39 protein-coding genes (2 of these 39 cut by a window edge) are annotated in these 57671 nt (G+C 41.5%); 14 read left to right on the top strand and 25 right to left on the bottom strand.

Features of this window, described 5'->3' with window-relative positions:
- The 12 genes from BUC20_RS13240 to BUC20_RS13185 form a co-directional block, all read right to left on the bottom strand.
- Positions 1-543 carry the beginning of a serine hydrolase gene (locus BUC20_RS13240; RefSeq protein ID WP_084528818.1) on the bottom strand. Its footprint begins 888 nt before the window's first position, so only the first 543 of its 1431 coding nucleotides appear in the window; its start codon is at positions 541-543; the stop codon falls past the left edge of the window.
- 187 nt (positions 544-730) lie between these two features.
- Complete coding sequence (locus BUC20_RS13235) at positions 731-1645, bottom strand: helix-turn-helix domain-containing protein (protein WP_073231479.1); 915 nt, start codon at positions 1643-1645, stop codon at positions 731-733.
- 19 nt (positions 1646-1664) lie between these two features.
- Positions 1665-2402, bottom strand: coding sequence for an SDR family oxidoreductase (locus tag BUC20_RS13230; protein WP_073231478.1), 738 nt, complete (start codon positions 2400-2402; stop codon positions 1665-1667).
- 13 nt (positions 2403-2415) lie between these two features.
- On the bottom strand, positions 2416-3393 hold the full coding sequence (locus BUC20_RS13225) for an aldo/keto reductase (RefSeq protein ID WP_073231477.1): 978 nt from the start codon (positions 3391-3393) through the stop codon (positions 2416-2418).
- 355 nt (positions 3394-3748) lie between these two features.
- On the bottom strand, positions 3749-4516 hold the full coding sequence (locus tag BUC20_RS13220) for a hypothetical protein (RefSeq protein ID WP_073231476.1): 768 nt from the start codon (positions 4514-4516) through the stop codon (positions 3749-3751).
- 795 nt (positions 4517-5311) lie between these two features.
- On the bottom strand, positions 5312-6208 hold the full coding sequence (locus tag BUC20_RS13215) for a GNAT family N-acetyltransferase (protein WP_073231475.1): 897 nt from the start codon (positions 6206-6208) through the stop codon (positions 5312-5314).
- 150 nt (positions 6209-6358) lie between these two features.
- A complete protein-coding gene (locus tag BUC20_RS13210; RefSeq protein ID WP_073231474.1) occupies positions 6359-6748 on the bottom strand; it encodes a cytidine deaminase family protein in 390 nt (129 codons plus the stop codon).
- A gap of 279 nt (positions 6749-7027) precedes the next feature.
- Positions 7028-7495, bottom strand: coding sequence for a GNAT family N-acetyltransferase (locus tag BUC20_RS13205; protein WP_073231473.1), 468 nt, complete (start codon positions 7493-7495; stop codon positions 7028-7030).
- 140 nt (positions 7496-7635) lie between these two features.
- On the bottom strand, positions 7636-8172 hold the full coding sequence (locus BUC20_RS13200; RefSeq protein ID WP_073231472.1) for a YbaK/EbsC family protein: 537 nt from the start codon (positions 8170-8172) through the stop codon (positions 7636-7638).
- 62 nt (positions 8173-8234) lie between these two features.
- Complete coding sequence (locus BUC20_RS13195; protein ID WP_073231825.1) at positions 8235-8885, bottom strand: Vat family streptogramin A O-acetyltransferase; 651 nt, start codon at positions 8883-8885, stop codon at positions 8235-8237.
- A gap of 133 nt (positions 8886-9018) precedes the next feature.
- Positions 9019-10053: a PheS-related mystery ligase SrmL gene (gene srmL / locus BUC20_RS13190; RefSeq protein ID WP_159441097.1), complete on the bottom strand. Its 1035-nt coding sequence runs from the start codon at positions 10051-10053 to the stop codon at positions 9019-9021.
- Positions 10054-10795: 742 nt separating this feature from the next.
- Positions 10796-11356 carry a GNAT family N-acetyltransferase gene (locus tag BUC20_RS13185; protein WP_073231470.1) on the bottom strand — a complete coding sequence of 187 codons (561 nt, stop codon included), beginning with the start codon at positions 11354-11356 and terminating at the stop codon, positions 10796-10798.
- A 128-nt stretch (positions 11357-11484) separates the two neighbouring features.
- On the opposite strand from BUC20_RS13185, the gene BUC20_RS13180 reads away from it, so the two are divergent.
- From BUC20_RS13180 to BUC20_RS13145, 9 genes are all read left to right on the top strand, one after another.
- Positions 11485-12333 (top strand): helix-turn-helix domain-containing protein, encoded by an 849-nt coding sequence (locus BUC20_RS13180; protein ID WP_143166782.1) that lies wholly within the window; start codon positions 11485-11487, stop codon positions 12331-12333.
- A 296-nt stretch (positions 12334-12629) separates the two neighbouring features.
- Positions 12630-12764 carry a hypothetical protein gene (locus BUC20_RS34285; protein ID WP_262497417.1) on the top strand — a complete coding sequence of 45 codons (135 nt, stop codon included), beginning with the start codon at positions 12630-12632 and terminating at the stop codon, positions 12762-12764.
- Positions 12765-12913: 149 nt separating this feature from the next.
- Positions 12914-13477 (top strand): sigma-70 family RNA polymerase sigma factor, encoded by a 564-nt coding sequence (locus BUC20_RS13175; protein ID WP_073231469.1) that lies wholly within the window; start codon positions 12914-12916, stop codon positions 13475-13477.
- 71 nt (positions 13478-13548) lie between these two features.
- Positions 13549-14523 (top strand): FecR family protein, encoded by a 975-nt coding sequence (locus tag BUC20_RS13170; RefSeq protein WP_159441096.1) that lies wholly within the window; start codon positions 13549-13551, stop codon positions 14521-14523.
- Between the two features lie 134 nt (positions 14524-14657).
- Positions 14658-18107: a SusC/RagA family TonB-linked outer membrane protein gene (locus BUC20_RS13165; RefSeq protein WP_073231467.1), complete on the top strand. Its 3450-nt coding sequence runs from the start codon at positions 14658-14660 to the stop codon at positions 18105-18107.
- Between the two features lie 20 nt (positions 18108-18127).
- Positions 18128-19894 carry a RagB/SusD family nutrient uptake outer membrane protein gene (locus tag BUC20_RS13160; protein WP_073231466.1) on the top strand — a complete coding sequence of 589 codons (1767 nt, stop codon included), beginning with the start codon at positions 18128-18130 and terminating at the stop codon, positions 19892-19894.
- Positions 19888-20781: a metallophosphoesterase gene (locus tag BUC20_RS13155; protein ID WP_073231465.1), complete on the top strand. Its 894-nt coding sequence runs from the start codon at positions 19888-19890 to the stop codon at positions 20779-20781. The genes BUC20_RS13160 and BUC20_RS13155 overlap by 7 nt, the downstream gene beginning before the upstream one ends.
- Positions 20782-20798: 17 nt before the next feature.
- Positions 20799-21641: a hypothetical protein gene (locus tag BUC20_RS13150; protein WP_073231464.1), complete on the top strand. Its 843-nt coding sequence runs from the start codon at positions 20799-20801 to the stop codon at positions 21639-21641.
- 297 nt (positions 21642-21938) lie between these two features.
- On the top strand, positions 21939-22874 hold the full coding sequence (locus BUC20_RS13145) for an SMI1/KNR4 family protein (protein ID WP_073231463.1): 936 nt from the start codon (positions 21939-21941) through the stop codon (positions 22872-22874).
- Positions 22875-23377: 503 nt separating this feature from the next.
- Here the strand turns inward: BUC20_RS13145 and BUC20_RS13140 are convergent.
- Positions 23378-26113, bottom strand: a complete 2736-nt coding sequence (locus tag BUC20_RS13140; protein ID WP_073231462.1) for an alpha-L-rhamnosidase — start codon at positions 26111-26113, stop codon at positions 23378-23380.
- 253 nt (positions 26114-26366) lie between these two features.
- Here BUC20_RS13140 and BUC20_RS13135 point away from each other — a divergent pair, with 253 nt between their 5' ends.
- The gene (locus BUC20_RS13135) at positions 26367-29537 is read left to right on the top strand and encodes a ligand-binding sensor domain-containing protein (RefSeq protein WP_084528816.1); all 3171 of its coding nucleotides are present in this window, start codon (positions 26367-26369) and stop codon (positions 29535-29537) included.
- Positions 29522-30286: a response regulator transcription factor gene (locus BUC20_RS33565; RefSeq protein ID WP_084528814.1), complete on the top strand. Its 765-nt coding sequence runs from the start codon at positions 29522-29524 to the stop codon at positions 30284-30286. The genes BUC20_RS13135 and BUC20_RS33565 overlap by 16 nt, the downstream gene beginning before the upstream one ends.
- A gap of 7 nt (positions 30287-30293) precedes the next feature.
- Here BUC20_RS33565 and BUC20_RS13130 read toward each other — a convergent pair whose 3' ends face one another.
- The 9 genes from BUC20_RS13130 to BUC20_RS13090 all read right to left on the bottom strand — a co-directional run bounded on the left by BUC20_RS13130 (position 30294) and on the right by BUC20_RS13090 (position 48415).
- Positions 30294-32567 (bottom strand): GH92 family glycosyl hydrolase, encoded by a 2274-nt coding sequence (locus BUC20_RS13130; RefSeq protein ID WP_073231461.1) that lies wholly within the window; start codon positions 32565-32567, stop codon positions 30294-30296.
- Between the two features lie 35 nt (positions 32568-32602).
- Positions 32603-33574 carry a DUF4973 domain-containing protein gene (locus BUC20_RS13125; RefSeq protein ID WP_073231460.1) on the bottom strand — a complete coding sequence of 324 codons (972 nt, stop codon included), beginning with the start codon at positions 33572-33574 and terminating at the stop codon, positions 32603-32605.
- A 6-nt stretch (positions 33575-33580) separates the two neighbouring features.
- Positions 33581-35557, bottom strand: a complete 1977-nt coding sequence (locus tag BUC20_RS13120; protein WP_073231459.1) for a RagB/SusD family nutrient uptake outer membrane protein — start codon at positions 35555-35557, stop codon at positions 33581-33583.
- 3 nt (positions 35558-35560) lie between these two features.
- The gene (locus BUC20_RS13115; RefSeq protein WP_073231458.1) at positions 35561-38629 is read right to left on the bottom strand and encodes a SusC/RagA family TonB-linked outer membrane protein; all 3069 of its coding nucleotides are present in this window, start codon (positions 38627-38629) and stop codon (positions 35561-35563) included.
- An 18-nt stretch (positions 38630-38647) separates the two neighbouring features.
- The gene (locus BUC20_RS13110; RefSeq protein WP_073231457.1) at positions 38648-39973 is read right to left on the bottom strand and encodes an IPT/TIG domain-containing protein; all 1326 of its coding nucleotides are present in this window, start codon (positions 39971-39973) and stop codon (positions 38648-38650) included.
- 323 nt (positions 39974-40296) lie between these two features.
- Complete coding sequence (locus tag BUC20_RS13105) at positions 40297-42876, bottom strand: glutaminase family protein (RefSeq protein ID WP_073231823.1); 2580 nt, start codon at positions 42874-42876, stop codon at positions 40297-40299.
- Positions 42877-42903: 27 nt separating this feature from the next.
- Entirely contained in the window at positions 42904-44085 is a 1182-nt protein-coding gene (locus tag BUC20_RS13100) for an aldose epimerase family protein (RefSeq protein WP_073231456.1), read from the bottom strand.
- Positions 44085-46547, bottom strand: coding sequence for a glutaminase family protein (locus BUC20_RS13095; protein WP_073231455.1), 2463 nt, complete (start codon positions 46545-46547; stop codon positions 44085-44087). The genes BUC20_RS13100 and BUC20_RS13095 overlap by 1 nt, the downstream gene beginning before the upstream one ends.
- Before the next feature lie 35 nt (positions 46548-46582).
- Entirely contained in the window at positions 46583-48415 is a 1833-nt protein-coding gene (locus BUC20_RS13090; protein ID WP_073231454.1) for a glycoside hydrolase family 2 protein, read from the bottom strand.
- Between the two features lie 213 nt (positions 48416-48628).
- Between BUC20_RS13090 and BUC20_RS13085 the strand changes: the two genes are divergently transcribed.
- The 3 genes from BUC20_RS13085 to BUC20_RS13075 all read left to right on the top strand — a co-directional run bounded on the left by BUC20_RS13085 (position 48629) and on the right by BUC20_RS13075 (position 53166).
- Positions 48629-51151 (top strand): beta-L-arabinofuranosidase domain-containing protein, encoded by a 2523-nt coding sequence (locus tag BUC20_RS13085; RefSeq protein ID WP_073231453.1) that lies wholly within the window; start codon positions 48629-48631, stop codon positions 51149-51151.
- 184 nt (positions 51152-51335) lie between these two features.
- The gene (locus tag BUC20_RS13080) at positions 51336-51545 is read left to right on the top strand and encodes a hypothetical protein (protein ID WP_143166781.1); all 210 of its coding nucleotides are present in this window, start codon (positions 51336-51338) and stop codon (positions 51543-51545) included.
- Positions 51546-51561: 16 nt separating this feature from the next.
- On the top strand, positions 51562-53166 hold the full coding sequence (locus BUC20_RS13075; RefSeq protein WP_073231451.1) for a solute:sodium symporter family transporter: 1605 nt from the start codon (positions 51562-51564) through the stop codon (positions 53164-53166).
- Here BUC20_RS13075 and BUC20_RS13070 read toward each other — a convergent pair whose 3' ends face one another.
- The 3 genes in view from BUC20_RS13070 to BUC20_RS13060 are tightly spaced (at most 27 nt apart) and all read right to left on the bottom strand, a layout consistent with a single transcriptional unit that may run on beyond the window.
- Positions 53167-55152, bottom strand: coding sequence for a sialate O-acetylesterase (locus tag BUC20_RS13070; protein WP_234994517.1), 1986 nt, complete (start codon positions 55150-55152; stop codon positions 53167-53169).
- Between the two features lie 27 nt (positions 55153-55179).
- The gene (locus BUC20_RS13065) at positions 55180-57387 is read right to left on the bottom strand and encodes an alpha-galactosidase (RefSeq protein WP_073231450.1); all 2208 of its coding nucleotides are present in this window, start codon (positions 57385-57387) and stop codon (positions 55180-55182) included.
- Between the two features lie 26 nt (positions 57388-57413).
- Positions 57414-57671: the end of an alpha-galactosidase gene (locus tag BUC20_RS13060; RefSeq protein WP_143166780.1), read on the bottom strand. 1755 nt of this gene lie beyond the right edge of the window; the window shows 258 of its 2013 coding nt (coding positions 1756-2013); its start codon lies off the right edge, out of view; its stop codon occupies positions 57414-57416.

Below are 57671 nucleotides of genomic sequence, written 5' to 3'. Positions count from 1 at the left end.
ATAAGTTTTCATCTGGCCATCTTTTAAAACTCCTATACTTAAGCCAACTGTATTGGATTTCTGGATATACCTTCGGGCAATGGAGTCAACCTGTTTATCAAGTACGGTGCTTAACTTGTTGGAGGTAGCAGCAGGTACAGACTTGCTTGTTATAACGGCTTTAAAAGGTGAAAAAGTAAACGAACTAAATTTACCGGTCTTGTCAAGCAAAAAAGAAAACTCAAGCTTTCCGGATTCAAATTGTAGTTTGTATTTCTCTGGATTTTGGCTAAGTACAATAGGTGAAGATTGTCTAATCTTACCCAAAGGATAAATCTCTTTTTCAAAAAAGGCACCCAACTTTTCTTTATCAAAACCTTTTCTAAATGACTCATTGCCCATCTCATAAATAGCGACGGTATTGTGCTCATTGATGTATTGCTTTATTACGAGCAATACTGAATCACTTTTTTGAGGTTGATTAGCTTGGGCTGTTACAGTTAATGATATAAGGTTCAATAATACTATTGATGCCACAACCTTAAAAAGTTTCATAGTTTTCATTTGAAATCAATATACATATTTAAAGCTTCCAATGTGAACCAAGGCTTTGACTTACGTTCGTGCATTTTCATTTTCCACCCTCCTGATAAGTCTACTATGGCTCCATGCCAATTTGCTACACAGGGTATAGCAAATCTTTTTATCACGTTAGTGGCATTGACTTTTATTCATTTGCTCTCTGCCGTCTTTAATTAAACGAATGTCTGAACTCCAAAGGCGAAACATTTGTCTTTGTCTTGAAAAGTTTGCTAAATGATTGTGAATGTTCAAATCCCAATTTATAAGCAATTTCCGAAACGGAAAGATTTGTATTTGATAATTTTTCTTTAGCTTTTTCTATGATTGCGTTCTGAATGTACTGTTGTGTGTTTAGCCCTGTCAATGAACTCAACATGTCACTCAAATAGCGCTGCGATAGCTTTAACTCTGTACTGATATATTTCACTGATGGCAAGCCGTTTTTCAGACTATTTTCTTCTTCAAAATAGCGGTTTAAGAGTTCGTCCAAAGATGTTATGATGTCGTGATTGATTGCTTTCCTCGTAATAAATTGCCTGTTATAAAAACGATTGCTGTAATTCAATAACAATTCTATTTGCGACACCAAAACGTCTTGGCTGAAACTGTCAATATTATTGTCTAATTCATTCGCTATTGTAGCAAATAAAATGGTTATGATTTCTTTTTCTTTTGCCGATAGAAATAAGGCTTCTGAAACATCGTAAGAAAAAAAGCCATACTGATTTATTGTGCTTCCTAAAGGATAATTCCGGATAAAGTCCGAATGGAAATACAAAGCAATACCTTCATAGCTTTCTATGTCTTCCGGTGGAAAAACGATTTGTTTTGGCTTCAAAAATGCTAATCCGCCTTCTTCAAAATCATAATATCCTTGTCCGTATTTTATCTGTCCTGTAAATGTAGGCTTAAAAGAAACTTTGTAAAAATCAAGGCTTACTTTTTGCCCTTTTGGAAACAGTTCAATCGAAACATTATTATAATCAACCAATGCAATCAGTGGGTGCAGTGGTGCAGGAACTCTCAAAAGACGCACAAGTTGCGATATACTTTTAATGTGATTTATGTTAGATTGTTGCTGCATTTTTCGTTTACGAATTTAATCAATTTTGTTTTGACGGGCGAATAACGATATCGCCAATTTCAACATTGTTAGGTTGGCTTAATGCATAAATCACAGCGTTAGCAATGGCTAAGGGATTTATGGCAATTTGTTCCATTCCTTTTTGGATAGTTGTTTTCATTTCTTCGTTTTTTATGTTGTTCGCAAAGTCTGTTTTCACAAATCCGGGCGAAACGCCTGTAATGCGTATGTTTCCTTCTGACTCTTGACGAAACGCTTCTGCAATAGTCCGAATGGCATTTTTAGTTCCTGCATAAACGCCCTGCATTGGAACAATCTTTATTCCTGAAGTTGAAATGATATTGACGATATGTCCTGATTGTTGTTGTTTGAAAATGGGAATTGCAGCCGCCATTCCATACAAAACGCCTTTGAGGTTAATGTCAATCATTTCTTCCCAATCATCAATATCCAACTCGTCAATACGGCTTAATTGACTAACACCTGCGTTGTTTACAATGACATCTAGCGCTCCGTATTGCTCAACTGCTGTATTTACGAACCGGACTAAATCGGCTTTATTCTTTACATCAATTTTAGCACTGGTGGCTTCCCCACCTGTGCTTTTAATTTCTTCAACAATTTGTTGTAATTGTTCTGTTCGCCTTGCACCCAAAACAACCTTTGCACCGTTTTTTGCTAATCCTATTGCAATTGCTTTGCCCATTCCACTACTTGCACCTGTAATAGCAACTACTTTTCCTTTAATATTTTGCATTGATGTTAGCTTTCTATTTGTCTATTTGTTTTTCTAAAAATTCAGGATAGCGGTCGCCTACAAGTGTAATTCCATTTACCGTTGTATCAATTTTTGCAAGTTCATCGACTGTTAATACAATATTTGTACTGCTAATGTTTTCCTCTAAACGATGCAATTTTGTAGTCCCTGGTATTGGTGCTATCCACGGCTTTTGAGCTAATAGCCAAGCTAATGCTAACTGGCCGGTTGTAATATTTTTTTGTTGAGCAATTTCTGAAAGCGCATCTATTAAAACCAGGTTGGCTTTTATGTTTTCTTCGCTGAAACGAGGAATAATATTTCTACGGTCGATATCCTCTAATTTTTTGTTTATTATACCTGTGAGGAAGCCTTTACCCAAAGGACTGAACGGAACGAAACCAATTCCTAACTCTTCTAAAGCAGGTATGATTTCATCTTCTGGCTCACGCCAAAACAAAGAGTATTCGCTTTGTAATGCTGATATAGGTTGAATTGAATGTGCTTTTCGGATAGTTTTAGCACCTGCTTCCGATAAACCGAAATATTTTACTTTGCCCTCTTGTATCAGGTCTTTTATTGTTCCTGCAACATCTTCTATTGGAACATTAGGGTCAACTCTGTGCTGATAAAGCAAATCAATGTAATCTGTTTTTAACCTTTTTAGAGATGCTTCGGTTACTGATCTTATCGTTTCAGGTCTGCTGTCTAAACCTATTGCTGGTCTAGCATCTTTACAACCAAATTTTGTGGCTATTACTACATCTTTTCTATAAGGCTGTAATGCCTCGCCAACAATTTCTTCATTGGTGTAGGGTCCGTAAGCTTCTGCGGTATCAAAAAATGTGATACCTCTTTCAACTGCGTTGCGTAATAATGTTATGGCCTCTTTCTTATCAAGACCTTTACCGTCCAAAAAGTTTAAACCCATACAGCCAAAGCCTAATTCGGAAACTTCCAATCCGCTATTTCCTAATTTTCTCTTTTGCATAATTCTATTTTTAATTGTTTCTTAAACTGAATAAATTTCAAGTACAAAACTCTTGATTGTCGTTCTATAAAAAGTAGTTGAATTGGTAAGTGTTGTAGTCAGATTTTCATTTTGAACTCAGCCCGGACGAACAGGTTTCTTTAAAAGGCTATATGCGCTTGGGAGTCGAAAGTAGCGTAGTAAAAGGTATCCTAAACAGGCCGAAGGTCAAAGGGATGGATGCCACTTCCAACATCTACAAATTCGCGGGTATTTGAATAAGCCGGCTGAAGATGCAATCAGAGACATCATGCATCGTTTTAGTAATGCCATACAAAAGATCGCCAAAGGCCGCCGGAAAGATCATCTTGCCTAATCAGATTTGTTTTTGCGCAGTATATTCAATCCAACTGGCTGTTAAGAAATAGATTCCATTAAAAAAATAGTACATATTATAATCTTTCGAGAAATTGACAAACAGGTTTGAACTGATTGAAATAATGGTGGCTATAACAATGAGTAAAATGAAGATCAACATCATACAGCCTCCTCTTGTGGTATTTCTTTCAATTTGCTTTTTATTGGCAAAAAGCAAATGATAGGCAAGGTTTATGTAGCTTGCAACAATGATGTATAAAATTTCTGTTGTGGGATTAAAAATATAAAGACCAAGTATAAAGACTGAAAAGGCCACGGTAAGGAAAATGGCTCCCAATCTGCCCATATTTTCGTTGTTGGCTGCATCAGGAACCAAACGTAAAGTGCTTAAAAAAAACAATATCCCAAAATACGAAAACTGTATCCCATCATCTTTATTGGTTGTTGAAAAGCATAAATAAAATTGGATCATTGCCAGGATAATTAAGCTGACTATTACTTTATAATCTACCTTGATTGCTTTTTGTAAGGCTGTGTCTCTACGATATTGTTTTTTTACAAGCTCCATAATTAAGGGCTTGTCCCATAGTTTCTTTATTCCAACGCCGATAATTAACGCAATGATTACCACAGGAACAAGAAAGATCCAATTGCCAATTACCTGCATAACTTTATTCCCTGATAAAAAGTTATTCCATGGTAAAAGAAGAAAAGCTACTGCTATAAAAGCCAGTAATCTAAAAATGGTTTTATTCTGCTGATCCAACTTATTTTCTGTTTTTTTATTCGTTTTGTGAAAATTACTATTTGGATAATCCAATTGCTTCAGGCAGCGCTTTTGTCATTATTTATTTCCAGTCAGGCTTTTACCGTAAAAGATATAAGTAATACTGTAAAATTGATATTTCAACAAATCATCACTGTAAAGCATATAGAATTATAGATCTTTTTATATACCTCTTCTATAGTCTGAATTTCTTCATCCATCAACTTCGGATTTTTGCTGAGTATCGATTCCACCATCTTTACCTGCCTTGAACAACTGAAAATCAACTTTATAGTACGTATCTAAGAGATCTTTGCATAGATATTCAACTTCTTTATCATTGAGAACATCAAGATTATATTTCATATTCCGTATTACCTGATCGACCAATCTATACTTAAATTGACTGACAATTTAAGTATTTTATGTAAACTCTGAGCTTGAACAATGCCACCATTTCGTATACTGGATAATCTCAGGCATCATGAATCGTCATTATCTAACTTGATTCCAGCATATTAAATTCCAAACATCTGCAATGGCAAGGCATTGATATTCTACCACTTGCTCCAGATGTTTCTTCTGAATATGAGCGATTAGTTTACATAAAACATCGTTAATCATACCAAAAACGATATGTAACTTTGTAAAGGGTCTGGCTGAACTTCCACCAGTTGATAAATTCGATCATTTAAGTTTTTGAGGAGTTTTATCTGTTAATCATGGCTTATAAGGTATTGCCTATGGCTTTCAGTGATACTTTTTTCTATCAGTGGATTTTGCTATCCACTTTTGTTAATAATGAGAAGTTATAGGAAAGACAAAATTCTCAATAAATAGATGTTTTTTGTGTTCAGGATATACGTATAATGCATCGTCATCGAAGGGGTCTCTTTCAACTTCGAGTTTTCCACCAAAATCAGTATCTGGAACAAAAAAGAAACTGATCTCTTTCGTTTTTGTCTTAATTAAAGTAGGAATCAACTCTTCTAATTTAAAGGGCCTAATTGAAAAAACATCATAAATTTTCAGATCTTCTTCTTCAAATTCCATCAATACTAAGCAGTCTCTTGTTTCTGAATAATATAACGAATCTTCAAACTGTAATATAAAATGATAGGTCGACAAACAAGAATTAGGCTCAAAAGACAAGGTTTTTGACAGCAGTCTATGGTCTTTAGCAAATCGCTCCAGGAGATTTTTATCTTCTCTATTTTGAATAGAAAGCTTTCTCCAATCGGAACTCATTGCTTCAAAATCTGTTAAATCTTTAAGCCTAAAACTACTTTCATCTAACCTAACAAAGCCAAACTTTGGGTAAAAATCTAACACCTCTTCATTAGCAAATAGGTATATGAATTCATATTGCTCAGAGAAATGACTCATAACATGTTTCATGAGATAACGCGACAGCCCCTGGCCTCTAAAAGCAGGATGTGTCATCACTGCACTAATCTGTAGAACATGATGGGATTGCCCTTGTAAAACCATCACCATAGGAGATAAAGAAACATTTGCAATCACCTTATTATCCTGGACTATAAAAAATGGTATAAAAGTATTGTCCCAATATCCCATCCCATACCATGGCTCGTAATCTCCATCCAGACAGATATCATAGAGTTCGTTAAAACTAAGAAAATGTTGTTTTAGTTCCTCCAACCCTGAATAAACCTTTCTATTTGTATTCATTGTATCTTAAAAAATTTTTCTTTTTCTATCAATCCAACTTCCCCCTTTTAATGCACCACGATAAGCATCAAAATGCTCTTTCCGTTTCCATTCTTCAATATTAATTCTTTGATATGTTGTATTCATTCTTAATATGATGTCTTTAATTTTTTATCGCCTTTGTCCGGATTCATTTTTCCAGTCAAATGGCATTAATTCCTCCAGTGTTTTGAAAATCCCGTTGCGGACTTCCACGATTGATTTTCTATTGTCAGGAGATAATTGGCTCATTAGTTCGCGACACCTTCCACAGGGAGGAACTGCATTTCCCCCGCTGTCTACGGCTACCACTGCTTTGATGCGATATTCTCCGTGTTTCAGCATTTCTGAAACAGCACTGTGTTCGGCACAATGCCCCAAAGAGCAGGCTGTATCAATGCTGATGCCTGTATACACATTACCTTCTAGGGTTTCAATTGCGGCGGCGACATCTCCATATGAAATATAATCATTTAATGTGACCGATTTTGCCAACTGGGTGGCTTCTTCTTTTAGGTTCATCTCTCGGGTTTTAATTTTATAAATCAATTCATAGCCATTTTGGCATATCTAGCTCCATAAGCAATCAGATTATCCCATAGCCGATGCGGGTAGTGCGTCGTCGACAATTTTCTGAACTAGAAATGGACTTATCGTGCCAAATGCACCGCCTATTATAATTAATAGTAGTACAATAGCTAATGTGTGCATATAGGGTTTCACGAGATGTGAAACCCTTGAAAAGGAAAATTTTGTATGAGATGCGTTGGCATTTGCTTTTATTATGATTGTCTAAATAGGTTATTCAATTTTCAATCTCATAGACAAGCTGTATGGTTCAAAACCCTCGTGCAGATACAATGCCGCAGCGGAAGCGTTTTTAGACAAGACACTTAACTCGACATAGTCCGCTTCGTTTTCCTTTGCCCACGTTTTAACGCGATCAATCAATGCTTTACCAATTCCCATTCCACGCATATCCGCATCAACAACAATGTCCATTAAATACACACATTTCAAGGGTACGAAACAATTGTAAGGTGGGCTTTGCTGTAATTGTGTAATTGCAATTCCTTTTACTTCATCATCTTCCCCATATACAAAGGCTGTAAACTGATCTTCTCCGGCAATGACTCTTTGCAGAAAACTTTCGTCCTGATGCGCTTTCTGCATATAGTTGGGTTCATGATGTGCCATCTGTTCAAAGAGTTGGAAATAAAGGCTCTTTATCTTTGGCAGATCTGCCCGGACTGCTTTTCTAATGTTCATATTTTTATAACTATATGTTTTGTTTTCTTTTTAAAAATCCCTGGGCTTCCAGACCAATAGTAAATTTATTGTTTTATGGCCATTCACTATATTTGATCCTCAAAGAGGTATTGAAATCTACACCAATAAAAAATTCAGTTTCAAAACTCCACAATTGTCACTTTTCTTTTCAAAAAGGCAAGATAGTCTTCAATTATATGGTGGGTTCCGATTTTTAAATAATTTGTGGTCGTACCGTCGCTACAACCATAATTCGGCAGCAAAGTAACATCCCTGTGCAACACGACATGGACATCCTCACTATTAGGATTTAGCAGTCCGAAAATACTTGCTGCACCGACTTTCACGCCTAAAAAATGCATTAGCATATCTTCAGGAGCAAAAGATACCCTGGAGATGTTTAGTGAGTCACTAAATAGCTTTGTATTGAAGGGTTTATTCCCCAACATTACAACCAGATAAAATGCAGTCCTTTTTCGGTTACATAAGAAAAGTGTCTTCACCATATCCATCTGTAAACGCTCATTGACAATTTGACACTGATTCATAGTAACGACCTCATTAGTTTCAATCCGCTCAAAGGGAATGTCAAGTTTGTGTAGAACGTTGTAGGTCGCTTCCTGAATTTCCGAATTAAATTTTGAAGGAGCTTCTTTTGAAATTTCGCTTATAAACATCGCTTGTGATCTTAATCCGAGTACTCTTATCTTTCGGTTTTTAGTTAATATGTTTTTTTGATCTATTTTGCTCTTACATTGGACAATATATCAATGTTCGTATCCCCCACCTTATTCGTGATCAACTCTAAATTTTGAGTAACTGTTTCAATATCCCAATCCCACCACTTTATTATCAGTAATTTCTGGATTACTTCCGAAGAGAAACGATATCGAATCAATTTAGCAGGATTACCTCCTATTATTGCGTAGGGCTTCACGTCTTTCGTAACTGTAGAGTTGGCCGCAACTATGGCACCGTCCCCTATCTTTACTCCTGCCATAACTGTAACATTTCTTCCGATCCACACGTCATTTCCGATGACGGTATTTCCTTTATAAGGTAGTTGATCCAAAGTGGGAGTTGCAGCTGCCCAATCACTTCCAAAGAGGTTAAATGGATAAGTTGAGACTCCTTCCATACGGTGACTGGCTCCATTCATGATAAATTTAACGCCAGAAGCGATCATGCAGAATTTTCCTATTATCAAAACGTCGCCAATTATTTCATAATGGTACAATACATTTTTCTCAAAATTACAAGCATCGTGTTCGTCATCATAGTAGGTGTAGTCGCCAACACTAATCATTGGATTTGCTACTATGTTTTTTAGGAAGCATATTTTCTTGTTTCCCTCTATAGGATATGGATTATCTTTGTTTGGAATTTCCATATTTGATTTATTTAGGTGTTGCATATTCATTTCTTTATATCTTTTAGGATTTAAAAATTTCCTCTGCCTCTCTATCCAATATCTTATGACAATGGGTTCTGCAAACGAATGGTTTGCAGAACCCATTTAACAATTACCGCAAGATAATCTCAAACTTATCAGAAAGAACTGTTCTGATTTTCTCCTGTATTAGGTTGATTTCCTCATTAGAGAGCGTACGCTCACCTGAACGATAGGCAATCCTATAGGAAAGTGACGTCCTTCCCTCCTTTTGGAATTTATCTTGAAGAGTAACGTCCTCAACCAGATCAAGTCCTTCTTCACGAATGATCTCGCAAAAATTATTATATTCAGACCAGAGTTCATCTCTATTTTCGGTATACCCATTGACCCAGAATGATATATCCTTAAAAACAGGGGGATATTTAGAATATTCTTGGAATTGGGACAGGCCATCTTTAAATTGTTTCAGAAAACGCTCGTCTGTAGTCCATAGATAGCGTATGTCAGGGATGTTGCAATAAGAAAGTACAAGACGGTCCAGGCCTAATCCAAAAGCCCAACCTGTGGCTTCAATATTGCAATTTTCCAGAATCTTAGGATGGATGACGCCCGCACCGAGAACTTCCATCCAGTCTTCATTTTGATAAACCTCGATCTGCACCGAAGGCTCTGTGAACGGAAAACTATCATCCAAGAATCTATAATCTTTGCCTGGGTACAAATATTCTATTAGTCCCGATAGCGTACTTTTGAGGTCAGAAAGAGCATCTGTGCCTTTGGGCAATACCTTGACTACCTCCATTTGATGGAAAACGGGATAATGTGTGCGATCAATAGTGTCTTTTCGATAAACATCACCTGTGACCACAAAGCTTTGATAGCCTCTCCTCAATAATTCGTTCTGATGCGCAGAAGTTTGTGTTCTTAACACATGAGCCGAATCTACATAATATGTATCATTGGTAGATCGAGCCGGGTGATCCTGCGGCACAAGCAACTCATCAAAATTACCTTCTATACTAACGACTTCACTTAAATTGTCAAAAGGCGTAAAATCGTGGAAATAGCGCTGGATTTTCTCTTTCAACTGACAAACTGGATGTAGTTTATTCTGATGTAATTTTAGACTACGCTTTTCATTTATAGTCTTTGGGATATTATTCATATCTATTGTTGTATTTAGAGTCCGCGATAGAGCTGTCGCGGTACTTAATATTAAAAATTCGTGAAGTAAAATCTGAAGTTGATATCCGTACGCAACGGACATATTATTTTATCTCGGCCCTGGCGGGTCAAAAAAGAAAAAGGAAAACAGTATATTGATTCTACTATCATTCAGTAAAAATGTACCTACCAAGGTATTTCTTGTCAGATTCTAAAAATGTTTATTTAACAGTTATAAATATGTATATTATCTGTTTTTAAATAATTATGTTATTTGTCGTTTTTAATCCACGGATGTCTACCTTCTTGTAGTCAATTTTTACACTTCAGCCAAATTTTAATATCTTCATCGTTGGTGGATCGACAATATACCGTAGTCAGTATCTGGACAGCAACACAATTCTCCCCGTACCTTCATGATAAAGCTTAGTAAGAATTTGTAAGTTTTTCCCAAGTCTCCATTATTTAACTCTTTCTGATATTCTTGTACTAATTTATTTATTGACTCCATCCTTTAAACAATCTTTTTTCTTTGGTACTCAAATTTACGAGTCCAGATTACTTTTTTATTAGCACATCTTGCTCAGTTATGTGCATTTTGTAATATTCTATTTCTTTTTTTATTATCATAAAAAATACATAGCTCGATGTTTAATAGCTATTGGGATCCTGACCGCCAAACGATTGTTTGTTCCTTCATATCCATAAACATATCACAAGCACACCTGTAGAGGTGCTTGTGATTAGAATGAGACCTTACCATGGACAGCCATCGTCCATTCATCCCGTGTCATACGACTGATATGTTCTGTTCGTATGTCATTCATTAACTCATTTACGCTAGCTTCTTCCACATGATGATGATGAAATCCACATTTTTCTTGTGCGATCTTTGATTTGGCGTTTCCATCGTAATAGCCAGACCAGATATTAACTAATCTCAAACCCTCGAAACCATAGCGTACAACTTCTCCAATTGCTTCAGGTACTATACCCTTGCCCCAAAATGGAACACCTAGCCAATATGAAATTTCGCCTTCAGATTCGGTGATTGGAAAATTACTTTTCTCTCCCAAAATCAAACTAATCATCCCAATAGCGATGTCATCCTCTTTTAATGTGATGGCAAATACTCCATCTTGCATAAATATTGTTTTGATTATTTCTCTACTTTGTTCCACACTCTTATGCGGAGGCCAACCTGCTATTGGTCCCACTCTGCCGTCCTTCGCATATTCGTATAAGTCTTCTGCGTCAGCCTCTCTGAATGGACGCAAAATCAATCTTGATGTTTCTAAAATCATAACATTCTATTTTTAAATGTACGTGGCAAAATTACAGTCTTTATTTATTAGAGATACAGCCAAAAATTTCGTAAAATGGGTACTTTTGAAAACAAATTACACCTACTTATCTTAAATAATCTAAATTTATGGTAAAAACAGAAAGCACTACATTGAATTATACACCGGATATTTTCCCGGGAAAAGAGAAACTAACACTAGGGGAAAGTAATCTTAGCCAAAGTCTGGGATACCCCTTACAGCTCAGCTATACTTCATTAATTGTATGTCTGGAAGGCACTTCGGTAGTTAGCGTTAATTTTAAGAATTATCTGCTAAAGCCTAATGATGTATTGGTGCTGGCTGAGGATTATATTACAGTAGTGCAACGGGTATCCGTTGATTTCAAAGTATTCTACTGCCTTGTAGATAGAAGTTTGGCCGCAGAAGTAGCCTTTGATTTACCCAATCAACTATTTTTGTTTCTACATCAATCTCCATTCTGTAGACCTCTGGGGCCGGACGTTGCCCTATTACATGGATGGATAGCGCAAATAAAACACATCAAAAATACATGCACAACGCATCAACATATTATGTTGCGGAATAGTTTACAATTGTTTTTTCTCAAAATAGCTGAGACTGTTTCACCGACAGAAATTAACCTGGAACATCAATACAGCCGAAAAGAAATATTGTGCTGGAAGTTTTGGGAACTGATCACTCAACATAGCACAGAACAGCGAAATGTCGCGTTTTATGCAAACAGACTAAACATTTCACCTTATTATCTCTCTCAAATCTCCAAAGATTTTTTGAATGATTCGCCTAAAGGTTTAATTGACAGGCAAGTTGTTCTAGAGATTAAAGCACTTTTACGTACGACTGAAATGTCAATCCAACAGATTGCAGATCGCCTATCTTTTGAAGACACATCATATATGGCTCGCTACTTCAAGAGACAAACGGGAATGACATTAACAGCTTATAGAAAGTAATCCGATAAACAATCTATATATTTACCTCAGACTTATCTTAAACAGAGAGATAATTGGTCCTATCTTTCCGGAAAAATCAAGTTTTGGCGGAGAGCAACATCGAACCACAAGACTAAACGAAGTAGCCTTCATTATCTACATGATTTGCAATGAATTACAGAACAAAAAAAAGTGAGCAAACATCGTCGAAACGTGTTTACCCACTCGGATAAGCCCAGGCAAACCAACCACTTCAACATCCACCTCCTCAAAAATATGAAATCCTGGATGTCCAGGACCTTAGAAAAATGCTGCACATGAGCTTTTCCACGTACAAACGAAGGGTCCAGGACGGAACACTTGTTACCAAAGAAATTGGAGGAAAAGATTACTTTCTCCGATCGGAAATAGAACATCTCATCGGACAATGGAAAAAAAAGAAGCCAAAATAACACCATGAATACCAACAGGGTACCTGATAAATCAGTAGGCAAAAGCGTACTGATTTACCGCTTAACATTACTTTAACAAATCTTTACTAACTTGCCACAACCAAACACAAAAGGCAACCAAATAAATCACCGGTCATGAGCAACGCTTTATGCAAACTTGTATAAAAGAAATCGATTACGGACAACTTGTAGCCGAACATACCAGCAGGTTGCTCAGCATTGCTTATGGCAAATTGGGCGATCGTGACGATGCTGCCGATATTGTGCAGGAGCTGCTCATTCACATCTGGGTAAAGAGAGACAAGCTGATCATCACAGGATCTTTAACCGCTTATTTAAACACTGCACTTAAAAACAGGATACTGAATCACTTCTCCAGAGCAGATCTCCATCAAAAAGCGGTCAAGAAGATGATGACCACCACGCGTAAGATTGATTCTCCGGTGTTGGATTTACTGATAGAAAAAGAACTGAATACCAGCCTTTCCGAAATCCTCTCAGAACTACCGGAAAACATGCAAAAGATCTATGCCATGCGCAATGAAGATTTCTCCCTCAGAGAGATCGCAGAAGCTTTAGGTTTGGCAGAACAGACTGTAAAAGGATATAGCGTAGAAATGTTCCGCAGGATTAAACTGTCGCTCCGACAAAGACATCCAGACCTCAACCACCCACTCTGCATCACTTTATTTGCCTTACTGATAGACAATTAGAAGATTTTTCAAGTTTCTTACATACCTCGTCCCCTTTCTAATTGTCTTAGGGTTAGTTAATGCCAGAGGCAATGGATTTTAAACATTTACAAAAACTCATACACAAATACCAAAACGGAACAGCAACACCTGCTGAGCGCTTCGTTGTGGACGCATGGTACGAGTCTTTAGACGAAAACGAAACGGAGCAGCTCGCTCCTATATCACCGCAATTTATTTCAGAAATCGAACAACGCATTTTATCACAAACGGTATCAGCCAGGAAAGAACCTAAAATCAAACGTTTATCCTGGAGATGGGCAGCCGCTGCATCATTAATCCCGCTAATTGCGCTATCCTATTACCTATGGTTTAAAACTGATCCCATAACAAAAGCTTTCGACAAGGTACAGACTCAGGTCACAAAGACCTACCAGACCGGACCAATGGAGCAAAAAAGAGTACTGCTGGCCGATAGTACCATCGTGATCCTGAATGCCAATACCAAACTACAGGTTCTGGATGCGTACGATCAGGTGATCAGAGGGGTAATTTTAACCGGAGAAGCATTTTTCGATGTCAAAAAAGACCCGCAACATCCTTTTGTGATCCGCGGTGGAGAACTGGATGTACGCGTTTTGGGGACCAGCTTTAACGTACAAGCCTACCCAACCATAAAAAACACAAACATAATGGTGCGTACAGGAAAAGTACAAATATCCAGCAAGGACAAGGTTCTTTCTGAAGTTACGCCCAATAAGGAACTCCGCTTTAACCGTAAAACAGGAACCTATCGCTTAATGAACAGCGTTACCTCTATCCGGGATTCCTGGATGTCGGGGGTGGTGATTCTGGACAGGGCAAGCTTCCAGGAACTGAGCCAGACCTTTTACAACATTTACGGAACTCAGCTGCTCACAAAAGACAAAAGCTTACTTAAAGACCGGTATAACATTACTTTCCGGAAATCAATCACGTCCAAAGAGATGCTGGAGCAAATCCTCAGGCTGACAGAAAAAAATTACACAAAAAAAAGGGAGGATAGCACTCAGATAGTACTGTATTAAGCAAAATAAACAAGGCTGCATAGTGCAGCCCTGTTATGAATTTTATACCATCTGAAGGAAAGCTTCTGACCCTTTCCAACGGATCCTTTTACGTCAACCTTTAACCGTTTAGTAAAACACCTCAAAGTTAACAAATGCAACGCATCAAATTAAGAAAAAAATTAAAAGAGCCCGGCGGCCCTTCGGCGCTGTCTGTTGCCCTCAGTTTGTTCCTCTGTTTTTTTATCGCGAGCTCATCCATCGCACAATCCCTGGAAAAACGATTGAATTTAGAGTACAGGAACACCACCATCCACGAGGTCATCGTAGACCTGCAAAAGAAAACCGGAGTAGACATTGCTTTTACTGAAAAGCTGGGACTTAAAAACAGGAAAGTGGATAAACTCCTGATCAAAGATGAATCTCTGGAACAGGTACTTCACCGGATCCTCGACCCTCTGGATGTAAAGATCATCAAAGGCACAAACGGCCTGGTACTGATCAAAAAGGAAACCGAAAAAGCAAAAGAATTTCTGATTGGAAAGGTCACAGATTCGGATGGAGCAGCCATTCCCGGAGCAAGCATCCGCTTAAAACGAGGGAAAGTTTCTGCAATTTCTGACAGTAATGGTGCATTTAAGATCGCGTCAGCTGTGGCTCAGGATACTTTACTGATCAGCTATCTCGGATATGCAACAGAGGAGATGAGCGTAAACCCATCATCAGAAAACCTGACCATCACCCTGAGCACAGCAAAAGCCAATACCCTAACTGAATTAGTGGTGGTTGGATATGGCACACAAAAGAAAGCCAACCTAACCGGATCGGTAGAAGTGATTGATGCCGCTAAACTAAAAAACCGCCCGGTGGTGAATGTTAGCCAGGCCATGCAGGGAACCGTTTCAGGCGTACAGTTTAATTATGGCAATATGGGTTATGAACCTGGTGCGAAAATGGGCATTCAAATCCGCGGACAAGGATCTCCATTCGTCGTAATTGATGGTACCGTTGGCGATCTGAACGATGTTGACCCAAATGATATCGAAAGCATTTCTGTCCTAAAAGATGCAGCAGCCTCAGCAATCTATGGAGCCAGAGCTCCCTACGGTGTAGTGTTGATCACGACAAAATCAGGAAGCTTAGGAAAAAAGGTGCAGGTTAATTTTTCTGCCAACAGCGCCATATCCACACCGATTGATAAACCCCACACCGTAGATGCCTATACCTTCGTAAAAGCCATGAACGAAATGCATGATAACCAGAGCGTGGCGAGGTTATTTACAGAAGAAACGATAGACCGCATCGTCAACTATATGAAAGACCCAAGCGGTCCGCAAACCATTCCGGATCCGGGAAACCCAAAGACCTGGGCTACCTACCTCCTTTCAAACGGCAATAACGACTGGATGGATATCCATTTTGGAAATGGAAACAGAAGTCAGCAAAACCTGTCGATTGCCGGAGGAGGAGACAATAGCTCCTACTTCATATCCGCAGGCCATACTTACGAAAAAGGGATCATGAAATTCGGTAAAGATGATTACAGAAGGTTCAACCTGAACTCCAAACTGGACATCAAACTCAGCGATTGGTGGAAAGTCAGCTCCAACACCCGACTGGCACAGTCTGAAAGAAATAAGCCAGGTATAGACGGTGATTATGCACTTGCCCTTCATCATGTACTCCGTACCCACCCTAACCAATGGTTGGTTTCGCCAAATGGCAACTATTCCAATCTATCCAGAATTCCGGCCATGATGGCTTCAAGCGAAGGAACTACAGAACGCAGTCTGGTGCAACGTTTTGCCACAGAATTCAAACCCTTAAAAAACTGGGATATCAATGTCGATTACTCGGTTGACATTCCTTACACTGATTATGAAAAACGTTTCCTGACTGCCTACGAAGACCGGGTAGATGGCTCCATGGTGGCCATACCAGCAACCGTCCCCTCTTACCTCACAAAGGAAAAATCCAACACCTTTTACAATTCCCTGAATGTCTATACGACCTTTAAGTATGACCTGAAAGAGGATCATCATTTTTCCATCATGGCCGGATATCAACAGGAATCCAGCAAAAGGGACTTGTTAGGTGGCCTGAAAAGAGAATTAATTGCCCCTTCGGTTCCTTCCATGACCACCTCCATTGGTGAAATGCGGGCCTATGATGAAATGAGCCACTGGGCAACAATGGGCTACTTTGCACGCTTCAATTACAACTACCGCGATAAATACCTTTTGGAAATCAACGGCCGTAACGACGGAACTTCAATTTTTGCCAAAAAGAAACGCTGGGGTTACTTCCCGTCGCTCTCTGCAGGCTGGAACATCCATAAGGAAAACTTCTGGACAGCGGTTAGCCCTTATGTAAACACGATGAAAGTAAGGGCTTCATGGGGAAGACTAGGCAATCAAAGGGTAAATGCTTATCAGGATCTGCCGCTCCTGGCAATAGAACCATCATTAAGCTGGCTGCTGAATGGAGCAAGACCTGCGTACACTACCGGCCCCAACCTGATCAACCCCAACCTGACCTGGGAATCCTCAGAATCGACAGACCTGGGGATAGAAATGAGCTTCCTGAAACAACGGCTGAACTTTGTACTTGATGTATACCAAAGAATGACATTTGATCGCTTAGGGCCTGCACAAGCTTTGCCTGCTGTACTTGGAGCGGTAGTACCAAAAGAAAACAATTCTGAACTGAGAACCAGAGGATGGGATTTATCACTGTCCTGGAAGGACAAGATTGGTGATTTCTCTTATGGCATCAGCGCATTGCTTTCGGACTATAAATCTGTAGTGACCAAATACAACAACCCAACAGGCATACTTACTACGGATTATGTAGGGAAACAAACCGGAGAAATCTGGGGATATGAAACCGTAGGCCTGATCCGGACACAAGAAGATGCAGACCGCATCAATAAGAGCAAATCTCAAAGTTTCATCAGTGTACAGACCTGGCGGACCGGAGATGTAGAATACCGCGACCTCAACGGTGATGGAAAAATAGACCAGGGAATGGGAACACTAGCTAATCCCGGCGATCGCAGGATCATCGGAAACTCCACACCCCGTTATCAATACGCGCTAAATCTGAATGCCAGTTACAAAAACTTTGACCTATCCGTCTTCTTTCAAGGTGTTGGTAAAAGAGATTATTGGCTATCAGGAAACATGTTCTGGGGCTTTAACGCCTGGAACCAGACCTCTTTATTCCCTCATCATTTAGATTATTACCGGGATACCGAAGGTTCTACCTATTCGGGATTAGGAATAAATACTGATGCCTGGTATCCCCGTCCATACAGTGACAACGCACAATACCGGAAGAACCAGCAGAGCCAGACACGTTACCTGCAAAACGGGGCATACATCAGGTTAAAAAACCTGCAACTCGGTTATACCCTTCCAAAAACCTGGATCAGCAAAATTGGCCTTCAGAAAGCAAGGTTTTTCATTTCAGGGGAAAACCTGTGGACCATCTCGTCCATCACCAAAGGCTTTGACCCGGAAACGGCCTCATTGGGAGAATATGGTAGTGGCAAGAACATGTTTGTACAGGCGGTTTATGCTGCCGGACTTAACGTCTCATTTTAAGTATTTAATTCTAAGAAGCGATGAAAACGAATATATACGCATACTGGACCCTGTTTCTTTTTACAGTAACCGCGCTCTCTTCCTGTAAAAAGGACTACCTGGAAAGAAACCCTTTAACCCAGATCTCAAACGATGAATACTGGAAAACTGCAACAGACCTGGACAAGTATGTGCTCCAGTTTTATACGAGCTTTCCGGTAATTGACTCGGTTGGCTCTTATACCGGACTTACGAGCTGGGATGCCACCAGAGGATCTGACACACAGATTTCAGCCACTGCAAGCACAACCTGGAATGGCGCACGTACCGTGGTCACCTCCGGAGGAAACTGGAAATGGGCCCGCATCCGCAGCATCAATGTATTTTTTGAAAACTATCAAAAGTGCAAAGATCCCTTTGAAAGGTATAAGCAGTTTCTTGGCGAAGCACATTTTTTTAAAGCTAAGCTGTATTTCGACAAAGTGCTGACCTATGGAGATGTTCCCTGGTACGATAAGCCCCTGAGTATGGACTCAAAAGAGCTTTACAAAGCACGTGACTCCAGAACATTGGTCATAGATTCTATCTTATCGAACCTTGACCGGGCCATTACTCAGCTACCTTCTTTAAGAACAGTACAGGGAGGATCAAACCGCCTGAGTAAAGAAGCAGCGCTATTGTTCAAATCAAGAGTAGCTCTCTTTGAAGGAAGCTGGCAGAAATACCATAGAGGAACTGTATTTGCCACCACTGGTACTGATCCGAATAAATATTTCAGAATTGCCAAACAAGCAGCCGAAGAGTTGATGAAACCGGAGTATAAAACAGGTATTTACAGCAACTCGGCTCCCAATGAAGACTACAACAGAATGTTTTCTTTAGCTGATCAAAGTGCCAATCCTGAGGTATTGTTATGGAAAAAATTCGACCGTACACAGAACCTGTCGCACAGCTATCAGATCTATGTATCAGACCGCACGGCCGGCATCTCGGTAACAATGGACCAGATACAACAGTATCTCGACAAAACAGGAACTCCCTATGATTACCTGACGGTAGCAAAAACCGTAAAAGGAAACAAGTTCCTGACAAAGATTGCACAGGATTGTGACCCAAGGTTATCTCAACTGATCTGGATTCCAAACATGCTGATGTGGGACAACAGTTATGGCAAGGGCACATTCAGCAAGCCTTTCCTGGATAAATCCGGGGAATACCTGAACAATACCGGTTTCCAGATTAAAAAAGGAAATGACCCTAAAGATCCGCAGGCAGGCAGTGGTGTAGCGTGGAATACCAACAGCATCACCAGCTCCATCATTTTCCGTTACGCAGAAGCTTTGCTCAATTATGCAGAAGCAACAGCAGAACTTGGCGAAGCAGTAGATTATGAACGTTCCATCAACTTATTACGCAGACGTTCAGGAATGCCAAATTTCGTAGCAAACTCCGATCCTTACAAAAACAGTTATGCGGATTATGGATATGCCCTCTCCAACGAGCTTCATGAAATCCGTAGAGAACGGACCGTAGAACTGGCGGCCGAAGGCTTCCGTTATGACGACTTAAGACGCTGGGCTGCCCATAAGTTATTACTGGGTAAAAGACCAAAAGGATATCCGCTGGATCAGTCGGAATGGACAAGTCAGAAAATAAACTACCAGGTAGACAATAATGGGCTGATTGATCCTTACATCAAACAGTTACCCGCCGGATATCAGTTTAATCCTCAGCGCGATTACCTGGAATGTATTCCAACAAACGAAATCACCTTAAATACTAACCTTAAACCTAACCCCGGATGGTAAAAACAAATTGCTATAGCCTCCTGATCTGTCTTCTATTGCTTGTTCATGGAATGGCAAAGGGACAGGAACCTATTGTACGTTTTGGCGTAATCGCTGATATTCAATATGCAGACAAAGACGACCATGGAAGTCGCTATTACAGGAATTCACTGGAGAAAATGGACAGTTGCATCGTTAATTTAAACCAGGAAAAGCTGGCCTTTAATGTGGTGTTCGGTGATCTGGTTGATCAGGGCCCCAAAGACTTGTCACCGGTAATGGAACACCTTAAAAAACTGAAAGCCCCCTATCGGAATGTATTGGGCAATCATGATTATGTAAATGTGAGCGACAGAGAAATGCTTTACAAGCAGTTTGACATGCCTGCACCCTATTATGCTTTTGAAAAAGCCAGTTGGATGTTTATCGTATTGAATACAAATGAGGTTTCTGAATATGGTTCCAAAGCCGGTTCTTCTTTTCAAAAGGAATGGCAGGACCTTGCTGCCGGTTTAAAAAAGGAAGGCCGGAAAAACGTGCTTCCCTGGAACGGCGGAATCAGCTCCCTACAGTTGATCTGGCTGGAAAATCAATTAAAGAAAGCGCAGAAAACAAAGAAGAATGTGCTGGTTTTTAGTCACCATCCCCTATTTCCTGAAACAGGATACGAAGCACTCAACAACCGGGAGATCCTGAACATCGTAGAAAAATATCCGAATGTTAAAGGCCTGGTATCCGGCCATCATCATGCAGGAAATTTTGCCTACTACCATAAGCTCCCATCGATCACCCTGGAAGGAATGATCGAAACTTCTAAAGAGAATGCCTACGGAGTGATCGAACTCTACCCCAACAAAATTGTTCTGACCGGCCGCGGCAGAATGACCTCAAGAACGCTTAATTTTTAAATCAAACCCTATAAACAATGAAAAAAACAGTAAAAACCCCAAAAAGATTACAGACAGCTGTATTCGCGATGTTAATGATTTGCACTGGCCTGATGAGCTGCTCAAAACAAGCCAATGTGGATGAGATCAATGCAGGTCCTGAAAAGAGTTCCGTAATTAACAATGCGGACAAAAAGCTGCTCAGCGGACCTATCGTTGCCGCTCACCGCGCAAACAACCTGATCAAAGTAGATGAGATTATCGCTGCAAATGTAAAAAGTCTGGAAGTAGATATTTTTGTGGGTACAAGAAACAACAAGCCTACCTTGTTGGTGGGACATGAAGCTGCTACAGCAACGGGACAGACACTGGAAGAGTACTTTGCCAATCTAAACCAGAAAATGCCAGACTTCGAATACCTGTGGTTAGATTGTAAGGACCTGAATGGGGCTGCAAACGAACAGGTGTTCATGACGACTTTAAACAAAATGGACAGCTTGTATTCCATCAAAAGCAGAGTTTTGGTAGAGAGCCAGTACATCTCGTACCTGGTGAATTTCAAACAGCAGAACTGGAATGTAAGTTACTATTGCAACTGGTCTTCATTGAGCGGAAAAACTCCTGCTCAGCAGTTAACGATCCTGAATGGATGGCACAGCAGCATGACCACTTATGGTATTGATGGCATCAGCTATGATGCAACAGTAGATACCCCAATGAAAAACTACTTTATCAATAAGACAGTAGGAAATCAACCGGTAAGAATGTATGCATGGGCACTGGCAAGGTATTATGGAGAGGCTAATCTGGCTACCAAACTGGCAGTTTACAATCACCTAAGTGTGCTTTTAATCACCTTCAAAAGTAACAACAACACCTAATAACAACGCTCCCCCGTTTTTATTTAGCCCCGGAACCAGATTTGGTTTCGGGGTTTTATAATTTCTATCAGTTGATCAGGTTCTTGCTAAATAGGTAAAATCTTTCTTTTCAGCGATTAACGAATTTCAGTCCAACTCATACGAATATTCACTCACTTGCCTTATAATTAGAGTATTACTTTCAGAATTGACGTTTGGTAGGTATTTTTAACCTGAGATACACATTAACTGATCAGTCTTCCATTAAAAGATTTTGAGAATTATCTATCTAAATGGTTTGCGCTACAATGAAATAACATGATGAACATAACGACAAAACTTCAGGAGATTATAGCAATTCAAAGCAGCAATTCTAAGGAACCGATTGGAGACTTAAATGCTCCAATATCAGTGAATGACATCGAAAAAATCGAACAACTACTTGATGAACAACTACCAATAGAAATTAAAGCACTTTATAGGTTTGCAAACGGTCAATCTGATCAGGGAACCGGGGTTTTATTCGGAGAAAAGTTTTGTAGTTCAGGCGATATCATCAGACAGCTGAAGTTTAGCCGGTCTTTAATAAAGCCCGAAGCTAAAAGTCTGTCGGATCCCGAAAAATCAGCAATATTAATAGAGAAAATAGTTACATTCTATGTCAACAAAGCACCAAAGCACAAACTATTCGGATTACAAAAGAGTTGGTACAAAATGGAGTTTAGTTGCGGGGTAGATAGTTCGGAAGGCCCCTATCTTTATGCAACTGAAAATACGACTTCCAGAGAAAGAGAAATTTTAGAAATTGATTTTAGTGAACGTCTTAATATTTCAAAAACTATTAAGGAATTACATGAACTGGAAAAGCCAACTTACAATTGGGATGAATTAAAATTTATTGTTTACGCTAATGGTAAACATGAAGTTGAGCGATCGATGTATGATTTTGACAATGTAATTTCTTTTACTTCTACTCCTGATGGAACCATACAAAAAAAATATTTTCACGATAAATGGTTGCCAATTTTTTCAGACCATGGAGGGAATTTTATCGGAATTGACCTTGACCCGGACAAAAAAGGAAAAAAGGGACAAGTGATCAATTTCGGACGGGATGAAGAGGATATGTATGTGCTTTCCGAAAATTTGGAAGGCTTATTTGATATCATATTAACTGAATTGAACAAGGAAGGAAACCGATTGATGAATCCTGAAGCACATTTACACGAAACGCTAAAGGAAATCATAGAATAATTACATCCTTACAAAACAAAATGATTTGTTTGACGTTTTATATTCGAGAGCGTTAATTTAGATACGAGGTGAACAGTCGGCATGATTGTTCGCCTCGTTCTTTTATAGGCTAAGCAAGTAGCCTTATGTAATGCCTCTCCTTGTTTGCGTCAATAACTGATCTTATTTTGCATAAAATAAATAAAGCCCCTTTCGGAGCTTTTATTTGAGACTGCCCAGGTAAAACGCCTGTCTAATTAAAGACCTGTCAGCTTTTCCCCCTGTCTCCGGACTACAAACTTAACTGCATTTTCCTTGTAATTAAAAATATATTCAAATTAAATCGCAAAAAAAATGATCGTTCCGTTTGATTATGCCAGATCCGAGGTTCATTGCTGGATCTACTTTGTATCTCCAACAGGTAAAACAGTAAGTACCAGTAGTTATCTGGGAAAACACACTTTGTTGTAATTTTTCAACAAGAGGGTGTCCAAAAAGGCATCCTCTTGTTTTATCGATTGTTATTACAATTTTATCGGGTACTCAAATTGATAAATTCCCGAACCAACATTAAATTCAACATCATTACCCTGAGTCGATATCTTACCAAATCCTTTGATCGCATTTAATGCAGTTCCATTTTCAGTAACTTTTGCATTAGCAGCGCCAGGCAATCTGATCTGTCCGCTGGCATTTGGCGGAATCACCACTTTTAACTTAAAAACACCGTTTTCTATTTTCCAGTCGCTTACCGTTAAACCATATAACGTTTCCAGTTGTGCCGAAGCATGACTGATGTTGCCGCCAGGCCGCGGGGAGATGGTTATTTTTTTATAACCTGGTGCAGACTCATCTGTATCCAGACCCGCCATCACCCTGTACATCCAATCGCCAATGGCGCCATAAGCATAATGATTAAAGGAATTCATGTCGGTAGTTTGAAAACTGCCATCTTGCTTAATCCCATCCCAACGCTCCCAAATGGTAGTTGCCCCCATTTTTACAGGATATAACCAGGAAGGGTAAGTTTCCTGAAGCAGCAAGCGGTAAGCTACATCTGTGCGACCAAACCTACTCAACACATGACAAAGATATGGGGTCCCTAAAAATCCGGTAGTTAGATGAGTTCCATATTTTTCAATGTTTTTAACCAGGAAATCTACGGCCTGCTGCCTTAAATTTTCAGGCAACAGATCAAAGTTCAAAGCCAGCACATAGGCTGTTTGAGATCCGGAAACCATTCTGCCATTAGGGGTGATGTATTCTTTCAGGAATGCTTTTTTGATGCGGTCCAGTAATTCGGAATAATGAGCCTCATCTGTTTTTTTGCCCAATACCTTTGCGGTATTGATCAATAGCTGAGTAGAGTGGGCATAAAAAGCCTGTGCAATCAGGTATTTATCTGTAATAGCCGAACGACCGTCATTGTCGTCATTCGGACGATAAAACAACCAGTCGCCAAAATGAAAACCAGTATTCCATAGGTTATCAGTGCTTTTACTGGTCATAAAATCAACCCATCCTTTCATACTTAGATACTGCGTTGCCAGGATTTCTTTATCTCCATAAGCCACGTACATGTTCCAGGGGATAATCGTTGCGGCATCGCCCCAGCCTGCTGAACCAGCTTCATTTTCGCCCAATACATTGGGTACTACGAATGGAATACTTCCATTGCTCAACTGATCTGAAGCCACATCTTTCATCCATTTGGTAAAGAAACCTGCTACATCCATGTTAAAAGCCGCAGTACGGAAAAATACCTGTGCATCTCCTGTCCATCCTAAACGCTCATCACGCTGTGGACAGTCGGTAGGAACATCCATAAAATTACCTTTCTGCCCCCACTCTATATTGTGTTGTAATTGATTTAACAATGGATTTGAGGTATTAAATGTACCTGTAGGATCCATATCCGAATACACCGCGATCGCTTTAAAGGATGAAGGTTCTATTTTAGTAAGATCGCCCGTTAATTTTACATAACGGAATCCCTGATAGGTAAAATGGGGTTCATAACTTTCTGGTGCTCCTCCTTTAAAAATGTATTTCACATGCTGCTTGGCATGGCGGAGGTTTGCGTCATAGAAATTGCCGGCCTTATCCAGCACTTCGCCATGTTCCAGTTGAATATAAGACCCTGCTTTACCACTGAGTTTAAAAGAGACCCAGCCTACCAGGTTCTGTCCAAAGTCCAGAACGGTTTCACCTTTTGGTGTTTTAATGATTTTGACCACGCTAAATTCTTCGTGCTTACGAGCCAGCGGACTGATGCTGCTCTCCAATACCTCTTTATTCGCTTCAATGGTCTTTGCGTTTTCCCAACCGGTATCCTTATAATTTACAGTTGTCCAATCCTTCTTTTCCAACCTGGCATCATAAATCTCCCCGTTATACAGATCTGAGAAGAGAATTGGTCCGGTGCTGTATTTCCAGCTGCCATCGCTATTGATGGTTTTCTTTGTACCATTGGTATATTCGATCACCAGTTGTACCAGACCACTTAGCTGTTTACCATAAAAGGCACGTCTGCGATCAAAGGCCAGATACCCGCGGTACCATCCATCACCTAAGGTGAGGCCGACTGCGTTTTGTCCGGCCTTCAACAAGTCGGTTACATCATAGCTTTGGTAAAGCAGGCGTTTATGATAACTCGTCCAGCCGGGCGCGAGCTGATCATTTCCAACACGTTTTCCATTTAACTGTGCTTCGTATAAACCATGTGCAGTGATGTAAAGAACAGCAGATTTCACCTTTCCTTCAATAGAAAAGACCTTCCTGAACATCGGGCTTGGCCCGGCATCCGGAGATGTTGATGAGGTAGTGATCCATTGAGCAGACCATTCGGCGGAGCTCAGCAAGCCGGTATACCAGGAATTCACCGCACTCCATCCGGAACTATTCCCCTGATTGTCTTTTACCCGTACCTGCCAGTAATAACGCGTACCGGATTTTAAGACTGATCCTGCATAACGTACAAAAACAGAAGCCTCACTTTTCTGATTTCCACTATCCCATACCAGTGATTTACCGGCAGATAAGCCAGCAGAATCTGTACCCACCCGGACCTGATAGGCACTTTGCAAAACATTACGTTTTGAGGAAGTGATCTTCCAGCTTAAACGAGGTTCAGCAGCTTCAATTCCCATTGGGGTTTTACGGTATTCCGTTGTTAAAGCGCCAACACCTAATTGCTGGGCAACAGCAGACAAATGAAATACAGTGCAAAATAGCACAATTCCGATAGGGCAATTTTTCATAGCTCAGGGTGGTTAAAATATTTGGTTCCGGTCTCTTTTTTTAAAGGAGAACTCCTAAAGTAAATCATTGATTCTGAAGTGGCAACCTGCTCCATCCTGTAAGTAATTTTACCGGACAATTATCCTAAAATAAACCAATAATCGGTGTTGATGCCGTCTATTTGAATCAAAATTTCAGCATTTTGTCTCAATCTCTGTGAGATACTAAAAGCAATGTTATCTTTAATATATTTGAATAACGAGCCAGATAACTTTGAAAGTAACCATCCTTATTTTTTTGCTGCTGTTTGCGGAGAGACTGCACGCGCAACCTTATTATTTTAAGCACTATCAGGTAGAAAACGGGTTGTCCCACAACAGTGTCTTTGCCAGTGTTCAGGATGATAAAGGGTTCATGTGGTTTGGCACAAAGGATGGCCTGAACAGATTTGATGGTTATTCCTTTAAAACCTACCGCCATGATCCGGCAGATCCGGCAAGTCTGGGAAATGATAAGATTTATTCCCTGCTTAGCGACAAAACTGCGGGCCTTTGGGTAGGCACGGATCTGGGGCTTTACAAATACAATCCTGAAAAGGAAACCTTTAGTGCAGTAAAGGAAACCATGCAGATTGGCATTCGCCGAATACATATAGACAAGAAGGGGAATTTATGGCTCCTTTCCAATAGCAAAGTCTATTGCTACAACCCGAAAAAAAAAGAGTTTTCACAAATCAGGGTGGAAGACTCGTTTGATGTGGGTTCTATTTATTGCCAATCGGATGGAGCGGTTTTAATTACCAGTCCGGAGGGCGATATTGCGATGTATCATCCCGGGAGCAAGTCTTTTAAGACCCGTTATCAGGTAAACAAAAAAGGCGCTGTTAATATTGGTTGGGTTTCTGTATTTATGGAAACAAAAGACCATCAGCTACTGCTTGGATCGAGCAGTCAGGGAATCAAGTTATTCGACCCTAAAACAAATGTGTTAAAAGATATCATCACCCAGAATAAGGATAAAACACACATCTATGTAAGAGATATGCAATCCAGAAATGAAGATGAGTTTTGGATTGGCACTGAATCCGGGCTATACATTTATAACCACCGTAATGGAAGCATCTCTCAGCAGCAAAAACAATACAGCAATCCTTATACGCTGTCCGACAATGCCATTTACTCTGTATGCAGGGACCGGGATGGAGGCATGTGGATCGGCACCTATTTTGGTGGAACAAATTATTACGCGCCCCCTTCTTCTGTTTTCAGCAAATACTTCCCGGAGCAGCAACGGAACTCCATTAGCGGAAGTGATGTCCGCGAAATCCTTAAGGACAAAAATGGCAACTTCTGGATTGGTACGGAGGATGCAGGATTGAATAAACTGGATCCAAAAACCGGTCGCTTCACTTCCTTCTTCCCTACCGGAAACAAGACTACGATTGCACATTCCAATGTTCATGGTTTGGTACTGGACAACAACCATCTCTGGATTGGCACTTTTGAGCATGGCCTGGATGTGATGGACATCAATACAGGCATTGTCATCAAACATTATGTGCCAGGAAAAGGAAATTCACTGCGTTCCAGTTTTGTGTTGAGCATGGTTAAAACCAGAGCCGGAGATATCCTTCTTGCTACCACGGTAGGACTCTATAAGTATAACCGTAAAAAAGATGATTTTGATGCGATACCGGGCATCCCTTTTTATTTCTTTAACAATATATTGGAAGATAGTGAAGGCAATATATGGGCCGGAAGTTACGACAAAGGTCTTTTCCGCTTCCGATTGGGAGATAACGGGTATACCAATTTCGTAAACGAACAGGGCAATAAAAACAGCCTGAGCAGCAATACCATCAATGGAATTTTTGAGGACAGCAAAAAGAACATCTGGATCGTTACAGACGGTGGTGGATTGTCCTTACTGGACAAGGAAAAATCAACCTTTAAATCATATAACGCCAACCATGGGCTTCCGAGTAATTTTCTGTTCAGAATCCTGGAAGATCATGACCATAAACTATGGATCAGCAGTACCAGGGGGCTATTCCGCTTTGATCCCCAGACGGCTGAAGTGAAAACCTATACCAGGGCCGATGGCTTGCTTACCGATCAGTTTAATTACAATTCTTCTTATAAAGACAGTGATGGCAGAATGTATTTTGGGAGCCTGAAGGGAATGGTCAGTTTCTGCCCGGAGCAACTCAATCCCACTTCTAAAACAGCGCCTGTATTTCTGACTGGTTTCCAGATCGACAATACAGAAAGTACGGACCCAGAAGCCAGTAAGATCCTGACTAAATCCGTTCTTTACACCAATCAGATTACCCTGAAACACAACCAATCCTCTTTTAGTATAGATTTTGCGGGACTCAGTTATGCTTCCCCGGCAACAACAGAGTACGCTTATAAGATGACCGGCCTGTACAATAGCTGGGAATATCTTAAAACCAACAGAAAGGTTTATTTTACTAAACTGGCACCCGGAACTTATGTCTTTGAGGCTAAGGCGATGATTAATGGAAGTACGGAATGGAGTAAAGACAACGTTAAGTTACGCATCACCATTCAACCTCCATTCTGGAAAACCTCATTAGCTTATGCACTTTATTCCATTTTATTTTTGGGCATAGTAACCGCAGTGATCCTGGAATATCATAAAAGAACAGACCTTAAAAACAAAAGAAGGATGAAGCTTTTTGAGCACCAGAAAGAAAAGGAGATCTATCAGGCCAAGATTGAGTTTTTCACCAATGTTGCCCATGAAATCCGTACTCCCCTTACCCTGATCAAAGGACCAATGGAAAAGATCATGAAGCTTTCAAAAGAAGTTCCTGTGATTGAGAAAAACCTGAAAACCATGAACCGAAACACAGACCGTTTACTGAACCTCACCAATCAGTTACTTGATTTCAGAAAAACGGAGGTTCAGGGCTATTCGCTGAATTTTGTTAAGCTGAACATCTCTGAACTCATTGAGGACATCAAAATGCAGTTTCAGGATGCCGCTGAAAGCAAACACATCAGCTTTGAAACCAGACTTCCTTCCACACCGTTTTTTGCCTATGTAGATACCGAAGCATTGTACAAGATTATGAGTAATTTGGTGGATAATGCAATTAAGTATGGTAAATCAAAAGTAGAAATTGTGCTCAGTGTAAATCCTGAGGAAGACAAGTTTAGTATTCAAACCATTAACGATGGGCTTAAGATTGCTCCGGAAATAAAGAACAAAATTTTTGAGCCTTTTTACAGGTCCAGGGAAACAGAAATGCAGCGGGGTACCGGTATTGGCTTATCCATCTCCAGATCGCTGGCAGAGTTACATCAGGGCCGTTTATACCTGGAAGAAAGCGGTCCGGAATGTAATGTATTTACGGCGGTATTCCCGATTCATCAGGCAATGGAATTTAACTTAGACGGAAAATGGAAAAAGAGATAACGATCTTATTGGTAGATGACAATGAAGAGATTTTAGAGTTCATCGCGGACGACTTAAGCGAAAGGTTTCAGATCCTGACCGCAGCGAACGGAATGGAAGCACTGGACATTTTGGAGACAGAAATGGTCCATTTGATTATCAGTGACATCATGATGCCCGAAATGGATGGCTTTGAATTTTGCATGAAAGTGAAGTCGAGCATCGAATTCAGTCATATTCCTTTGATTCTTTTAACAGCAAAGGATACCCTGGACTCTAAAATACAGGGGTTGGAACTGGGTGCAGATGTATATGTCGAAAAACCATTTTCTCCGGAGTTTCTTCAAGTACAGGTTTCCAGTCTGATCGCCAACAGGAATAAGATCAAAGCTTATTTCTCCAGCTCACCATTATTACACCTGAAAGGAATTGCCCATTCCAGAGCGGATGAACAATTCCTGGAAAAGATCCAGAACATCATAGATCAGGACATCAGCAATCCTGATCTGGATGTGGAACACCTGGCCAATCATATGAACATGAGCAGGCCAACCTTATATCGAAAAATCAAGTCTATCTCCAACCTCAGTCCTAATGAACTGATCAATATTTCCCGCTTAAAAAGAGGCGCGGAACTCATCAAAGAGGGTGCATTGAAGATCTATGAGATTTCCGAATTGGTTGGATACAGCTCTCAAACTCATTTTGGGAGAGTATTCTCCAAACAATTCGGAATGTCACCTACTGAATATGCCAATCATAAATCATAAGGCTCATTTATTTAGCTGAGCTTAAAGAAAATGGTTTGTCGGCCTCGGCCAGTCCCCTGCTTAGTTCCGGTTGGTCTGACATTTCCAGTTTCAAGACCCCACCATTTACAATGTCGCTATGGCGGATAAAATTGGCCGTATAAGGTTTTCCATTTAAAGTGGCAGATTTTATATACACGTTTTTCGCGCTATTTGCAGGAGCTTCGATGATAAACTTCTTCCCGTTTTCGAGATTGATGGTCGTTTTCTTAAACACCGGGCTCCCCATCACATACTGATCTGTTCCGGGAGTGACACTATAGAAACCCAGCGCACTTAATACATACCATGAGGAAGTCTGTCCCTGATCTTCATCTCCGGGATAGCCATTTTCTGTAGCATCATAGAGTTTACTCATCACGTTCCTTGCATGAAACTGAGATTTCCAGGGTTGGCCACCGTAATTATAGAGGTAAACCATGTGCTGAATGGGCTGATTTCCATGTGCATATTGTCCCATATTTGCCATCACCATTTCCGTCATTTCATGGATCATTCCTCCATAAGTACCTACATTGACTGTATTGGGTTCAGAGAATACAGAATCCAGCTTAGCAGTAAAGTTTTGCTGCCCCTCCATTAAATTGATCAGGCCATTTATGTCTTGAAAGACCGACCATTGATAGTGCCAGGCATTCCCTTCGGTATATGGGCCTCCCCATTCAAAAGGATCAAACTTTGGTGTCCATTGCCCCTCGGCATTCTTTCCCCTCATGAATTTTGTAGAAGGATCATAGACATTTTTATAATTGTACATCTGCCTTTCGAAAATACCGGCGTAGAAATCGTTTCCTGTCATTTTTGCCAGCGTCCAGGCACAATAATCATCGTAAGCGTATTCCAGCGTTTTTGCAGTTGCCTCTCTGAACTTAGGGTAAGGCACATAGCCCAGTTCAAAGTATTCTTTCCAGCCATCTCTCCCATTTGCAGGCCCCCAGGGACCTTTATTGGTTGCTTCATGTAAATAAGCGGCGAGGACTTCTTTAGGGTCGAATGTTCTGATTCCTTTTGCCCATGCATCTGCAAGCAGGGAAATGGCATGGTTACCGATCATGCTGCCTGCTTCGCTTGGAAAGGACCAGGAAGGCAGCCACCCACATTGCTTGTAGGCATCAAGTAAAGCCTGCATGTACCGCCCATGCATCTCAGGATGCATGAGCGTATTTAAAGGAAACTGGGCACGGAAAGTATCCCAGAAGCCGGTATCGGTAAACATATACCCCGGATGTACCTTTCCATCATAGGGGCTAAAGTAATAGGGTTGCCCCTTTGCATCGAGTTCATAAAACTTCCTTGAAAAGATACTTGCCCTGAAGAAGCAGGAATAAAAAGTCGCTTTATCGGCCTCGCTTCCACCTTCGACCATCACTTTCGACAATGATTTGTTCCAGACTCCAGCCGCTTTCGCCTTGGTTACTTCCAGGCTTTTATCAGCGCCCAGCTCTCTGCTCAGGTTCAGTTCAGCCTGCTCCATACTAATGTAGGAGGAAGCTACTTTTGTTTGTACAACTACTCCGTCCTTAAATTGAATATATGCCCCTGTACCTAAGCCTTCTGCTTCTGTTTCGTTTTCTTTGATGGTATTGTTCCTGTTTTCCCATGTTCCATACGCCTTAATTGGCTGATCAAAACGGATGACAAAGAAGTTTTTAAAACCCTCTTTGAAGCCTTCTCCATTGTTCACAAAACCAGTGATCTTGTTTTCTTTTGGATAAATTTTAACGCCGCTAAGACCTGTATATCCATCCAGCACCAAAAAACTTTTCTGACCTGCCGGATAGCTAAACCTCAAATGAGCACCACGTTCAGAAGGGGATATTTCGGTACTGATCTGGTTGTCGAACTGTACTTTGTAGTAGTTGGGTTTCGCAATTTCATTGCTGTGGCTGAACTTCGCTTCCCGCTCGTTTTCATTGACCACCAAACGGTCTGTCATGGGCATCAAAGAAAATACGGCATAATCTCTGGACCAGGAACTGCATTGATGTGCCTGCTGAAATCCCCTGATTTTATCCTTGAAATACTGGTACTTCCAGCCATCTCCGTTTCTTCCGGTTTGGGGTGTCCAGGTATGCATGGCAAAAGGCAAGGCCGTGGTAGGATACGTATTGCCCCGGGTAAGCTCGTGCTTTGAATTGGTTCCCTGCAGGGTATTTACATATTTCACAAGGTCTGTTTGTTGTGCAAAAACGGATATCCAGGCCTGCAGACTAATAAAAAAGGCAACAAATTTTAGTTTCATGTGCTGTGATGAATTTTCATGTTCGAGGTTAAAATTTAAGGTATAATGATCGTTCCCTGTTGGTCTTCGTCCGGAATGAGGGTGTTTCTTTTCCTTTCCAGTACCATCGACCCAACAAAGCGGTAATCAATGGGAAATACCGGATTGGAAATATCGCTGTATTGATATTCCAGAACAACTGTGGTATAGGTTCTCTCCAGATACGGAAGCACACCATCCCTTTCTTTCTTTACCGTAAAAGTACCCCGTTGCTGGCTAAATTTAATGGCCGGATTTTCGGAACTCAGTGTAACTGTTTTAGCATCCGCGTTGAATGAAGCCTTTATTTTATAATCGCGACGATCAAGCGCTTCTTCTTCGGTTACCCCTGCAAAGAAAAAGACGGTTTTTTCATCTACTACATAGGCATTCCGGAAAGGGACGGTTAGCGGTTTTTGCTCATTCTGAGGGCGGTTTCTGTCCCAGACCTCCCCTGCAACGGAATATTTTCCGGAATAATCATTAAAGGGAACGATCCGCATTAGTGACTTTTTATAGCCACGACCGGTAGCAATGGCCAATGAGGAGGTGGAAATGATCTGAACAGGTAAAATGTATTTGTTGCTGAAATCCAGTCCTGCGAGCTTTAGGTTGAGATTAAATGACCCCATATTGCTGCCGGCAGGAATCGTGGTACTCATGGATCCGAACTGATAGTATTCTTTGGGAAGTTCATTAAAGTACAAGTCGTTCCTCAACCTGAAACGCTCGAAGTTCAGGTTCTGCAGGGTATCGACATCCGTATTTATCGTGACGCTTACATCACCACTGTTCTCTGTGGATCCGCTCACGATGATCGGGACCTTAACAGGGATCGAACCACCTGCAGCATCGTATTTGACGTGGACTTCTACCACTCCGTTATTCACGAAAGATACCGATTTCCGGAATAACTCCTCTTTCCACTCCTTGTTACAGGAGCTGATGAGCATGCAGCCTATGATGGCCAATATATATCCTCTTTTCATAAAATTTTAGTTAAAAGTAGTCCAGCCTGGATTTTGGGTCAATTTTCTGTTTTTTCTCAGCTCGCTATGTGAAATCGGCCACAGGTACATTTTATCCACAAAAATGGTGGGCAATGAAGGGATGGGAACCGGAGTGTCAAATAAATCACGCTGGCTTTCGGTCATGTTCATATTACAACCTACTACAGGAGTAGCTTCTTCTACCGGTGCATCTTTCCAGCGTCTGAGGTCAAAATACCGTTGTCCTTCTGCGAACAATTCAATCTGGCGTTCTCTTTTGATCGCTTTTCTCAAGAGATCAGGACTTCCATAAATCTCGTTGCCGAAATCAGGAACTCCTCCCCGGATGCGTACCTCGCTGAGGTATCTGCTCATTTCAGCAATATCTCTGCCGACAGTGATAGTTGAGCTACCATCATAAGCCGGGATGGAATAGGTACCGGTTAGTTCATTCATTGCTTCGGCATAAATCAATAAAATATCCGCGTAGCGCATTGCAGGCTCTACTTTTGGTACAATGAAACCGCCCTCCATATAAGAATCTATAGGGTTGTAATATTTCTTGATTCCCAGACCTGTTCTGATGTAGAAATCGGGAGAGGAAGCTTGTTTCCCGTTGGAATGATCTCTATAGTAAAATATCTGGATGTGCCGGTCTTCTGGCCTTAAGGCGCTGATATTCTCCCAGATGCTTCCATTATAGGCAACAGAAGCATAGAAACGTGGTTCTCTCTCTGCATACTGTAAAGATACTTTGGCAGGCAATGGTAAATGAGATTTGGCATCAGTGGTATATCCTTGCCGGCGGGGAAAGGTAGCGATATTGGTTCCGTCGTTCATGTAATAGGCATCGGCTTGTTTCTGGGTGATTCCATGGGTATTCCATCCTTTCATAGAAAAAGGCATCTGATGCAGGACCATTTGATCAATCCCTTCGCTGCTTTGTTCTGTAACCCTGGAAAAAATCAGCTCCGGGTTTTCTGAATAGGAAATAGCCCCATTGAACAATTGCCTGTAGGATTCAAAGGGATCAATGTTTTTCCATCCCATCGGGAAAGGCTGATCCGAGTACTTTGCGTTGTAAGGAGGTACAATTGTTTTGGCTTGTCCCGGTCCCTGATCTGCTGCTTTAAAAGGAGCAGTGTAAAGGCGGTATAAGTTCATATTGATGACATCCTTTGCCGCTGCTGCTGCTCTGGCCCATTTTTCATTTTTATATTCCTGAGGCACCAGCTGTTTGCCCTCATGATCTACCAGACCTGCAAGCCCTGAATTCCCGTTAAACAAAGGACTTGCAGCAAAAAGGTATACTTTAGCCCGTGCTGCCAGCGCTGCGCCTCTGGATGCGCGTCCTTTCTCCCGGTTGCTATTGGATAGCGGGAGATGCTTTGCCGCCTCGGCAAACTCAGCAGTGATGAAAGCTACACATTCATCATAAGAATTTCTAGGTCTTGCGATCTCCTGATAACCTTTGGTATAATCTTCCCCTTCATCAGGCAATATTGGGATCGGCCCGTATTTTCTTAGGAGTAACCAGTAATAATAAGCCCTCAGAAAACGTGCCTGTGCTTTTGTATCGGCTATTTCGTTGGCAGTCATTTCTTTATTAAGGTCTATATTATGGATAAAAATCGAAGCATTACGGATGCCTTCGTAACAGGAGCCCCAGCTCCCCTGCTCGTCACCCTCAGTATATTCTCCGTTTTTGAAGGTCCTGTATTTATTACTCCGGTCGCCAAAGAACATATCATCAGATATGAAATTAAAGGGAGTAAGTCCCTTACTTGCCACTTCTGCATTTGATCCCCGAAGATTAGTATAGACATCGGTAAGCCATTGATTGGAATAAACTTTACTGGTGAACACTTTGTCCAGACTCAGACGGTCTTCTTTAAAATAGTGCTCTGTGTTAAGGTATTTTTTACATGCCCCTAATGAAAGCAGTAAAGCTGATAGCATTACTATATAAATATATTTTTTCATCTTTTAGAAGTTTACAGTTAGTCCTAAGGTGATTGATTTTGCGATTGGATATCTCATGCCATCGCCGCTACCCAATTCCGGGTCCCAGATTTTCAGGCTATCCCAGACCGCAAGATTATAGCCCATCACATATACCCGTGCCCTGTTGACATGAATGGAAGACATCAGGCGCGAGGGCAAAGTATAGCCCAGTTCCACATTTTTGAGACGCAGGTAAGCACCGTCTCTGAGCCAATAGGTAGAGGTCCTATAGTTGTTGCCACTACCACCATAGCTCAGTCTCGGGTACCTGGCATTGGGATTTTCTGTTGCCGGATCTCCTGAGATTTCTTTCGAAATCCAGCGGTTTTGAGAATTACCGATCTCTGTTAACACATTTCCCCAACCACCATTTACGAAGGGATAAACACTTGGCCCGTTTATAAAATAAGACGAGCTTCCGGCACCTTGTAAATGAATGTTGATGTCAAAACCTTTCCATAATACAGAAAAACCAAAGCCATAGATCACACTTGGAACACGTGAGGCGCCGATGGGCACGATATCATCATCGTTGATGATTCCATCTCCGTTCACATCTTTGTATTTGACATCGCCCGGCATATATTCTCCAAACATCTGTTTAGGACTGTTTCTGATTTCTTCATAAGATTGAAACAAGCCTAAGTCAATGAGCCCCCTGGCTTGTTCGTAACGAAATCCCTGTGTCATCCTATAGGGTAAGTTATTCGCCTCTTCATCAAATTCCAGCACTTTATTTTTAGAGTAGGTAACATTGCCACGTAATGTGAATTCTACCTGATTAACGCGTTTATTAAAATTAAACTGTCCGTCAAAACCTCTGGACTCCATCTTTCCAACGTTTGCCCAGGGCCTGCTTGGCACACCGACCATATCTGGCAGATGATCTCTTCGCTTGAATATTTTTTCCCGGGTATCCTTAAATACATCTAATCTGAAAGAGAACAGGTTCCCCAGAACATTCATATCAATGCCCAAATTATGCTTCTTTGCCACCTCCCATGTCAGTTGATCAGATGCGACCTGCGAATAATACAGACCATTGTAAATATTGGGGCTAATGGGTTCACCGAAATTGTATCCGGGCCTTTCCTTAATTTCACTCAGGTAAGGAAAACGATTTTTACCAAAATTATCATTGCCAACTTCTCCATAGGAATAACGGACTTTAAACAAGTCCAGCCATTTCACATTTTTCTTTAGAAATGCTTCTTCAGAGATGTTCCAGCCTGCAGAAATTGCCGGAAAGAATCCGAACTGATGGCCTGCTTTAAAGTTTTCCGAACCAGTATAACCGAAGTTAAATTCTGCCATATATCGGTCCCTATAGCCATAAACCAGGCGTCCCGACACCCCCATATTACGCCTGGCAATCCCCCTGATAATGTCTTCACCCACATTAGAGGTTTCTCTTTGTTCGCGCTGGTTGTATTTGATCAATGCACCTATATTGTGTCTTTCATTGATGACCGTATTATAGACCAGATCCGTTTCAAGTACGTTGATTCGCTCTCCTGAGGCTTCCGACTGCTGGAACATCAGCCTTTCCGCCGAGACCCGTCTCATGATTAAGTTGCCATCTCTATCCCTTCTGCGTTCTACATTATATTGCTCCGGCCATTTTAGCCGGTTAATGTTATTTTCGTTATTGGTATCGTAGGCAAAACGGACAAAGGTTTGCAAACCTTTGGTCAGAAAATCCAGTTTTTGCTCAAGTGTAACATTAATCTCATTTTTATTTTTCCAATATTCTCTGTATCCTGTTTGTGTAGCAAGAACCCAGGGGTTGGTACGCTCTCCGGTACCAAATGCAGGAACCAGGCCGTTGGAATACAAAATCGGTGTGGATACCGGAGACTGACCGATCAATGATTTCCAGATATCAGAATTGAGTCCCGGAAAGTTCTGTTTTTCAAGAAATCCGGAAACACCCAGTTTTAATAAAGTGGTTTTGGTAATGTCCATATCCACATTCGCTCTATAATTTGACCTGGTCATATTCGCATTGGTATTGTAGTCTTTCAGTGACTGGTCTGATTTATACATCCCTCCTTCGTTGAAATGACTTCCTGACACATAATAGCGAGCGGTAGATCCCCCGCCATCCAGGGTAACCGAGGCGCGGTAAGTGTTGGCTCCATCGCGCAGCATGACGTCCTGCCAGTTTACATTTGGATATAAATCAGGGTCCAGCCCGTTTTTAAACAACATCAGTTCGATATCTGTGTATAATGGTTCCTGATTACGTGTGATCTTTGCCTCATTCGCCAGGGCTGCATAAGTTGGTCCATCCACAAATTCCGGGGTCCGGGTGCGGGTCAGGTAACCAAATTCTGATTTACCATTGATATTAATTTTCCCCGCATGTCCTTTTTTAGTGGTGATGAGGACTACCCCATTTGCCCCTTTTGAGCCATAAATTGCAGTAGCCGAAGCATCCTTCAAAATGGAAAACGATTCGATATCCTCGACATTAATTTCATTAAATGCACGTTCAAATCCATCCACTAACACCAGAGCCGCAGTGTTGGCTCCAAAAGTTGAAATTCCGCGGATCCAGAATTCGGATTTATTGTTTCCAGGTTCTCCGGAACCCTGCATGGCAATCACACCAGCCACATTTCCGGCCAATGCATTGGTGATGTTTCCTGTTGGGGTACGCAGGTCTTTCACGTTGACCGTCGTAATGGCTCCGGTTACGGTTATCTTTTTCTGGATCCCTGTTCCGGTTACCACTACATCTGTGAGCACATTTGCTTCACTTTCCTTCATCAGAATAGAAACAATGGTTTTTCCGGCAACCTGAACCTCTTGCTTTTCAAATCCCAGGTAAGAAAAAATCAGGGTGCTGTACATCCCCGTTTTGATTTTATATTTTCCGGTTTCAGTAGTCATCGTTCCCAACCCGGGACGGTCTTTTACCACTACGGTTACTCCCGGGATCGGTTTATTATTAATATCTCTTACAGTTCCTGTTACCTCAATCTCTCCCTGCGCATAAGTCATTGTGCTGCAGAATAGCAGAAGTAATGTGATATAATATAGTTTCATTTTTAAGGCGTTTTTAGGTTATTCGATAGAAATGGCACGAATGCGACTGTTCCCCAGATCGGCAACATAGAAAGTACCTGTTGCCGGGTCATAGACGATTCCAGAAGGTTGATTAAACTGGGCATCTCTAAGTCCTCCATCGGCATACCCCGGACTACCGGGTCTGCCTGCAAAGGTGCTGACGACACCCTCCGGGGTTATTTTGCGGATACAATGATTGGATATATCTGCTATATAGAAATTGTCATTTTCGTCGAATGCACCCTGATGTGGTTCCTTGAATCTGGCATCGGTACCTACACCGTCATTGTGCCCGGCTCCCCCTCTGCCCCCAACGAAATGTACCGGAGCTTCCAGTTTTCTGGTCTGACGGTTATATCTTGATTTCAGAATGTAATGTCGGTTAACCACTACGATATAAGCGAAATCTCCGCTTGGTGCAAACTGGATGTTGAACTCCCAGTCATTGTCGTCCACCCGGAACAATAACTCCGAAGAATTACCTTCTTTGTTCCATTTAAACACTTCCCCTTTTACATAACTGTTGTAAAAATAATCTCCGGTTTGCGGGTGTGCAGCTCCACCGTTGGTGGTTTTGTTATAGATCAGGGAATTCCATTCCTTAAAACCTGAAGCAGGTGTCAGCGTTGCGGTGCTCAGCCCTCTTTCGTCCCATTGGTCATTGGTCACATATAAGACGTCCCAACTTGGACTAAAGGAAAGTGTTCTGGGTCTGTCCATGCCTTTTCCCGTCCTGAACAGGGTTTTTACCTCTCTTTTTGCCATATCGATGAAGCGTAATCCCCTTCGTTGCTCCAGCAAATAGATATTTTTATTTTGATCAAAAGTCATCCAGTAAGGTTCCTCAAACTGGGCTTTTTCAAAAGGTCCGTCTACGATCGCGGTTTTTCCATCCTTATCTTTAAAGCCTGCCAGGGAGCTTACTGCCGGCCGGAAAATGTACCTGAATCCATTCTTTGAAATGATCTCTTTTACCTGATCTCCCTTGCCCACCTGTACTTTTACCAGACCATTGTTGGCACGGGAAGGAACCAGTACATATAAAGTAGAGCCATTGGCACCAACAAGTGCTGCCCGTTTGTTATTGATGAATACTTTAATCATCGAGGTATCGGTTCCGAAATTGTTTCCTTCGATGACCATTTGTGTGCCCACGCCTCCGCTGTCCGGAAGAAAGCCCCTCAATTCAATGGGTTGATTTGGATCGTGAACCTGTTTGGCTGGTCCACTTTCTTTCTTGCATCCCCAAAGGAAAAAGAGGAGTGCAAGAAAAAAAAGGCATATCCTGATATGCACTTTTAGCAGCGTAAAAATTTTATTCATATTTGTTTATTTGGTTAATAACTGGCTCGTTAAATGATCGCTCCTTCTGGTCAGAATTTGTGCAATACAAGTCCTGACAACCTGAAAAGATCATCTGTTAAATCGTTCATAAAACCGCACAGAAGTTTTTTTTTTTGCGCGGGTTAACACAGGGTTAACCTGCTAAGTTGAGTTTCCGAAATCAGTGTTGTTGTTCATGGTTTGCTTTGGTTTAAAATATTTGGTTATTCTTTTGAATTCAACTTAATTTTCTCACGCACAACATCATCTATTTGTCACTCACAACTTCATCTAAACAATATGAATGGTGTAGCCTTTCAAGGCTACTTCTTTGTATTACTATTTCCTTCTTTGCTCCTGCTCCATTTACTTTCCAATAGTTTTATAAAATATCCGCCTACCACACTCCTTGCAGTAAAATTCTGACGAACGGCATCTTTTGTTTCATGCCAGTCGCTGATTGGGGAACGGGAAGGTGTTTCTATCGCATATAAATAAATCGGGTCTATAAAAGCCTCAAAATCTGAACGGTTGCTGGTCAGCACCGATGTCCAAAGTACCCAATCGGATTTGGTATAAGATTTACGGCTATCCAGGGGTAAGCCATACTTGTTCTGTTTACCTAAGTAATACTTTAGCTCTTTCTCATAAACCGTTTTAGTAAACAGTTCAAGATTTAGTAATTTATCCCATACTAAATTATACTTCTGGCTCCAGGTTCCTTTCTGGCCAAAAGCCAGGCTATAGTGATCTCCATCATCTGCCAGTTCCATCCATTTCTTAGCCATTTCTTTGGCCATATTGGTATACTTTGCAGCGGTATCTGTTTCGCCAAGTTCCTGAGCCATCCAGCCATAAGCGCCAAGGGCGACAATCGCTTTAACCGATAAGTTTGCATTTCTATTCAGGTGGCCGGCAAAATCATCGGTACACAGCTGATTTCCCGGATCAAATCCTTCTTTACTCAGATACCCGGCCCAGGTGCTTAAGGCAGACCAATGTTTTCTTGCATAGGCCGGATTGCCTTCCGCTTTTACCGTTGCTGCAGTAATGATGATCATATTTCCGGATTCCTCTACCGGCATATCTTCCCCATAAGTCTGCCCGTTTGCTAAAGGATAGGTTCCCAAATCATGGGCAGGATATGGTTTTTTCCATCTTCCACTTTCACTATATTCGAACATTCCGTTCAACAAACCTTTCACCAGTTCCGGGTTATAGGCCAGAAACAAAGGAGCAGATGGGTAGGTAATGTCTACGGTATAGATAGAGCCGTTGCTATAGTTTTCTTTTGACATGAACAGCAATTCTCCTTTTGGGCTCTTCACTAACTTATGGGCAGAAATGGCCTGTCTGTAGGCAATGACACACAAACCTGCGTATTTCTCTCCTCCGGATTGTACCGCAGCCGCATACATCTGGCGATCAAAAGCATTACATTTTTCTATGATCTGTGGATATTCCTCTGCAGATTGCTGAAGTAAGGAATTAAAGGTTCTTGTACCATCATTGGTCCACCAGGCTTTCAGGTTTTTACCAAAATATTGAACAGATTCCAGATCCTCATAAGCCAGCATTACAAACTGTTGTTTTGTGGCCTGGCCCACCTGTCCAAAGTCCAATACGGTATTCAGGGCATACTTTGTTCCTTTAACGTTATTTATTCCTTGAGTTTTATTTAATCCTGCAGTTTGATTTCCTGTAGCTTGATTTAATTCTTTAGCCTGATTTATTCCGCTGGCTTTGCCGGTGTTCAGACCATTACTCCCCGATTGGAACAACGCGGGACTGGCCGTACCTTTAGCAATAAACTGCGAACTTTTTTGTGATTGTGGCACTGCTACATGTACATATCCCCAATCTATGCGCACATTATCTCCACTCTTTTGCAATACGGGCTGGGCAGTTGTTCCGGCTTTTAACACGGATAGCCCTGGAACATTTACCTGCTCTGCTTCAATTTCCTGAGTAGAGGTATTCACCGCGATATCTGTTGATGCACTAAAAAGAACTTTAACCTGATGTTTCTTCCGGTCATTTGATTTAACCCGGTAAGTAAGGTATGATACTGGTCTGGAGATGAGTTCCAAATCATTCATTAACAAGGGAGAAGTAAAATCAAGCGTTAAATCAATACCCCCGCATTTAAATGAATAAGTGGTCTGAGTTGCTTTTATCATCCGGTTGGTCTGTTCTGCCAGGATTATTTTCTTGTTATTTACCGGATCATCTGTAACCAGTCCTGCATCGAGCCACTGTCCACCACCAGTATTTTGGATATAAATGGCCAATACATTGTTTCCTTTTTTCAGGCTTTTCAAGGCTGCTCCTTTTATTGGGACATATAGGTATTTACCTGCTGTAAACCCTTTTTTACTTAAAATCTGCAGGCCGTTTAAATACACCTCAACCTGATCATCATGATTGATTTTAAGGTATACAACCTCCGGAATCCGGTCGTTAAGCTGAAAACTTCTAATTGCCCAGAGCTTGCTGCTTTTCCATTCTGTACCGGCCTGAGCCCAGAGATCCCCAAAAGGCGCAGCGCCTGATTTCCATGCGGAAGCATCAAAATTAAGCTCATTCCATTCTTTTTTGGGAGCCGTTTCAGTAAAACTGAACCGATAGGCCTTTTCATCGGCAGCGGGTAATATCGATTGGTAAACTTTCTCGGAATGACCCATGAAACGATAGGTTTTTCCATCTACCTGGATTAATCCGTTAAGTGCCTGTTCGGCACCCGTCCAGTGTGTAGTTGCCGATTGGTTCAGCTGATCTGTATTTGACCAGATGCTGAAGTAAGGATCATGTGTGATTAATGGATATGAGGGGGCTTTACTTTGCTGTGCCTGAGCAGATAGCAAGGTAAAGCCTACAACAATACCTGTTAAAATCTGAGGGATGATATATTTAGGGAATCTTTTCAATTGTTATTTGGCTACTGAAAATTTATAAATGGACTGGCTTTGATAAGACTCCCCTTTTTTTAACACGGTACTTGGGAAAGACGGCTGATTTGGACTATCAGGGAAATGTTGCGTTTCTAAAGCAAATGCCGTTCTGAAATCATCTTTATGATTTCCTTTCATCGTGTTTTTGCTCTGCATAAAGTTTCCACTGTAAAACTGCAGACCAGGCTGATCAGTATAAACGCTCATCACAATTCCCGTTTTATCGCCGGTAACGATCGCGATGGCATCATTAATATCGTGCGCATTTAACACGAAATTATGGTCATATCCTTTACCGTTCTGAAGTTGTGGGTTTTTAACTTCGATATCTTTGCCTATTGTTTTAGCATGCGTAAAATCGAATGGCGTATCCTTAACCTCTTCCAGTTTACCTGATGGTATTAATGTAGAATCTACAGGAGTGTATTTATCAGCATTGATCTTCACTAAATGATTTAAAATACTTCCGCTTTGTGATCCATTGAGGTTAAAAAAAGCATGATTTGTCAGATTTACAACCGTATTTTTGTCTGTGGTAGCTTTGTAAGTGATTTTCAGGGCATTATCATCAGTTAAGGTATAAGTGACCGTAATGCTCAGGTTTCCGGGGAAACCTTCTTCCATGTCTTTTGATAGATAACGTAATTCTAAAGTCTGGCCATCCAGCTGTGTGGCATCCCAAACGACATCCTGGTATCCTTTTTTTCCGCCATGCAGGGTATTCACACCATTGTTAGTGAAAATTTTGTAAGCTTTACCATCTAAGGTAAAGCGTCCTTTAGCAATGCGGTTTCCGTAGCGACCGATCGTTGCACCAAAATAAGGTTCAGTAGATTTCTGGTATCCTTCAATATGGTCAAATCCCGCCACAACATCCACCAGTTTACCTGCTGCATCCGGGACAAATAGTCCGACCAGCCGACCACCAAAATTGGTGATCAGCGCTTTTGAACCGGATGTATTTTTAAGGCTGAACAGTCTTACCGGTTTACCGTCGATCTCTTTTTCAAAAGCCTTAGCGGAAATGCTGCTGGTATCTGAAATACTTTGATCCTGAGCAGAATTTGTTGTAGATTTTTGTGTAGTCGAATTACAGGAAGCTACCAGGAGCAGCGTTCCTATAGCTAAACCTGGAATGCTTTGTTTTAAATATGCTTTCATTACCTTTTATTTAACATGTGATCCAATAATTTTATGGAGTATCCCCCTACTACACTACGTGCCTGGAAGCCGGATTGTTTTCCATTGGTTGTTTCATGCCAGTCGCTCAGCGGAACTCTATCCTGTGTTTCAAGAGCGAATTTGTATACCGGGTTTACCAGTTTATCAAAATCAGCACGGTTATCGGTAAGTGTTGCGGTCCAGATGATCCAGTCTGATTTGGTATAAGTCCGGCGACTATCTAAAGGCAAGCCAAATGCATTTTGTTTATTCAGGTAAAATTTAATTTCTTTTTGATAGACCTCTTTTGGAAAAATATCCAGGTTCAGGACTTTATCCCATACCAGGTTATATTTCTGGCTCCAGGTGTCTTTGTGATCGAAGGTTAGTGCGAAATGATCTCCGGCATCCGCCATCTGAATCCATTTTTGCGCCATTTCCTTTGCCATATTTTTATACTTTTCCGCGATTTCCATTTTGCCTAATTTTTCGGCAAGCATGCCATAGCTGCCTAAGGCAACGATTGCTTTAACCGATAAATTGGTATTACGCGCAAGGTGGCCGGCAAAATCGTCCGTGCAGAGTTGGTTGGCAGGATCAAAGCCCTCTTTGCTCAGATAATCTGCCCAGATGCTTAGTGTTTCCCAGTGCTTTTTCGCATATTCGGCGTTTCCTTCTACCTTAGCAATAGCAGCTGTTAAGATGATCATGTTCCCGGACTCTTCAACAGGCATATCCTCACCATAAGTTTGTCCGTTTGCCAAAGGATATGTACCCAGATCATGGGCAGCAAAAGGTTTTTTCCATCGCCCGCTTTCACTATAATAGAAGATCCCGTTTAGCATACCTTTCAGCAAGTCGGGGTTATAGGCAAGAAACAAGGGTGCAGAAGGATAAGTAACATCTACTGTATTGATAGATCCGTTACTAAAGTTTTCTTTGGAAAGGAAGAGCAAATCGCCCTCCGGGCTTTTCACAAGTTTATGCGCTGAGATGGCTTGTCTGTAAGCAAGGACGCAAAGCTTCGCGTATTTCTCGCCTCCGGCTCCCAAAGCTTTTTTATACATCGCTACGTCAAAAGCCTCACATCTTTTGATGAGGTCTTTATAGCTTGCTGCTGCATTGATCAATTCATTTTCAAAAGATTTATTTCCATTGGTATTCCAATATGCTTTCAGGTTTTTTCCGAAATACTGAACCGACTCCAGGTCGTCATATCCAAGCATCAGGTATTGTTGCTTTGCTGTAGTTCCAACCTTCCCGAAAGAAAAGACTGTACTTAACGACAGCTTAGTCCCTGTGGCCGAAGTCTGACGTGCCATTTTATTGGGCTTCACAAAATCATTAACCGCATTTTTTAAGGGGACAACATATTGAGTTGTGGAAGCTCCGGATGGGGCAGCTACATATAAGTACCCCCAGTCTATCCTGAGGTCGTCACCGGATTTTTTCATGATCTGCTGATCCACAGTTCCGGCTTTCAGCACAGCCAGACCTTTGGCATTTGCCTTTTCTACGTTCACACGTTGTCCGGTGGTGTTGACCGCAATATTTGTTGAAGCATTAAAAAGAACTTCTACCTGATGTTGTTTCCTGTCGCTGGATTTTACACGATAGGTCAGGTAAGAAATTGGCCTGGAGATCAGATTCAAATCATCCATCAATAAGGGAGAAGTAAAGGTTAAGGAAAGGTCTATCCCTCCTGCTTTGAACTCATAGATCGTTTGAGTGGCCTTTATCTCAACGCGCTTTTGTTGCGCCTTTGCCAACTGCTTAACAGGAGCAGCGCTGGAGATCAGCCCGGCATCCAGCCATCCGCCGGCAGCCGTATTTTTGATGTGAATGGCGAGTACATTTTTACCTTTTTTAAGATTTTTCAATACGGCATCTTTCAGGGGGATAAAAGAAAAACGATTGCTTGTCCATCCGATAAAACTATATACCTGATCGCCATTCAGGAAAACCTCAATATTATCATCGTGGTTCAGCTTTAAGGTAAGGTCTTTAAGTGCAGGGTTGCTTAGTTCAAAGGTTCTCCTAACCCAAAGATCTTTTGAAGTCCATGCTGTGCCTGCACCGTTGACCACATCACCGAAAGGAGCCCTGCCAGATTTCCAGCCGGATTCTTTAAAGTCGATACTGTTCCAATTTGCTTCCGGTGCAGATTCCGTGTAGCTGAACTGGTACTCCTCATCATCTGATGTAGGAAGCACATTGGTATAAGGTTTTGAGGTCCCCCCTAAAAAGCTGTAAGGGATTCCATCCACTTTGATGATGCCAGTTAGGGATTGTTCTGCACCTGTCCAGTGTTTGGTGACAGAATTGTTCAGCTGATCTGTGGCAGACCAGATGCTAAAATAAGGATCGTGCGTAATTAAGGGATATGATGGGGCAATGCGTTCCTGAGCGGAAGCATCCCACAACATAGCCGATAAACCTAAAGTAATCAATAGTTGTTTCATATGTGTGTTTAGCGTTTGTGTGTTTAGCTTATAAATCAGGGAGTGATGAGGTACAATCTGTCGTTCGCTGTTTTGATTTTTGCTTCAGGTAGTTTCAAGATCCTGTCGTAGGTCATCAGGCCATTTGTTTCCTGCTCCACATCGGTTGTTTGAGTATAGACAGCTGCAGACAATCCCTTTTTGATCAGCCCCTCGATGCTTCGGATAAATGAATCGTATTTATCAAAAAGCTCATTGGCGGTTTTGAACGACTGGTATCCCCAATTGTCTTTTTCTTTCCAGGTATGGCCCGGTACCGGAAGGCCTAATCCGCCAAATTCTCCCAGAACAATCGCATGTGTAGGGCCAAAAAGATCTGGTCTCGGCATTTTTGGGTCCGGATAATGGTGTAGATCCACGATATCTCCGGTGATGACGTGATTGCCACCACTTGCACTGTTTACCAATCGGGAAGGATCTTTTGTTTTAGTCCATTCTGCAATTTCTTTGGTTTTGAATTGTCCCCAGGCTTCGTTGAATGGAGTCCAGACTACAATGGAAGGGAAATTATGAAGATCGTCCATGATTTTGCTCCATTCTTTGCGGTACATTGCTTCTGATTCCGGAGTACGGTTTTTATCGGTTCCTCCCATGGTCCCCAGATTGGGTTCCCAGTGGTTGCCGAGATCGCCGCTGGGCATATCCTGCCATACCAGCATCCCTAATTTATCGCATTCGTAATACCATCTTGCCGGCTCTACTTTAATGTGTTTCCGGATCATGTTGAAGCCCATTTCTTTGGTCTTTAGGATGTCAAAGATCATCGCTTCTTCTGTCGGTGCTGTATATAAACCATCCGGCCACCAGCCCTGATCTAAAGGACCGTATTGAAAGACAAACTCATTGTTGATCAACATTCTCTGGATGCCATTCTGATCCTTAGCCATGGATGATTTACGCATGGCGAAATAACTACCAGCCTGATCAATTACCTTTCCTTTGCGCAACAATTCAATTTTAAGATCATATAAGAAGGGTGTTTTTGTGGACCATAATTTTGGGTTTTCTATGGCTAAAGAAACCCGATCATTTACAGCAGCTTCTTTTTGAGCAACCTGACTTTTACCATCAAATGCGGTGATTCTTAGTTGATCGCCCGCTTGGGCAGATTCAACATTTACGTTTACTGAAAGTGTTTTCGCATCGATATCCGGGGTTTGCTGAGTAGAGATGATATGTGTTTTTGGAACACTTTCCAGCCAGACGGTTTGCCAGATCCCGGTAACCGGGGTATACCAGATCCCTTCCGGTTTCCTGACCTGTTTACCTCTGGGTTGTGGCCCTTCGTCTGTAGGATCCCATACGCGGACTTTGATTTCCTGTGCCCCTCCTTTTTTGAGCAGGCTGGTGATGTTAAAAGTAAAAGGATCAAAACCTCCCTGATGCTGACCGGCACTTTTACCGTTCACAAAGATTTCTGCCTGCCAGTCTACCGCACCAAAATGCAACAATACTTCCTGATTCTTCATGGCAGCAGGAATGGTAATGTTGTTTTTATACCATAATACACTGTCTTTGCCTACGGTTTTACCTACACCGGAAAGTGCTGACTCTACTGCAAAGGGCACAAGGATGTTCCCCTGGTATTTAACAGGATCATTTTGGGTTTTAGGGGTAATCGCATAGCTCCACAATCCATTGAGATTTTTCCAGTTTTGTGAGCGTACCAGTTGTGGACGGGGATAATCTGGCAATAGAGATTCAGGATTGACCTTTTCTGCCCATGGAGTTACAATTCGATTTTTAATCAGCGCCCAATTTTTCTGCTGCGCATTTAATGTGGAGTAGCTGAGCACAAAAACCAGTGCACCAGAGAGCCATTTATTCATAATTATACAATATTTGGTTAGGTCTGCAAAACAATCAGGATCGTCTTGTTTGAACAAAACCAAATATTGGATTTTTAGTTTTAGGTTATTCTATAGTTTTGTATCATAATTTCTTCATTTCGTATCAATCTCTTCTTCCATAACAGCAGATTGGACATTTTATAATAACCTTGTTTAACAAACACATACACACAAGAAACCATTTATAAAATTATGAACTTCAGGAAATCTATGATTTTGGCGCTGACTATAATTCCATCACTGTTATTTGCCCAGAATGAACCCGGCAGAACATATGTATTTAACCGGAGCCCATTAAATACAGCGGCATACGTACAACTTCCATTGGGTAGCATCAAAGCTAAAGGATGGTTACTGAAGCAGCTTGAACTGCAAAAAGATGGCGCTACAGGAAATGCGGAGGCACTTTATCCGGAAAAGAATAACCTCGGCGCTGATTCTGACTGGCTGGGCGGCACTGGCGAAAGTTGGGAGCGTGTACCCTATTATGTAAAAGGTCTTGTTGCACTTGCCTACACATTGGGAGATGCCGGCCTGATTGCAAAATCAGAAAAATGGATCAACTGGACTTTGGATCACCAACGGCCTGATGGTTCTTTCGGTCCGGTTAAAATGAACGAATGGTGGCCAAGAATGCCAATGATGTATGCCATACAAAGCTATTATGAAGCTACAGGCGATAAACGTGTGATTGGCTTTTTCACAAAGTATTTCAAATATCAGCTGGACAACCTGGATAAAAAACCTTTATATGAATGGGGCAAATCCAGAACTGCAGACAATATAGAAATCGTATTGTGGTTGTATAACCGGACCGGAGAAAAATCACTCTTACAACTGGCAGAAAAATTAAAATTACAAGCCTACCCCTGGGCAGCTATTTTTACCGGCAATCAATTTTACCATTATGGAGATGATTTCCATACCAAACACAGTGTGAATGTGGGACAGGCGCTTAAGTTCCCTGTCCTGTATTCACAACTGAACAACACTGCGTTTTACCGGGATGCGAGTCAGAAAGGAATTGACCATCTGATGAGAGACCATGGGCAGTCAACCGGAATTGCCTCAGGCACCGAGTTTCTTGCCGGGAAGAGTTCTTTTCAGGGAACTGAAACCTGTACGGTAGTGGAATGGATGCAAAGCCTGGAAACCGCAGCAAGGATCATCCATGATGTTAAATCCGGAGACCGACTTGAAAAAATTGCTTTTAATACCTTACCTGCGCAGTTTAGCAGAGACATCAAGTCCCATTTATATTATACACAACCAAATCAGGTACTGTGCAAACATGGCAATTCGGGTTTTGATGAAGATTATGACAATGGCTTACTTTTAAGTCCATACTCAGGAATGGGTTGCTGCAGGTATAATATGCATATGGGATGGCCTTATTTTGTTAAAAACAGTTGGGCAGCTACTCCGGACAAAGGTCTGGCAGTAGTTGCTTATGCTCCCGTTGAGGTCAATGCTTTTGTGGGGGATGGCATTCCTGTGAAACTGCAAGTGATGACCAATTATCCATTCGAAGAAGAGATCCGGATTAAGGTGATGTTAGAAAAGACAGTTGCCTTTCCTATAAAGCTGCGCATTCCGGAATGGTGCAAAAGCCCTCAGGTTTCTGTTAACGGCAAAACATTATCAGGTGTTAAAACCGGGCAGATTTATTCCATTAACAGGGTATGGAGTAGCAATGACGAGGTTTTCATCCGCTTTCCTATGGAGGTAAAACTCAGCAATCAGGTCAACAATTCGGTAACAATAGAGCGTGGGCCAATTGTATACGGACTTAAGATGGACGCCAGGTACAGCATCAGCAAAAAGCATCCCGTTAGTGGCTTTTTCGACTATGAAGTTTCTTCTTCTTCCCCCTGGAATTATGGATTGGTTTTAAATGGCAGGGATCTCAGTGAAACGATTAAAGTTCAACGTAGTGCCATGCCGGAAAACCCGTTTATACAAGCCAGCACCCCTGTAAAGTTAAGTGTAACCGCAAAAAAAATACCTGTCTGGACTATGGCTTATAACAAGATGCACGCACTTGAAGTACCGCGAAGTCCGGTAGCTTCATCAGAACAGACAGAGGAAATTATACTTACGCCATTCGGATCAGAAAATATCAGAATCAGTAATTTCCCGGTAATTGGAATACCGGAAAATACAGGAAAAACATTTAAGGAAGATTTCAGTCGGGCAACACTTAAAGACTGGCTATTATATGGTGGCAGCTGGTTTATTAAAGATGGGTCCATCCATTCGGCATCTAATAAAGGTTCCTGGGGACATGGCATACATGGATCTAAAGCCATTGCAGCCAATACGTTTTTTGAGGACCTGAGTTATGAGGCAACCGTGCAGCTGAACACGAAAGGTGATGCAGGGTTGATGTTTAGGGTGACGAATCATGTGATCGGAGCTGAGGCCTATAATGGTTACTATTTGGGTATCAATGCAGATTCTGGTCAGATCCAATTGGGCAAATCGTCAAAACAGAAATGGGTGGTGCTGGCCATAGCGAAACAAAAACTGGAAATTGGTAAAGCTTATCAGATTAAGATAGTGGCTAAAGGTGCAGAAATCAAAGTGTATTTCAATAACGAAGTAAAACCGATATTTTCTGTTACTGATGAGGAGTTTAGAAGTGGGGCGATTGGTGTAAGGGCTTACGATGCGCTGGCAAGTATTGATAATTTACAGGTCGAAGCACTCAAATAAGTAGCAGGCCTATAACTTCTTCTGCATATAGGAGTGGTAGGCCTGACCTAAATTTTTATATGTATTTTTCAACAAGCAGACGAATTTACTCCAAAGAAATTAAACTCACAATTCATCGCTTTTTTCAATAAATTATATTTAAGATTGCTTGGCAATGATCTATAATAACTTAGCAACATCAACTATGAATAAGTCTTTTCAGAAACAAATTAGATTTACCGGAACCGTAGAATTATCGGCTGATGTGGCACGTTCTGTCGCAAACGGCAGACTCATGTCCAGATCTAAAAGAGTCTGGTCTTCAACAGCTAAAGAAAACAAGTTTAAAGGAATGGCTGAAAATCTGGAGATTGTCCAACCTTTAATCATTCCCGGGTATAAAATTCGAGGGTAAAACGTTATTTTTAGAAATGAACGTTACCGCCTTTGTCACCTTTATTGTGGTGACCCTTCTGGTTGCATTGATTTCCTGGATTAAAACCCGAAGGCATAAGATAACCACTTCTGCCGGACTCTTTCTGGCGAACCGTAAACTTAGCTTTACGGCAGTCGGCACGGCCTTATTTTTTACCAATATCAGTGCAGCAGAATTTGTAGGCAACAGTGAATCGGTATACCTCAACAACATGACCGTAATGGCCTGGGGTGTAAGCTCTGTATTTGCCATGCTTATTGTATCTGAATTTGTGATTCCGGTTTATTTGAAGGGAGCCATGTCTACCACCCCTGATTTCCTGGAGAACAGATATGACCCTCAAACAAAAAAACTGGTATCCCTTGTTTTCCTGATCGGATACATGGTTAACCTGCTGCCGATTGTACTGTACACTGGTGCGGTTGCCTTAAATGGTTTGTTTCATTTTTCAGACATCTGGGATATCAGCTATGGCAGCAGCATCTGGATCATGGTTTGGTGCATTGGCCTTATCGGTAGTTTGTATTCCATACTTGGTGGGCTAAAAGCGATTGTGATCTCAGATCTTGTACTGGGCATTTGTATGTTCAGCGGAGCCTTATTACTAGCCTATTTCGGACTAAGACATGTTGGCAACGGCGATTTCCAACAGGGTATTCATACCATCCTTTCTTCAAAAACAGAACATTTCAATTCCATAGGAACAGCAAATGATGCCGTTCCCTTTTCTACCATTTTTACGGGCATGATCTTAATGAACCTGTTCTACTGGGGCACGGAACAAGTGATCGTACAGCAAGCCCTGGCTTCTTCCAATCTGGAAGCCAGTCAGAAGGGCATCGCGCTTGCCTGTGCGGGAAAACTGCTCGGTCCTTTACTTTTTATCTTGCCGGGTATCATTGCCGTTCATATGTACAGCAGTATGGAAAATACGACTGAAGTGTTTTCCAGGGTGGTAAGCGATGTATCTCCACCTGTACTGAGTGGCTTTATTGCTGCCGTAATTTTCGGTGCAGCAATTACCTCCTACTCTCCGGGACTGAACAGTGCAAGCACACTGTTTATCCTCAACCTTTATAAGCCATTTAAAGAAAAAAGGGGCATTCCTGTTACCGAAAAGAACCTGCTCAAAACTTCCAAGCGGTTTGAAATGTTTGCCTCTTTACTGGCAATGTTCATTGCCCCGCTGTTCCTTTTTTCCAGCGACAGCTTTTATACTTTTATGCAAAAGATCAATGCAGCATTCAGCATCCCTATCTTTACCATCATGTTTGTTGGTTTTGTAACCAAAAAAGTCCCGCCGATTGCGGCAAAAATAGGTTTGGCATTTTGCCTTACCGGCTATATACTCACGCAAATGGTTTTTGATACCGGCATCCATTTTCTGCATGTACTGGCCATTCTTTTTGTGCTTACTTCGGCCATTATGCTGGTGATTGGAAAGCTATATCCTATGGAAAGAGCTTACATCGCACAGAATAAACCAGTTGTTGACCTGAAGCCCTGGAAAAACAGGCATTGGGTAAATGGCCTGCTCCTGCTGATCATGATCCTGTTGTTCCTGCTGTTTTCTCCTCTTTACCTTTCCTCAGCCGGATAATTACTTGGTGGTATCTTGCCAGCTATCTGTGCGAAATGGTGATGCAGGGAGCGCCGCACCATTGACCAGATTGCAGACCGGATTATTGCCCCATGCATACCTGACCGCAACCGGATTGGTCACTTCAGTACTGCTGACCACAATCTGATTTCCTTTGATCTCGGCTTTAGCCCAGTGAAATTTCTGATCTGAACCGGCAATGGCAAAGCCTTTCAATTCTGCGCCATCACTGGTTTTTAAACCTTCGGCTGCTGTAAAATTTAATTTCACAGTTCCTGATTCTATTTTAGCCGATTGGTACACAGGGCCAGTATAAGGAACATTGACACCATAGGTTTTTGCGAGTGCGATTAATGCCAGTCTTTTACCGATATCCTGTTTATTTTTTGGATGGATATCTGCCCCATCTCCAATATCAATGGACACCGCCATTCCGGTATTTGGAAGAGAAAGTGTTTGACGTTGTGCATCTCTTAGTTCCGCCCATGCAGAAGCGACGGGTACTGCATCAACCTGCATAAAGTTAGCCAGTTGTACAAAATAGAAAGGAAAATCTCCAACTCCCCATTGTTTTCTCCAGTCTTTGATCATCGCAGGAAACAACGTACGATATTGATAAGCCCGGTCAACATTACTTTCTCCCTGATACCAGATGGCTCCTTTTATCGGGAATTGCAAAAATGGATGGATCATGGCATTGTATAATACGGTAGTTCGGTTGGGACCGGTATTTGATGCAGGTGCAGGGGCAATATCTTTGAGGTTTAGCCCCACTTTATATTGCCAGTCTCCATCCAGGGAAATACGCGAACCGCCTTCAGAAACAAGGGAAATCACCTCCTTATTTCCATAAATCCCACCGCCACCAGCACCATCAAAGACCCTGACTACCAGTGCAAATGTTCCGGCCTTTACTTTATTTGCCGGAATGGTGTAACTACGGGGTTTGTTGTAGCCCTCCGTTTCCCCTATTTTTTCGCCATCTAAAAACGTGATGTCATTATCATCAATTGTTCCCAGGTTGATGGTCAATTCTTTACCCTCCCATGCCTGGGGAATCGTAATGTTTTTTCTAAACCAAACCACTCCATCAAATCCAGGCATTCCCGCTTGTTCCCATTCGCTTGGCAATGACATCGTTTTCCAGGAGGAAACATCCAGTGAGCTGGCAATCCATGCTGGTTTACTGCCGATCATTCCTGCGTCTTTTTCGAGTACTATTTTTTGCCAGCTGGCCAATTGCTGTTCATAGCTTGTGCCGGTTTTATCCTTTCCTTCATTTTCAATTTTGTTTACTGCCTCGACAAAATCGGGTATGGTCTTAAGCGTAGCTGCACTGGTCCATGCTTCGGCAATCGTACCACCCCAGGAGGTATGGATTAATCCAATCGGCACTTTGGTTTTATTGTAAATCTCTCTGGCAAAGAAATAAGCCACAGCCGAAAATTCAGGAACAAATTGAGGGATACAAAGCTTCCATCCGGAATTGGCGACCCTGGCATCATCCAAAGGAGTATTACTGGTTACATGATCTACCTGTAACAACCTGATTTCAGGATATTTGGCATCCGCGATTTCCTGCTCATAATTGTTGATCTTTCCCCATCCTGCCAAAGGCATTTCCATATTGGACTGGCCGGAGCAAACCCATACTTCCCCAATCAAAATATTCATCAGGATCAGTGGCTCTCCATCGGAGATCGTCATCGCATAAGGCCCTCCATAAGATGGAGTGCTTACCAGAATCTTCCAGTTCCCAAGCTCATCTGCTTTTGAAGTATACCGTGCCCGGCTCCAGGTTGTACTGATCGTGATCGTTTTTCCTGGATCAGCTTTACCCCAAACCGCAGCTTTGGTTTTCTGTTGAAAAACCATGTAATCACTAAACACAGCCGGCAGCTTTACTTTTGCCTGAGCAAAGCCGCTGATACAAAGCATTACTATTATTGATAAAAGCTTCTTTTTAATTTCTCTGTTAAGCATCATGTTTAGGATTGGTTTACGAATGTTTGGTTAATTTACAGCTTCAATTTTTAAAATCACACTAGTTCTCGCTGAATTTACATCGGGATTAAATCCTATTTTCATGAGGAAGTCGCCAGTGTAGGTTGTTTCCCCTTTTATACTGGATTTTGTACCAGGATAAAGATTGATTTCATTGATCTTATATTTTTTTACAGGGTCTAGTCCTTTTAACAAAATAGGTGAACTGCTATTTGCCCCATATCTGTAATTGACAAGGTAGTTGAAGACAACACCGGAGGATTTGTTTTCATCCAGGTAAAGCATGGAAGCAACACTCGATTCGGTTGGGTTGGACAAGCGGTACTGATTTCCCTGCCAGATGATGCCTTTGAGTGCATCATAGTTTTTTATCGCATCCTGGCAATATTTGAGTTCATCACCACTGAGTTTACTCACGACAATATCAAAGCCTAATTTACCCATCATCGCGACGTCTGTACGGAATTTAATCGGTTGTTTACCCCAATCGGTAACGTGGTTTGAAGTGGCTATAGCCGGATAGAAATAGGAATACTCCCATTGCATAAAGATACGCTCCAGGGGATCGGTATTGTCGCTGGGCCAGAATTCAGTGAAATATTGTAGTGCAGCATAATCCACCCTGCCACCCCCACCCGAGCAAAGCATCATCGGTACTTTAGGATATTTTGCTCTGATCCGTTCCAATACCTTATACAATCCTTTTACATATTCTATATAAAAATGATTCTGGTTTTTAATCGTTGCAGAGTGTGCGTTATAGATTACGGCATTACAATCCCACTTAATATAGGCCAGATCCGGATTCCTGGTAAACAGTCCTTCTACCACACCATACACAAAGTCCTGTACTTTGGAATTGCTGAGGTCCAATACCAATTGATTTCTGAAATAATGCTCCTCTCTTTTAGGCTGTTTAACGACCCAGTCCGGATGCTTTTCGTACAGTTCGCTTTTAGGGTTCACCATTTCGGGTTCTATCCAGATTCCGAATTTCACCTGGTTGTTTTGTGCCTCTTTCACCAGAGAGGAGATTCCATTAGGCAATTTAGTTTTATTCTCCTGCCAGTCGCCCAATCCGGCAACATCACCATTGCGGGGGTATTTGTTGGCAAACCATCCGTCATCCAGTAAAAACAAATCGACTCCCAGTTTTTTTGTGTCTTTTAACAGACCTGCAAGCTTGCTTTCATTAAAATCAAAATAGGTAGCTTCCCAATTGTTTAAAAGGGTTAGGCGTGTACCCTTTCCATCTAATAATTTATAATTCCTCGCCCATTGCTGCAGGTTTCTGCTGGCAACACCTTTACCACTGGTAGATAAAGTATACAGGAATACCGGGGTTACAAAAGTTTCTTTTGGTTTCAGGCTATAGGTGGAAGCATAGTTGTTGATCCCCGAGATGATCCTCAGGTTATCCTGATAATCGATTTCCAGATCGGTACGAAAGTTACCGCTCCATTCCAGTGAACCAAATAAAACAGTACCTTCATCTTCGGTTGCCGGCTTACCTAATGAAACCATAAACACAGGAGGCTGGAACAAATTAGCCCTTGTGCCCAATTTGCTATCCAAAGTTTTAATGCCATGGGTGAGTTTTGATTCTTCGGCCTGCATCTCTTTGGCCCAATCTCCATGATATTGATTTAACCAATACGCTGTGCTTTTTATATGCAGGTTTGCCGAAGCAAATTTATGTAAGGTCACATCGCCTTTCTCCTGATGCTGAATAGAGGTCCATTGTTCGACCACGTCTTCTTTAAAATAAGTTTTATAAAAGAGTGTGACCGAGAAATCGTACACAGGATCCTTTAGAACGATGCTGAGCAGGAAAACATTAGGATCAATCTGCTTTAAATCATGACTTACATATTTCAGGTCCAGGGAATTATTGCCATCGGCATGGGTCAGGCTCAGTGCAGGTTCGACCAGATTACGGGAACCAGATGAGGTATAAGCTGAATTAAGTACCCCCGTATAATCCGGAGTTTGCTTATATACAGCTGAGACTTGTAAATATTCGCTGTTGTTGGTTAGTTTCTTACCAAAGTAAATCGTTCCAAGATGCTTGTTGGCGTCTGTTTGCAGGACTAAAGCATTATTTTGTGTTTCTATAGGGATAATAACGGATTGTGCTGCTGATGTAAATGAAATGGAGACAGAAGCAACAATTAAGTAAATAGGGAGCAGGGTAATATTCAATCGGGATTTAAACATGATCAATGGTTTTTGTAGCTAATAAATTATTTGGTTATCTTAATCATTGTGGCATCACCGGCTGCGAGCACAAATTCAGCAGTGTTGAGTGATGTAGCGGATTTATGGGTAAAAAGGTCTTTCAACTGATATCCGCTAAAGGTTTTTAAACCGATAGCAGCAGGGCTGATCACAAACTTTTTTTCTTTATCTCCATAATTGAAAATAGCGAGGTAATGTATATTACCTGATTGTTTAACAAAAATTTCGGAGGATTCTTTATCCGCCTCAAGGGGCTGGAATGA

Source organism: Pedobacter caeni, assembly GCF_900129215.1.
In the GTDB taxonomy this organism is placed as follows: domain Bacteria; phylum Bacteroidota; class Bacteroidia; order Sphingobacteriales; family Sphingobacteriaceae; genus Pedobacter; species Pedobacter caeni.
This window is presented reverse-complemented; position numbering and strand designations above follow the sequence as displayed.

Bases quoted from the DNA above. Each gene is read 5' to 3' on its own strand.
- BUC20_RS13235 (WP_073231479.1), bottom strand. From the start codon at position 1,645: ATGCAGCAACAATCTAACATAAATCACATTAAAAGTATATCGCAACTT.
- BUC20_RS13230 (WP_073231478.1), bottom strand. From the start codon at position 2,402: ATGCAAAATATTAAAGGAAAAGTAGTTGCTATTACAGGTGCAAGTAGT.
- BUC20_RS13225 (WP_073231477.1), bottom strand. From the start codon at position 3,393: ATGCAAAAGAGAAAATTAGGAAATAGCGGATTGGAAGTTTCCGAATTA.
- BUC20_RS13215 (WP_073231475.1), bottom strand. From the start codon at position 6,208: ATGAATACAAATAGAAAGGTTTATTCAGGGTTGGAGGAACTAAAACAA.
- BUC20_RS13210 (WP_073231474.1), bottom strand. From the start codon at position 6,748: ATGAACCTAAAAGAAGAAGCCACCCAGTTGGCAAAATCGGTCACATTA.
- BUC20_RS13205 (WP_073231473.1), bottom strand. From the start codon at position 7,495: ATGAACATTAGAAAAGCAGTCCGGGCAGATCTGCCAAAGATAAAGAGC.
- BUC20_RS13200 (WP_073231472.1), bottom strand. From the start codon at position 8,172: ATGTTTATAAGCGAAATTTCAAAAGAAGCTCCTTCAAAATTTAATTCG.
- BUC20_RS13195 (WP_073231825.1), bottom strand. From the start codon at position 8,885: ATGGAAATTCCAAACAAAGATAATCCATATCCTATAGAGGGAAACAAG.
- srmL (WP_159441097.1), bottom strand. From the start codon at position 10,053: ATGAATAATATCCCAAAGACTATAAATGAAAAGCGTAGTCTAAAATTA.
- BUC20_RS13185 (WP_073231470.1), bottom strand. From the start codon at position 11,356: ATGATTTTAGAAACATCAAGATTGATTTTGCGTCCATTCAGAGAGGCT.
- BUC20_RS13180 (WP_143166782.1), top strand. From the start codon at position 11,485: ATGGTAAAAACAGAAAGCACTACATTGAATTATACACCGGATATTTTC.
- BUC20_RS34285 (WP_262497417.1), top strand. From the start codon at position 12,630: ATGAGCTTTTCCACGTACAAACGAAGGGTCCAGGACGGAACACTTGTT.
- BUC20_RS13175 (WP_073231469.1), top strand. From the start codon at position 12,914: ATGCAAACTTGTATAAAAGAAATCGATTACGGACAACTTGTAGCCGAA.
- BUC20_RS13170 (WP_159441096.1), top strand. From the start codon at position 13,549: ATGGATTTTAAACATTTACAAAAACTCATACACAAATACCAAAACGGA.
- BUC20_RS13165 (WP_073231467.1), top strand. From the start codon at position 14,658: ATGCAACGCATCAAATTAAGAAAAAAATTAAAAGAGCCCGGCGGCCCT.
- BUC20_RS13160 (WP_073231466.1), top strand. From the start codon at position 18,128: ATGAAAACGAATATATACGCATACTGGACCCTGTTTCTTTTTACAGTA.
- BUC20_RS13155 (WP_073231465.1), top strand. From the start codon at position 19,888: ATGGTAAAAACAAATTGCTATAGCCTCCTGATCTGTCTTCTATTGCTT.
- BUC20_RS13150 (WP_073231464.1), top strand. From the start codon at position 20,799: ATGAAAAAAACAGTAAAAACCCCAAAAAGATTACAGACAGCTGTATTC.
- BUC20_RS13145 (WP_073231463.1), top strand. From the start codon at position 21,939: ATGATGAACATAACGACAAAACTTCAGGAGATTATAGCAATTCAAAGC.
- BUC20_RS13140 (WP_073231462.1), bottom strand. From the start codon at position 26,113: ATGAAAAATTGCCCTATCGGAATTGTGCTATTTTGCACTGTATTTCAT.
- BUC20_RS33565 (WP_084528814.1), top strand. From the start codon at position 29,522: ATGGAAAAAGAGATAACGATCTTATTGGTAGATGACAATGAAGAGATT.
- BUC20_RS13130 (WP_073231461.1), bottom strand. From the start codon at position 32,567: ATGAAACTAAAATTTGTTGCCTTTTTTATTAGTCTGCAGGCCTGGATA.
- BUC20_RS13125 (WP_073231460.1), bottom strand. From the start codon at position 33,574: ATGAAAAGAGGATATATATTGGCCATCATAGGCTGCATGCTCATCAGC.
- BUC20_RS13120 (WP_073231459.1), bottom strand. From the start codon at position 35,557: ATGAAAAAATATATTTATATAGTAATGCTATCAGCTTTACTGCTTTCA.
- BUC20_RS13115 (WP_073231458.1), bottom strand. From the start codon at position 38,629: ATGAAACTATATTATATCACATTACTTCTGCTATTCTGCAGCACAATG.
- BUC20_RS13110 (WP_073231457.1), bottom strand. From the start codon at position 39,973: ATGAATAAAATTTTTACGCTGCTAAAAGTGCATATCAGGATATGCCTT.
- BUC20_RS13100 (WP_073231456.1), bottom strand. From the start codon at position 44,085: ATGAAAGCATATTTAAAACAAAGCATTCCAGGTTTAGCTATAGGAACG.
- BUC20_RS13095 (WP_073231455.1), bottom strand. From the start codon at position 46,547: ATGAAACAACTATTGATTACTTTAGGTTTATCGGCTATGTTGTGGGAT.
- BUC20_RS13090 (WP_073231454.1), bottom strand. From the start codon at position 48,415: ATGAATAAATGGCTCTCTGGTGCACTGGTTTTTGTGCTCAGCTACTCC.
- BUC20_RS13085 (WP_073231453.1), top strand. From the start codon at position 48,629: ATGAACTTCAGGAAATCTATGATTTTGGCGCTGACTATAATTCCATCA.
- BUC20_RS13080 (WP_143166781.1), top strand. From the start codon at position 51,336: ATGAATAAGTCTTTTCAGAAACAAATTAGATTTACCGGAACCGTAGAA.
- BUC20_RS13075 (WP_073231451.1), top strand. From the start codon at position 51,562: ATGAACGTTACCGCCTTTGTCACCTTTATTGTGGTGACCCTTCTGGTT.
- BUC20_RS13070 (WP_234994517.1), bottom strand. From the start codon at position 55,152: ATGATGCTTAACAGAGAAATTAAAAAGAAGCTTTTATCAATAATAGTA.
- BUC20_RS13065 (WP_073231450.1), bottom strand. From the start codon at position 57,387: ATGTTTAAATCCCGATTGAATATTACCCTGCTCCCTATTTACTTAATT.